General features: G+C 57.1%; 51 protein-coding genes. 9 read left to right on the plus strand and 42 right to left on the minus strand.

Going from position 1 to position 57,671, the window contains the following annotated elements:
* Positions 1–78 precede the first annotated feature (78 nt).
* Both coaE and FGF66_RS00815 read right to left on the minus strand, forming a co-directional pair.
* Positions 79–708: a dephospho-CoA kinase gene (coaE, locus tag FGF66_RS00810; RefSeq protein ID WP_139455800.1), complete on the minus strand. Its 630-nt coding sequence runs from the start codon at positions 706–708 to the stop codon at positions 79–81.
* 3 nt (positions 709–711) lie between these two features.
* On the minus strand, positions 712–1,074 hold the full coding sequence (locus tag FGF66_RS00815) for a DUF4296 domain-containing protein (protein WP_246046442.1): 363 nt from the start codon (positions 1,072–1,074) through the stop codon (positions 712–714).
* Positions 1,075–1,179: 105 nt separating this feature from the next.
* On the opposite strand from FGF66_RS00815, the gene FGF66_RS00820 reads away from it, so the two are divergent.
* Positions 1,180–1,782: a superoxide dismutase gene (locus tag FGF66_RS00820; protein WP_139455802.1), complete on the plus strand. Its 603-nt coding sequence runs from the start codon at positions 1,180–1,182 to the stop codon at positions 1,780–1,782.
* A 171-nt stretch (positions 1,783–1,953) separates the two neighbouring features.
* Here FGF66_RS00820 and FGF66_RS00825 read toward each other — a convergent pair whose 3' ends face one another.
* Entirely contained in the window at positions 1,954–2,811 is an 858-nt protein-coding gene (locus FGF66_RS00825) for a DUF4292 domain-containing protein (RefSeq protein WP_246046444.1), read from the minus strand.
* 171 nt (positions 2,812–2,982) lie between these two features.
* Here FGF66_RS00825 and FGF66_RS00830 point away from each other — a divergent pair, with 171 nt between their 5' ends.
* A complete protein-coding gene (locus FGF66_RS00830; RefSeq protein WP_139455804.1) occupies positions 2,983–4,167 on the plus strand; it encodes a class I SAM-dependent rRNA methyltransferase in 1,185 nt (394 codons plus the stop codon).
* 367 nt (positions 4,168–4,534) lie between these two features.
* Here FGF66_RS00830 and FGF66_RS00835 read toward each other — a convergent pair whose 3' ends face one another.
* Positions 4,535–5,110, minus strand: coding sequence for a 5' nucleotidase, NT5C type (locus FGF66_RS00835; RefSeq protein ID WP_139455805.1), 576 nt, complete (start codon positions 5,108–5,110; stop codon positions 4,535–4,537).
* A 145-nt stretch (positions 5,111–5,255) separates the two neighbouring features.
* Positions 5,256–6,062 carry a thioredoxin gene (trxA, locus tag FGF66_RS00840; protein ID WP_139455806.1) on the minus strand — a complete coding sequence of 269 codons (807 nt, stop codon included), beginning with the start codon at positions 6,060–6,062 and terminating at the stop codon, positions 5,256–5,258.
* A gap of 317 nt (positions 6,063–6,379) precedes the next feature.
* Here trxA and FGF66_RS00845 point away from each other — a divergent pair, with 317 nt between their 5' ends.
* On the plus strand, positions 6,380–7,048 hold the full coding sequence (locus FGF66_RS00845) for a hypothetical protein (RefSeq protein ID WP_170181126.1): 669 nt from the start codon (positions 6,380–6,382) through the stop codon (positions 7,046–7,048).
* Between the two features lie 43 nt (positions 7,049–7,091).
* Here FGF66_RS00845 and FGF66_RS00850 read toward each other — a convergent pair whose 3' ends face one another.
* A complete protein-coding gene (locus FGF66_RS00850) occupies positions 7,092–7,271 on the minus strand; it encodes a hypothetical protein (RefSeq protein WP_069809712.1) in 180 nt (59 codons plus the stop codon).
* 196 nt (positions 7,272–7,467) lie between these two features.
* On the opposite strand from FGF66_RS00850, the gene FGF66_RS00855 reads away from it, so the two are divergent.
* Together FGF66_RS00855 and FGF66_RS00860 are read left to right on the plus strand one after the other, a co-directional pair.
* Entirely contained in the window at positions 7,468–7,941 is a 474-nt protein-coding gene (locus tag FGF66_RS00855; RefSeq protein ID WP_139455808.1) for a DUF2141 domain-containing protein, read from the plus strand.
* 222 nt (positions 7,942–8,163) lie between these two features.
* Positions 8,164–9,096 (plus strand): hypothetical protein, encoded by a 933-nt coding sequence (locus FGF66_RS00860; RefSeq protein WP_139455809.1) that lies wholly within the window; start codon positions 8,164–8,166, stop codon positions 9,094–9,096.
* Here the strand turns inward: FGF66_RS00860 and FGF66_RS00865 are convergent.
* The 3 genes from FGF66_RS00865 to FGF66_RS00875 form a co-directional block, all read right to left on the minus strand.
* Positions 9,078–10,445 (minus strand): BaiN/RdsA family NAD(P)/FAD-dependent oxidoreductase, encoded by a 1,368-nt coding sequence (locus FGF66_RS00865; RefSeq protein WP_170181127.1) that lies wholly within the window; start codon positions 10,443–10,445, stop codon positions 9,078–9,080. The two genes, FGF66_RS00860 and FGF66_RS00865, sit on opposite strands and share 19 nt — an antisense overlap.
* Before the next feature lie 137 nt (positions 10,446–10,582).
* Positions 10,583–11,752 (minus strand): efflux RND transporter periplasmic adaptor subunit, encoded by a 1,170-nt coding sequence (locus FGF66_RS00870; RefSeq protein WP_139455810.1) that lies wholly within the window; start codon positions 11,750–11,752, stop codon positions 10,583–10,585.
* Between the two features lies 1 nt (position 11,753).
* Positions 11,754–14,117, minus strand: a complete 2,364-nt coding sequence (locus tag FGF66_RS00875; protein WP_139455811.1) for an ABC transporter permease — start codon at positions 14,115–14,117, stop codon at positions 11,754–11,756.
* Between the two features lie 547 nt (positions 14,118–14,664).
* On the opposite strand from FGF66_RS00875, the gene FGF66_RS12485 reads away from it, so the two are divergent.
* Positions 14,665–15,036: a hypothetical protein gene (locus FGF66_RS12485; protein ID WP_170181128.1), complete on the plus strand. Its 372-nt coding sequence runs from the start codon at positions 14,665–14,667 to the stop codon at positions 15,034–15,036.
* Between the two features lie 163 nt (positions 15,037–15,199).
* Here the strand turns inward: FGF66_RS12485 and FGF66_RS00890 are convergent, their stop codons facing one another.
* The 12 genes from FGF66_RS00890 to FGF66_RS00945 form a co-directional block, all read right to left on the minus strand.
* On the minus strand, positions 15,200–16,894 hold the full coding sequence (locus FGF66_RS00890) for an SIR2 family protein (protein WP_139455814.1): 1,695 nt from the start codon (positions 16,892–16,894) through the stop codon (positions 15,200–15,202).
* 134 nt (positions 16,895–17,028) lie between these two features.
* Positions 17,029–18,621 carry a UDP-N-acetylmuramate dehydrogenase gene (gene murB, locus FGF66_RS00895; protein WP_139455815.1) on the minus strand — a complete coding sequence of 531 codons (1,593 nt, stop codon included), beginning with the start codon at positions 18,619–18,621 and terminating at the stop codon, positions 17,029–17,031.
* 223 nt (positions 18,622–18,844) lie between these two features.
* Complete coding sequence (locus FGF66_RS00900) at positions 18,845–19,081, minus strand: hypothetical protein (RefSeq protein ID WP_139455816.1); 237 nt, start codon at positions 19,079–19,081, stop codon at positions 18,845–18,847.
* 183 nt (positions 19,082–19,264) lie between these two features.
* Positions 19,265–20,752 carry an amino acid permease gene (locus FGF66_RS00905; protein ID WP_139455817.1) on the minus strand — a complete coding sequence of 496 codons (1,488 nt, stop codon included), beginning with the start codon at positions 20,750–20,752 and terminating at the stop codon, positions 19,265–19,267.
* Between the two features lie 93 nt (positions 20,753–20,845).
* Positions 20,846–23,512: a cation-translocating P-type ATPase gene (locus FGF66_RS00910; protein ID WP_139455818.1), complete on the minus strand. Its 2,667-nt coding sequence runs from the start codon at positions 23,510–23,512 to the stop codon at positions 20,846–20,848.
* Between the two features lie 103 nt (positions 23,513–23,615).
* A complete protein-coding gene (locus tag FGF66_RS00915; protein WP_139455819.1) occupies positions 23,616–24,878 on the minus strand; it encodes a hypothetical protein in 1,263 nt (420 codons plus the stop codon).
* A gap of 84 nt (positions 24,879–24,962) precedes the next feature.
* A complete protein-coding gene (locus FGF66_RS00920) occupies positions 24,963–25,223 on the minus strand; it encodes a Nif11-like leader peptide family RiPP precursor (RefSeq protein ID WP_139455820.1) in 261 nt (86 codons plus the stop codon).
* Between the two features lie 140 nt (positions 25,224–25,363).
* Complete coding sequence (locus tag FGF66_RS00925; RefSeq protein WP_139455821.1) at positions 25,364–26,122, minus strand: SDR family NAD(P)-dependent oxidoreductase; 759 nt, start codon at positions 26,120–26,122, stop codon at positions 25,364–25,366.
* Between the two features lie 48 nt (positions 26,123–26,170).
* Positions 26,171–27,037 (minus strand): glycosyltransferase family 2 protein, encoded by an 867-nt coding sequence (locus FGF66_RS00930; RefSeq protein ID WP_139455822.1) that lies wholly within the window; start codon positions 27,035–27,037, stop codon positions 26,171–26,173.
* Between the two features lie 32 nt (positions 27,038–27,069).
* A complete protein-coding gene (locus tag FGF66_RS00935; protein ID WP_246046450.1) occupies positions 27,070–28,296 on the minus strand; it encodes a pentapeptide repeat-containing protein in 1,227 nt (408 codons plus the stop codon).
* Positions 28,297–28,303: 7 nt separating this feature from the next.
* Positions 28,304–29,584 (minus strand): hypothetical protein, encoded by a 1,281-nt coding sequence (locus FGF66_RS00940; RefSeq protein WP_139455823.1) that lies wholly within the window; start codon positions 29,582–29,584, stop codon positions 28,304–28,306.
* 36 nt (positions 29,585–29,620) lie between these two features.
* The gene (locus tag FGF66_RS00945) at positions 29,621–30,004 is read right to left on the minus strand and encodes a DoxX-like family protein (RefSeq protein WP_139455824.1); all 384 of its coding nucleotides are present in this window, start codon (positions 30,002–30,004) and stop codon (positions 29,621–29,623) included.
* Between the two features lie 286 nt (positions 30,005–30,290).
* Between FGF66_RS00945 and FGF66_RS00950 the strand changes: the two genes are divergently transcribed.
* Both FGF66_RS00950 and FGF66_RS00955 read left to right on the plus strand, forming a co-directional pair.
* Positions 30,291–30,581: a helix-turn-helix domain-containing protein gene (locus FGF66_RS00950; RefSeq protein WP_211341958.1), complete on the plus strand. Its 291-nt coding sequence runs from the start codon at positions 30,291–30,293 to the stop codon at positions 30,579–30,581.
* Positions 30,578–31,777 carry a type II toxin-antitoxin system HipA family toxin gene (locus FGF66_RS00955; protein ID WP_139455825.1) on the plus strand — a complete coding sequence of 400 codons (1,200 nt, stop codon included), beginning with the start codon at positions 30,578–30,580 and terminating at the stop codon, positions 31,775–31,777. Before FGF66_RS00950 ends, FGF66_RS00955 begins: the two co-directional genes overlap by 4 nt.
* Before the next feature lie 44 nt (positions 31,778–31,821).
* Here FGF66_RS00955 and FGF66_RS00960 read toward each other — a convergent pair whose 3' ends face one another.
* From FGF66_RS00960 to FGF66_RS12885, 18 genes are all read right to left on the minus strand, one after another.
* A complete protein-coding gene (locus tag FGF66_RS00960; RefSeq protein WP_139455925.1) occupies positions 31,822–34,905 on the minus strand; it encodes a type I restriction endonuclease subunit R in 3,084 nt (1,027 codons plus the stop codon).
* Between the two features lie 49 nt (positions 34,906–34,954).
* Positions 34,955–35,143, minus strand: coding sequence for a hypothetical protein (locus FGF66_RS00965; protein ID WP_211341960.1), 189 nt, complete (start codon positions 35,141–35,143; stop codon positions 34,955–34,957).
* A complete protein-coding gene (locus FGF66_RS00970) occupies positions 35,143–35,715 on the minus strand; it encodes a zeta toxin family protein (protein WP_139455827.1) in 573 nt (190 codons plus the stop codon). Before FGF66_RS00970 ends, FGF66_RS00965 begins: the two co-directional genes overlap by 1 nt.
* A 136-nt stretch (positions 35,716–35,851) precedes the next feature.
* Positions 35,852–37,090, minus strand: a complete 1,239-nt coding sequence (locus FGF66_RS00975) for a restriction endonuclease subunit S (protein WP_170181129.1) — start codon at positions 37,088–37,090, stop codon at positions 35,852–35,854.
* On the minus strand, positions 37,080–38,624 hold the full coding sequence (locus FGF66_RS00980; RefSeq protein WP_139455829.1) for a class I SAM-dependent DNA methyltransferase: 1,545 nt from the start codon (positions 38,622–38,624) through the stop codon (positions 37,080–37,082). Before FGF66_RS00980 ends, FGF66_RS00975 begins: the two co-directional genes overlap by 11 nt.
* A 156-nt stretch (positions 38,625–38,780) precedes the next feature.
* On the minus strand, positions 38,781–41,903 hold the full coding sequence (locus FGF66_RS00985; protein ID WP_139455830.1) for an efflux RND transporter permease subunit: 3,123 nt from the start codon (positions 41,901–41,903) through the stop codon (positions 38,781–38,783).
* Entirely contained in the window at positions 41,900–42,979 is a 1,080-nt protein-coding gene (locus tag FGF66_RS00990) for an efflux RND transporter periplasmic adaptor subunit (protein ID WP_139455831.1), read from the minus strand. The genes FGF66_RS00985 and FGF66_RS00990 overlap by 4 nt, the downstream gene beginning before the upstream one ends.
* A gap of 132 nt (positions 42,980–43,111) precedes the next feature.
* Positions 43,112–43,840, minus strand: coding sequence for a PhoU domain-containing protein (locus FGF66_RS00995; protein ID WP_139455832.1), 729 nt, complete (start codon positions 43,838–43,840; stop codon positions 43,112–43,114).
* 205 nt (positions 43,841–44,045) lie between these two features.
* Complete coding sequence (locus tag FGF66_RS01000) at positions 44,046–44,540, minus strand: DUF3124 domain-containing protein (RefSeq protein WP_139455833.1); 495 nt, start codon at positions 44,538–44,540, stop codon at positions 44,046–44,048.
* A gap of 320 nt (positions 44,541–44,860) precedes the next feature.
* Positions 44,861–45,955 carry a type I restriction endonuclease gene (locus FGF66_RS01005; protein ID WP_139455834.1) on the minus strand — a complete coding sequence of 365 codons (1,095 nt, stop codon included), beginning with the start codon at positions 45,953–45,955 and terminating at the stop codon, positions 44,861–44,863.
* A gap of 204 nt (positions 45,956–46,159) precedes the next feature.
* Positions 46,160–46,846: a phosphate signaling complex protein PhoU gene (phoU, locus tag FGF66_RS01010; RefSeq protein ID WP_139455835.1), complete on the minus strand. Its 687-nt coding sequence runs from the start codon at positions 46,844–46,846 to the stop codon at positions 46,160–46,162.
* Positions 46,847–46,864: 18 nt separating this feature from the next.
* Positions 46,865–47,719 carry a phosphate ABC transporter ATP-binding protein PstB gene (gene pstB, locus FGF66_RS01015; protein WP_139455836.1) on the minus strand — a complete coding sequence of 285 codons (855 nt, stop codon included), beginning with the start codon at positions 47,717–47,719 and terminating at the stop codon, positions 46,865–46,867.
* Between the two features lie 5 nt (positions 47,720–47,724).
* On the minus strand, positions 47,725–49,071 hold the full coding sequence (gene pstA, locus FGF66_RS01020; protein WP_139455837.1) for a phosphate ABC transporter permease PstA: 1,347 nt from the start codon (positions 49,069–49,071) through the stop codon (positions 47,725–47,727).
* Between the two features lie 28 nt (positions 49,072–49,099).
* Entirely contained in the window at positions 49,100–50,281 is a 1,182-nt protein-coding gene (locus FGF66_RS01025; RefSeq protein ID WP_407923802.1) for a PstC family ABC transporter permease, read from the minus strand.
* Between the two features lie 263 nt (positions 50,282–50,544).
* Positions 50,545–51,363, minus strand: a complete 819-nt coding sequence (locus FGF66_RS01030) for a phosphate ABC transporter substrate-binding protein (protein ID WP_139455839.1) — start codon at positions 51,361–51,363, stop codon at positions 50,545–50,547.
* Between the two features lie 231 nt (positions 51,364–51,594).
* Positions 51,595–52,416: a phosphate ABC transporter substrate-binding protein gene (locus FGF66_RS01035; RefSeq protein WP_139455840.1), complete on the minus strand. Its 822-nt coding sequence runs from the start codon at positions 52,414–52,416 to the stop codon at positions 51,595–51,597.
* Positions 52,417–52,623: 207 nt separating this feature from the next.
* Complete coding sequence (locus FGF66_RS01040; protein ID WP_281279037.1) at positions 52,624–53,841, minus strand: putative porin; 1,218 nt, start codon at positions 53,839–53,841, stop codon at positions 52,624–52,626.
* 127 nt (positions 53,842–53,968) lie between these two features.
* Complete coding sequence (locus tag FGF66_RS12885) at positions 53,969–54,217, minus strand: hypothetical protein (protein WP_246046452.1); 249 nt, start codon at positions 54,215–54,217, stop codon at positions 53,969–53,971.
* Positions 54,218–54,645: 428 nt separating this feature from the next.
* Here FGF66_RS12885 and FGF66_RS01050 point away from each other — a divergent pair, with 428 nt between their 5' ends.
* Positions 54,646–55,302: an Lcl domain-containing protein gene (locus FGF66_RS01050; RefSeq protein ID WP_139455841.1), complete on the plus strand. Its 657-nt coding sequence runs from the start codon at positions 54,646–54,648 to the stop codon at positions 55,300–55,302.
* 283 nt (positions 55,303–55,585) lie between these two features.
* On the opposite strand, the gene FGF66_RS01055 is transcribed toward FGF66_RS01050, so the two are convergent.
* From FGF66_RS01055 to FGF66_RS01065, 3 genes are read right to left on the minus strand one after another with little or no spacing between them, the layout of a single operon-like run.
* Entirely contained in the window at positions 55,586–55,984 is a 399-nt protein-coding gene (locus tag FGF66_RS01055; protein ID WP_139455842.1) for a type 2 periplasmic-binding domain-containing protein, read from the minus strand.
* Positions 55,981–56,649 (minus strand): GNAT family N-acetyltransferase, encoded by a 669-nt coding sequence (locus FGF66_RS01060; RefSeq protein WP_139455843.1) that lies wholly within the window; start codon positions 56,647–56,649, stop codon positions 55,981–55,983. The genes FGF66_RS01055 and FGF66_RS01060 overlap by 4 nt, the downstream gene beginning before the upstream one ends.
* On the minus strand, positions 56,637–57,443 hold the full coding sequence (locus FGF66_RS01065; protein ID WP_139455844.1) for a lysophospholipid acyltransferase family protein: 807 nt from the start codon (positions 57,441–57,443) through the stop codon (positions 56,637–56,639). The genes FGF66_RS01060 and FGF66_RS01065 overlap by 13 nt, the downstream gene beginning before the upstream one ends.
* Between the last annotated feature and the right edge of the window lie 228 nt (positions 57,444–57,671).

Here is a 57,671-nt window from a genome sequence, read left to right on the forward strand (position 1 = left end):
GGGCGCAGGTGCAACATAACAGCAGAGAGCTTGAGCACAATCTTTTGCTGAGGTGGCGATGGCAACCTGTTGTTCTTCTTAGGGATACTCCACCACCGTCACGAGGCTCCGGTAAATCTGCTCCACCTGCGAGCGCAGCTCTTCGAGCGTACCGTCGTTGAAGATCACGTAGTGCGCCCGCTCGATGAGCCTCTCCTGCGGCCACTGCGCAGCCATGCGCTTTCGCGCCTCCTCCCTGCCGAGGCCGCGAGCGACGACGCGGTCGAGGCGCAGGCCGTCGTTGGCCGCCACCACGATAATCCGGTCGAGGTCGCGATCCGCACCCACCTCGAACAGGATGGCCGCCTCCTTGCAGAGAATCCGTTTCCCTTCGCGGGCGCAACGCTTCACCTCGCGCACAAAGGCTTCCCGGACTTTCGGATGGATGAGACGATTGAGGGCGGCGAGTCTTTCGGGATCAGAGAAGACGACCGAGGCGATGGCTTTGCGGTCGATGTGGAGCTTACCCGACCCATCGCGGGAATAGACGGCGCTACCAAACAGCTCCTCGATACCCCGGATCACCTCGAGGTCTTCGAGTTGCAGCTCCTTGGCGATCCGATCGGCCTCGAACAGTTCGCAGCCCATTCCTGCGAGCATGGCGCACACCGTGCTCTTGCCGCTCCCGATGCCGCCGGTCACTCCGACCAGCAATGGCAAGCGCTCCATCGTTTACTGCTTTTGCTCGTCGAGGTTGCGGCGCACCTCTTGCAGCACCTTGCGCCAAAGCTCCGGATTGCGCGAATAGGCCTGGAGCCGGGCGTCAAAGGTTTTCTGGTCGAGCTTGTGCCGGGCGAAGAGTGTATCGAGTCCCGCCGCAGTCAACGCTGTAGAGGAAGGCGCCGCCTCTTCGTTCGCCACGCCTGAACGGGCAAGATAATCGGCGTAAAACGCGGCGAAATGCAGGTCGTTCGCGTTGAGCTTGTCCCGGTTTTGCGAGCCGCAGCCCGCCACGAGAAGCCCGAAAAGCGCGATGAACGACAGGCGGCGCAGAAGCGCGACACCTTTCTGTATCGAAGTAAAATTGAGATTCAACTGTATCGAAATATTTTTCCGCCCGCTGAAACTAACAAGGTCAGGGGCCGGGTTAATGGGTTACTTCGTAACGTAGCCTGCATAACGATAAAAATCAAGAGTCACATGTCCTATCAGCAACCAGCACTCCCGTACGCCGACAACGCGCTCGAACCGCACATTTCGGCCAATACCATCGGATTTCACTACGGCAAGCACCATGCAACCTACGTCAAGAACTACAACGGCCTTGTCGAAGGTACGCCATTCGACGCCATGAGCCTCGAAGAGGTGATCGTTCAGACCGCCACCGACGCCTCGAAGGTTGGCGTCTTCAACAACGGCGCGCAGGCCTGGAATCACACCTTCTACTGGAACGGCCTCACCCCGAACGGCGGCGGCGAGCCGACCGGCGAAATCGCCGCGAAGATCGTCGAAGATTTCGGCAGTGTCGAAAAGTTCAAGGAGGAGCTGAAGAACGCCGCCGCAACGCAGTTCGGCAGCGGCTGGGCCTGGCTGGTGCTCGACAACGGCACACTCAAGGTGACCAAAACCGCCAATGCCCAGAACCCGATGACCTCCGGCCAGACCCCGCTGCTGTGCATCGACGTCTGGGAGCACGCCTACTACCTCGACTACCAGAACCGCCGCCCCGACCACGTGGCCGCCGTGATCGAAAACCTGATCAACTGGGAGTTCGTGAACGAAAACTACGCCGCCGCAAAATAACCGCACAGGCACAAACTCTCGCAGAAAGGCTCCGGTTTCCGGGGCTTTTCGCGTTTGTGGGAAAAAGAATAAGTCGTATAGGTCTCATAGGACTTATGGGAAAAAGACGATTTTCCGACATTCGTCCCCCTCTTCAATTCATAATTCAGCATTCATAATTCATAATTCTCTTCACAGCCACGGCAGCCGTTCCACTTCGTCGAGGTTGACGGTTTTCGTTTTGGCGGGGCGCTTGAAGTTTATCGTGAAGTCCGGCGGATTGATGACCCGTTCATCGTAAACGACCTTCAGGCTGCTCGATCCTTGAGGATCGTCCGCGCGATAGAGAATCATGTCAATCTCACTCGGCACACGCAGCAATGCGCCATCCATGCCTGGCTGAGACTGATAGCCCGCGAACCGGAATTCGACGTTCTTGCGGCCCCAATGATCGAAATAGACGAGTCCGACGAGCGCCCTCGTCAGCGGATCGACCACCAGCTCTTTGGTGCCATTACCGGACTTCACGGTGAAGCTGACCCGTCCGTTGCCGTGCCTGACCGATGCGATGTCGCTCACCGGCTCGGCCACGTCGGCCATGCCGAAGAGCGTTTCGGTCATCCGGCCAAACCCGGCGTTGACGCCGATGATCTTGGCGAGATTCTCGCCGTTGTTGCGCCCGACGAGCATCCGGTTGTTGAGCATGTCGTTCACGAAGAGCGAGTCGGGCCGGATCAGGAGATCGGCCACCGGCCAGCCGAGAATACCGGCAGTAACGATCATGCGGGCATCCCTTGATTTCTGTATCTGCACCGTGCAGTAGGCCTTCGCCCGACGCTTTGGCGTTTCGAGGTAGATATCCGCGTAGCCATCCAGCGCCTTGACCGTACTGGCGTTCGACGCCACCTCTTCATACAGCCCCTTCAACTCAGGCGTCAGCTTCACCCGTTCAGCGGGCAACTCCGCCTCTCGGGTGACTGTCCTCATTTGCGAGCATCCGGCCATGACCAGAAATATGGTCAGGCACACCCATTTCATTACCGCTTTCATCGACACTCCTGTTTTCGTCATAATATCTCTTATCTCTTCACAATCCGTTCAACACGACCCTGAAGCGCCTTTCCCGGCGAAACTGAATCCCGGACAAGGTTGATAGCTCCGAAATGTTATTTTAATCAAATCATTTCTCTGTCAAAACATGAAACCGGGAGTTTTCGATCCATGCACGCACTCTACCTCAAACCTAAAGAGCACCGTCGGCTGCTCGGTGGCCACCTGTGGGTTTTCAGCAACGAGCTTCGCGAGGTGCCGCGTGACATTGCCGCCGGTGAAACCGTTCAGCTCTTTACCAACGATGGACGCCTGCTCGGCGCGGGATTCTTCAACCCGCAATCGCTGATCGCCTTCCGCCTGCTGACCCGTGACGAGGTGCAGCCCGACCGCGATTTCTTCCGGAGCAAACTGCTCGAAGCGCTGAAGCTTCGCGAAAAAATCTATCCTGAAAGCGAAACCAACGCCTGGCGGCTGGTTCATGGCGAGTCGGACGGGCTGCCCGGCCTGGTGATCGACCGCTTCGACCGCGCCTTTGTGCTGCAATCGTTTTCGGCCGGTATTGACCTTCACCTGCCGCTGTTCTGCGAACTGCTCCGGGAGCTGTTCGATCCGAAAGCGATCGTGGTGCGAAACGAATCGCCGCTGAGGGAACTCGAAGGGCTGCCGCTCTACCGCGAAACGGTTCTCGGCGAGAGTGACGATATGCAGCAGTTGATCCGGGATGGCGGCGTCAGCTACCGGGTCAACATTCTCGAAGGCCAGAAGACCGGATTTTTCCTCGACCAGCGAGAAAACCGGCGGCATATCCGGAAATACGCCGCAGGCGCTGACGTACTCGACGTTTATACCAACGACGGCGGCTTCGCGCTCAACGCCATGCACGCCGGAGCGAAATCGACCACCATGGTCGATATTTCGCAGGAGGCGCTGCAACGCGCCGAACAGAATGCCCGGATGAACGGCTTCGGAGATTTTTCGATCGTCGCTGCCGATGCATTTCAAACCCTCGGGCAGCTCAGGCAGGAAAACCGCTCGTTCGACCTGGTGATCCTTGATCCGCCAAGCTTCACCAAAAGCCGCAAAACCGTGCCAACGGCCCTGAAAGCCTACACGAAGCTCAACCGGCTCGGCGCGCAGCTCGTCAGAAACGAGGGATTCCTGGCGACCGCCTCCTGCTCGCACCACGTTGCCGAAGAGGATTTCCTCGCGGCGGTCCAGCTCGGCGCGACGCAAGCGGGCAAGCATCTGCGCCTCATCAGCCGCGCAGCGCAGCCGCCAGACCATCCGGTGCTGCTCTCGATGCCCGAAACGAGCTATCTCAAATTCGCCTGTTTCTACGTGACGAACCTGTAGCTCATCTGAAAAAGAGACCGTTGAAAACCTGATCCCTGGAAACGCTGTACGCCTGAATCATGAATGGAGAAACTGCGCTGCGCATAATTTCGTTTTTTTACTGAAAAGAAATCATAAAAACACAGCCAAACTCACCACAAAAAGCCAGAAATACGTCAATCGCTGAAAAAAGCATTGACTATCCATAAAAAAACTGATTTTAGTATTGCTTAGTATTGCAAATCAACTTTTCTTACCTATATTTACAGTGAGTAGGCTATATAATCGACGCCCGTTGATTAACATAGTTTACATGTGCAGCATGATGTAAAGGGGTACGTCATGCTGCTTTTTTTTGTACCCACCCCTTTGTACCCACCCCACTTTTTTACGCCACAAACACTCTCACCATATCATAAACATCCGGCCATGAGCTGGCTCTCGGGGCTTCGATATGGCGGTTGGTGCTGTTTCCGAAACAGATGGTAAAAAGCCCCTTGCTTCGAAGCTGCTCTACATTTGGCGGCGAGTCCTCGATATAAATGTCCGCGCCAACCTGCGATTTCTCCTTCATGAAACACAAATCCCAGTAGGGGATGCCGTTACTATCGAGCCAGTTTACCGTCTGCTGAACGGCGGCGGCATGGAAATAGTGGATGAAAAGGCGATGGGTGATGATGCGAATGCGGAAGCCCTCGTCGGAGAGCAGGCGCAGATATTTCCGTGCGCCCGGAATCACCTCCATGCTGCTGAAAAGCTCCCGCTGCGTCACGGCAAAACGGTGCAGGCTGTCGTATTGGCTCTGGTTGGTGATCCCCCACTCGGAAAGTCCCCAGGAGACCGCTTCGGGCAGTTCATCGACAGGCCGCTCGAACCATTCAGCGGCAATCTGCCTCATGCGTCCGTAAAAATCGGCGCAAACCCCGTCGAGGTCAACGCCAATGACGATGCTGTTTTGTAACATGGTAGCGGGTTTTTAATAAATCAACAGTTGACCCGGAGGGCCAGAACCCTATAAGTCTTATAGGTCTTATACGAGAAAAGAGAAAAACGCTTCCGCCGCCCCGGGCCAGCCCTTCATCATTCATCATTCATCATTCATAATTTCTTCAAAACGCCCGGTCGAAGGCGCGGCGGTATTTCATGGCGATCTCATGCTCTTCGCCGAGAAGGCGAAAAATGGCGATGCATGCCTTGCGCGAGCCGTCGCCGTCGTAATAGCGATCATCACGCAAAACCGCGATGAATCGGTCGAGCGCGCTGTCGAGATCTCCCTTTCGCAGGCTTTCGACCGCCGCGACGTATACCTCGCGACTTTCTCCTTCGGGAAGCACCGAGGCTGGGCGAAGCAGCAGGGCGCCGAGAGTTCGCGCCGCCTCGCTCAGGTCGGCGTAATCCGGCTCCGCTTCGAGCGGCTCGGCAAGCCGGAGCGCCTCTTCGGGACGCGAAAACAGAATCAGCCTCACCAGCATGGCTGCGGCTTTCCGGTTCTCCGGCTCCTCGGCCAGCACACCATCAAGCAGGCTGATCGCGGCAGAATCGTTGCCCGCAGCGATCTCGGCGGCGGCGCGCTCTACATCCTCGGCCCACGGGCTTGGCAGCGCTTTCGAGAGCCACTGCTCGATCTGATGCTCCGGAAGCGCTCCGGTGAACTCGTCGATCACCTCGCCGTTCGAAAACAGCTTCACATTGGGAATGCCCCTGATGCCGTATTGCGCCGAAATCTCGGGGAATTCTTCGGTATTGACCTTCACGAGCGCCCATTTCCCAGCGTAACGCTCCGCAAGCCGTTCAAGCACTGGAGCGAGAATCCGGCACGGGCCGCACCACGAAGCCCAAAAATCGACGAGAACCGGAATGGTTTTACTCAGTTCTATGACATCAGTCTGAAAATCAAACGGAGTACTGCTTTGCATGGATATGAATATTTTCGTTGATAACCGGCCTGGGACTCCATCTCCGGTAAAAAGCTGAAAGGATAAGTAATGGCGTAGTATAAACCGTACAGCCGAGAACACCAATTTTATCGCCCCCGAAATTCACCGGCTACCCATCCCATGCAACGATGCCAAATGAACCAAGTGCTATCTACAAGGAAAATGGGGAATATTACATCAATAATTACTTTTGGAATCCTTACAAATTAATGGTTAAATTCGTTTCTATGTAGTACCGCGACCTCATGATCTGGTTCATCAACCTTTTACCTCCACTATCAATGAAACCAACAGTCTTGAAACAAATGTTTCTGCCGGCACTACTGGCAATCGGCATGAGCGCTCCCGCAGCGGCATTTGCCGGTACCGGAGATATCGCGCTCGGCGTCAAAGGCGGTACCGCCGGTATCGGTGGCGAAGTCACCATCGGCCTCATCGACAATCTCAATTTCCGGACGGGCTACAACTTCTTCGACTACGACGGAAACGCCACGGAAAGCGACATCGATTACGATTACAAGCTCAAACTCCGCTCCATGCCGTTGCTGGTCGATCTGCATCCCTTCGGCGGCGGCTTCAGGGTAACATCAGGTATTTTCCTGAACCACAACGAAGTTACCGGCACGGCCCAGCCGACAGGCACAACGATTGATATTGGCGGAACGGATTACCCTGTAGCCGGTGTCGGAACTCTCGATGCAAAAATCGATTTCAGGAAAACGGCGCCATATCTGGGCATCGGCTGGGGCAACGCCGTTGACGGCGGCAGTCCCCTTTCACTCTCGTTAGACATCGGCGTCATGTTCCAGGGCACACCGAAAGTCTCGCTTGATGCGACCGGTGCTCTCGCATCGAATCCGGCATTCCAAGACAGCCTCGACAAGGAAATCGCAGACTTCAAGGATGACATCGAGAACCTCAAGTACTACCCGATCATCTCTCTCGGTATTGCGTACAAGTTCTGACCTCGTTTTTCCCATTCAAAAAAGCAAGGCTGATCACTGATAATCAGCCTTGCTCCTTGAGTTCCTTCGACGCTTTCCTGATATAACCGGAAGCATCTTCGAGATGCCGGAGCGCCTGGCGGATTTCATAATCGTCATCGGCATCGACCCTGGCGCGTTCAAGCCGTTTCCGGGCGTCCTCGATGGCATCGGCGGCAAGCTGGAGCGTTGAATTGACAGGCATGACTTTTACCCCTTGACTGAATGGTTGACAAGAAACTTCCTTACCTTTTCAAGGTAAACAAGAAAATTCTTGCACTGCAATTGCGCGCCACGCTCTTTTCAGCACGACTCTTTCCATGAAAAGCAAAACTCTGAAGCCAGTCCGGGCGTTATGTCCGGACGATCCACTCCGATTTCAATCTTTCCGATAGTGACTTATGAGATATTCCGTTCCGGCTTTTTTACTTTTTTCGCTCTTTGCCACGCCATCCATCACGCTGGCGGACAATGGCTCCGCTGGCAGAATCGAGGTGCTGATAGACAACGTGCGAAGCGCCAATGGCGTTGTGGGCGTTGCGCTGTTCAACGCCAAAAAGGGATTCCCCGATAAAAGCTCGCTGGCTATCGAAGGACGAAGCGTTGCTGCCGGAAAGCGTTGCAAGGCGATCTTCGAAAATGTGCCCTATGGCATTTACGCCGTCAGCGTACTGCACGACGAGAACGGCAACGGCAAAATGGACAAGGGACTTCTCGGCATTCCGAAAGAGGGATTCGGCGTCTCGAACAACCCGGAAATCAAAATGGGGCCACCCTCTTTTTCCGAGTCGCGCTTCGATCTCAAAAGCAAGGAGCTGACCCTGAAGATCGACATGAAGTACCTCCGCAAACCCGTCGCTCAGGAGCGGAAATAAACCCTGCGACGCATGAAAAGCATCCTCGAATTTCCTTCATTCATGTAGTTTTCACACCCTTTCTTACCCATACGTGTCACTTCAGGATCATCAGGCTATCGGCAAAACATGGGGTAAACGTTTATTTCAGAATACCTTGATACGATAGCGACCCTGAGTTGGCACGGTTATTGATGGTATAATCATGAGACAGCAGTACTATTCCACAAAACAGGACTAATTATGACCGACTTTAAAACCATATATGGCGAGCTTCGCGGCGTCGAGTTCAGAACACTGTATTCAAACGGCAAAACCGACGGCTGCCTCGTGCGGGAGGAGAACATCCTCAGCACCCCTTACGGCGATCTGATTCCGCAGTTCGAGGCAGAGGACATGGGACGCCGCCACCTCAAGCCGTTCTATTTTTACAAAAGCGGCGCTATCAAATCGGTGCCGCTGCAAACGCAGACGCTGCTCCGTACGCCGGTCGGCGGCGTTCCCGCCGAGCTGGTCACCTTTTACGAATCGGGAGCGCTCAAGCGGCTCTTTCCGCTCGACGGCAAGCTCAGCGGGTTCTGGACGGCAAAGAACGAATTCGCGCTGGCCGAGGAGCTGACGGTCGAATCGCCGCTCGGCAGCCTGCGGGCGAAGTTCATCGCCCTGCAATTTTTTGAAAGCGGCGCGCTCAAAAGCCTCACCCTGTGGCCCGGCGAGTTCCTGACCCTCTCGACGCCGGCGGGGCAGATTCGGGTTCGCACCGGCATCGCCTTCTATGAAAACGGCGCGATCCGCTCGCTTGAACCGGCGGGCGTGGTCAAGGTCGAAACCCCGATTGGCGCGCTGACGGCGTACGACAACGACCCGCAGGGCATCCACGGCGACCTGAATTCATTGCAGTTCAGCCCGGAGGGAGACGTGATGGCGCTCAAAACGGTGTCGGAAGAGATCACGGTAATCGACCAGCTCGGCAATCCGCACCTGTTCGCGCCGTGGCTCAAGGACAACCCGTGCGGCCATGAACGCAAGGTGGTGGTGCCGCTGAAGGTGCGCTTCAGCAAGGGTCGAATCATCTTCGACGACCGGCAGGAGTCGTTCAGCATGGAACAGTGCCAGGTGGAGATCAGAGCGTTCGACCGCAAGGCTGGCGATCCGGCCTACTCCTGCGCGGGCTGAGGGTTGCGATTTTCGATGAGCGAGCGGGCGGCGTGAGTTCCGGCCAGCCAGCCGGTGGAGAATGCCGCTTGCAGGTTGAAGCCGCCGACCTCGCCCGCGTAATCGAGCAGTTCGCCGCAGCAGTAAAGACGCGGATGGATTTTCGACTGCATGGTTTTGGGATCGATTTCCCCCAGCGCAACGCCGCCCGCCGACACCTCCGCCCGGTCGAGCGGCACCTTCTTCACCGCGCCGAGCGCGAGGCGCTTCAGCGCCGAGACGAGGCCAAGCCGTTGCGCTTTCGTCAGGCCGCTCATCGTCACCTCGCGATCGATGCCCGCCTGCCGCAGAATCTCGTCGGCAAAGGCGTTGGGAATGGTCTCCGCTGCGGATGAAGCGTCAGGCGCATCGAAACGCTCCGGCGCAAGCGGGCAGCGCTGGAGGAAAGTGCGCACCTGGCGCGGGCCGTGGCGGGCCGCTTCTTCGAGGATGAAGGCCGAAAGCTTGCTCGCCTCGTGACCAGGAAAAAGATCGACGGCAATCGCGACAGCCTTGCCGGAAGCGTGAAATCCGGCCACCGAGCGGGAGAGCGAGAGGCACGCCGGCCCCGAAATCCCCCGGTGGCTGATGAGCACATCGCCCCGGCGCGAGTCGGTCGCGCCATCCGCGCTCGCCACGAGCAGAATGTTGCGCAGCGTGATGCCCACGAGTTCGGGCCTCGGTTGCGCGATGAAAAAGAGCGGCGCGAGCGCGGGCATGACCGGCGCGATCGAGTGCCTCACGGCAGCGGCGAGGCGATTGCCGTCGCCCGTCGTTCCGGCGGAGCCCCACGACGCTCCACCCGTGGCGAGAATCACCGCATCGGCCTCGAAGCGACGCTCCCCCGCCTGGACGACGAAGCCCGATGCGCCGCATTCGAGCCGCTCCACCCTCGCGTTGGTGACGAGCGTGACGGCGCTCTCTTCGACCATGCGCCGCAAGAGGTCGAGCACCTCGCCCGCCCTGCCGGAAACCGGAAACACCCGCCCATCCGCTCGCGCCTCGGTCTTGAGGCCGTAGCGCCCGAACAGCTCCAGCAGATCGGCATTGCTGAACCGGTGGATGGCGTGTCGCAGAAACCGCTGCTCGTTTTTTCGGAGGAACCCTTTTTCGAGCAGGTTTTTTACGTCCGCTTCGTGCGTGAGGTTGCAGTGCCCGCCGCCAGAAATCGCGATCTTGTTGCCGGGCTTCGGGTTGCGTTCGAGCAACACGATGCGGAGCCGCTCGTCGGCAACGCCAAGCTCGCGAGCGGCTCGCCTGGCTGAAATGGCAGCCAGCATCCCGGAGGCTCCCGCCCCGGCGATGAGCAACGTTGGAGGAATACAGTTCATTGAAGGTTTGGCATAATTCAAGAATGGGACAAATAGGTCTTATGGGTCGTAGAGGACTTATGGGAGAAGAATGAAAGAAGATTTTCCGTTCTTTTTTCTCTTCAATTCATAATTCATCACTCATAATTCATAATTCCTTATTCGCCTTTGGCGGCCACGCGCATTCCGGGTTCCAGTTCGTTCGGGGGGTGAGTCACCACCCGCTCGCCTTCGCGGAGTCCGCCGAGCACTTCGGCCAGGTCGGTTCCGCGCATACCGATCTTCACCTTGCGCACTTTGGCGCGACCTCCGTCGATAACGAAGAGTTCCCAGCCGCCGTCGCCTCTGAAAAGGGCGCTGACCGGCACCCGCAGCACACGAGCGGCCTGGCTCGTCACAATTCTCGCCTGAATGCGGAAGTTGTCGCCAAGGCGCGGTTCGGGCTTTTCGAGCATGGCGATAATGTTGACCCGCTTCTCCTCGATGCCGAGCGCGGAGACCTTGGTGAAGGCTGCCGGTTCGATCCGTTTCACCACTCCGGCCAGCGCTCCCGTGCCGCCCCAGTCTTCGAGCCAGACGCGGTCTCCCGGCCTGACCCGCACGGCGTCCGAAGAGAGCACGTCGATGACCACTTCGAGCAGCCCCGGGTTGCCGATCTCGAAGAGCGGCGTTCCGGCGGGCACGACGCGCTCGTTCTTTTCGAGAATCCGCAGCACCTTGCCATCGACCGGCGAGCGCACATCGACAGCTTTCTTTGCGATTCCGGCATCGATGCGGGCTTCCGCCGCCGAGGCCTGCAACCGCGCCGCCCGGACGGCAGCCGTCGCCGCCCGCGTCTCTTTGTCGAGCACCGAAGCCTCTTCGGTGGCCAGCTCGCTACTCTCCTTCGACACCGCGCCTTCGCGGTAGAGCCGCTCGTAGCGCCCGGCCTTCAGGCGGGCCTGGGCGAACCGCACCGAGGCTTCGTGCTGCCGCGCCAGCGCCTCGCTCGCCGACGCCGAGGCCGATCCGGCCTGCGCCGCCGATTCGCGATACTCCCGCGCATTCTGGTCGGGCGGCAGAATTGCGGCCACCGTCATGCCCGCCCGGACGCTGTCGCCCTCAACCAGTTTGCTCCGCAGCACCTTGCCGTTGACCGGAGCCGAAACGGTGAATCGGTCGATCACTCTCGTGATTCCCTCGTCTTCGACGGAGACCTCCAGCGGTCCGTAGCTCGCCACGCCCGCATCGACCGGCAGCGGCGCGGGCCGGAGCACCAGAAACAGCAAGGCAATCACGGCGATGGACGACACGGCGACGATGCGCTGCGTTTTACTCAGTGGTTTCATATCACTCTCTTGTTTTCAGGACGGCGATCAGGTCGAGCGTCACGAGCTTCCTGCCGACAATCACTCCCGACACAATAGCAACCGTAACCAGAACCGCAAAGGCAAAAAGAAAGTTGGCGGGGGTGAAAACCAGCGGCAAACGGTAGAGTTCGGAGCTGAGCGCTTTTGCCAGCAGCGTCGAGAGCATGATGCCGAACAGAAAGCCGAGCGGAATGGCCGCAGCGCAGAAAATCGCCTGCTCGCCGAGCAGAATCACCGCGATCTCGCGCTTGGTCATGCCGAGCACCCGCAGGCTCGAAAGCTCCCGCGCCCGCTCCGAGAGCGTGATGCGCGCGCCGTTGTAAATCATGGCGAACGCCAGCACGCAGGCGAACGAGGTCAGAATGAAGGTCGAGGTGTTCATGCTTTTGGCGATCATTTCGTCGAAGCTTTTCTTCAGCGCCTGCAACATCATGATCCCGGCCACCCCCGGTGTGCGCTTGAACCGATCGTTCAGCTCCGCGCTCCGCGAAGCGTCGATCTTCAGCACACCCGCGCTCAACGCGCCACCATCTCCGGCGAGCCGGTTCAGCTCGTCGAGACGCAAATAGGCCGACAGGCCGAGAATTTCGTCGATGGTTCCCGACACCGGCACATCGACGGAGCGGCGGGCGCCTTGCAGAAAATCGACACGCAGCACGTCGCCAGGCTTCACGCCAAGCAGGTCGGCGAGCGTTGTGGTCAGCAGCAATCCGTGCTCCGGCAAGCGCTGCGGGCGGTCGTGGGCGTCGATAAGCCGCTGCAAGCCATCGGTTTTCTGCAACCCTTTGATCGTCTGCCGCCGTGAACGGTAGCTGTTTGTCAAGCGCACCGGCTCCTCGCGGTAGTACTCCGCTTCGAGCACCCCCGGCATCGAGGCAAAGCTGTAAGCAGTCGAGGGCGGCATGGCGTCGTTGAAAATCACGGTGACATCCTCCCGGTGGCGCGAGCCGAACTCCACCTCGCTCATGCGCTCGACCGAATCGAAGGTGTAGCGCCCGGCCACGAGGATAGCCACCGCGAGCGAGATCATCGTCACCGAGAGCGCCGATTTGAAAGGGTGGCGCTCGATGTTGCGCACAATGATGCGCACCGGCATCGAGAGGTGATGCGCTATGGGCGAGCGGTCGAGCAATCCGGGCCGGTAAACCGGCGGCGACTCCGGACGCATCGCCTCGGCGGGCGGCAGCTTCACGGCTCGCCGCGCCGCCATGAGCGCGCCGCCAACCGCCGCGCCAAAGCTCAGGAGCACCGCGCCAAGCGCGTTCTCCATACGGAAAACGTACAGCAGCCTCGGAAAATTATAGACGTCGCCGTAGAGCTGCAACAGCGCCGAGCCGAGCCACGCGCCAAGCCCCGTGCCGACAATCACCCCCGCCACCGTCGGCGCGAGCGCGAAACCGAGCACGTGCAGCCCCACCTCCTCATCGCCGTAGCCGTTCGCCTTGAGCACGGCGATCTGCTCGCGCTGGGTGCTCACCAGCCGCTGAAGCACGATGTTGAGCAGGAACACCGCAACGGCGAGAAAAATCGTCGGCAAGACGGTGATCTCCATGCCGAGAATCCGGATCTCGTCGCCAATGAAGCGGTCGGAAAGCTGCTGGTCGCGCCCGTACGCGCCGAGCGAACCGTAACGCGAAAACATCCGGTCGAGCTGGCGAATCACCTCCTTTTCGGACGCGCCGTGCGTGAGCGTCAGCGACAGATCGTTGAACGCGCCGCTCATATCGAGCGCCGATTCGAGCGCCTTTCGGCTCATCCAGAAGACGCCAAAGCGGCGGTTGTCGGGGAAAAAAGCGCCCGGCTGCACCTCGTAAATGTACTCCGGCGAAAGGCCGACGCCCACGATCAGGAGCCGCTTCCAGCGCCCGTTGATAACCGCGCCGATATGATCTCCCGGCTTGAGCCGGTTGGCCTTCATGAAGGGCTTGCTCGCGACCACCTCCTCCGGCCTCGACGGATCGATCATCCGCCCCTCGGCGATGAAAACGCCGTTCAGCGCCGCCGCTCCCCGGTCGGGCAGGGAGACGAGCTGCGCCGTCGCCGGTTCGTCGAGGCCGGGCACGTCGAGGGTCACGTTGGTCACGATGCGCGGCGCGACGGTCGCCACGCCCGGAATGCGCCGCACCGCTTCGAGCGTGAACTCCGGCGCGCGCTTGAGCTGCATGAAAAGGTCGGCGAACCGGAAGCGGCTGTAGTAGTCGGCCCTCGTCATTTCGAGCGAATACTTCACATTGCTCATCGAAACGAACATAGCGATGCCGCACGCCACCACCGCCGTGACGGCCAGCATCTGCCCCTTCATGTGCAGAAGGTCGCGCAGAAGTTTCCGGTTGAGCTGCCTCATGAGCCGTTGACGATGAGAAGATTCAGCGAAAAATCACTGTTTTTTAAAGTTATCATGCGCCGGCTTTGAAAAAAATGCTTTCAGATCATCAAGAGATTTCGCCGCCAGTCATGATGAAGTGACATTGGACGGACGGCTATACCAACAAATTCCGGATTCCGAATATTCCCTAACATTCTTCAACTTCTTATCGCTTCATCACTTCCATGCTTCAAGGAAATTATGTACTTTCAAAAATACAGCCCGCACATCGCGCTTGAAAAAAGGTGTTTCGTACACGCAAATAACACTCAAGCCGATCAGCCATACAAGGTCATACCTATCGAGGGCTGTAGCCGACAAGCAGTTCCGAGCCGATGATCATCAAAGAGCAGTACTGTTTCGCCCATCCCGTTGCTGAGTTGTAAGTTGCCTTTTTTCAGAGATTTACGCCGTGAGCGTTTTTTCGGATTTCTTTGTAACTCACTCGCTTTCGATGCTTTTTTCTTCACCCGGCATCGATGCGCCTGGATTTCCTGACTAAAAACCATTCATCAAGGAGGTTATCATGACACAGCCAACGGAACCCGCCAGAACAGACAAGCAAACCAGCACGCCTGTCGGCGGATCGCCGAAACCCAAACCTGCCGTTGCTGCCAAGCCATCCGATACACCTCCCGGCGGGAGTCCCAAGCCGAAACCCGCCATTGCGGCAAAGCTTGCCAGCGTTCCTGCCGCCACCGCTCCGAAGCCGAAACCTGCCGTCGCAGGAACTCAGAAAGGCGGCGGCCCGAGGCTCGCTCCATTCGAAACATACACCCGCGCCGGAGTGGCCGCAAGCAGCGCAAAAACAGCACCCGAAAATAGCGACATGAGATCACGGCCAGTCGCCAAAACAAGAATGCTCAACATCTTCCCCGGCGGCACCCCGAAGCTCTGATGAGGATTGTGACAGATGCCGATAGTTGTGAGATAATGAGATCGACGACGTAAAGCGCTATAAATATTTACCCCCTGAGCGAACACCGAAAACAGGTGAATGCTCAGGGGTAAAATCTATACTCTGGACGACAACAACGCATTATCAAAATTCATTATTTACATCATATATTTTTACACATCTTTTCCAAAAGATAATCACAATACTTTTCCTGAGGAATCATTTTTAGTTTAGCGAAAGAAGTTTTTGCATCATTTATATAAACTTCTGCCTCAATCTTATCAATATCAATATAATCCTCGCCCAGATTTGCGGTCCATATTGCGACATGTTGTGAATCGCCAATGTCCTTTGAAGTCTGCATCGCACGAAACCATAAATCAATAGCCCACTTTTTCCTACCCAACAAACTCAGGCATGACGCCATCATCCCATAATAACGCGCAACGCTCTTAACATCACCCACTTTCTTAGCCACTTTAAGCGATCTATGTAAAATCGAAAAAGCATAAATTCTGTATTTTTTATTTTGGATATTTTTCATTGCTATAGCCTTATTTGCTTCGCATATTGAAGATAGCTCTTTATCATTAACATATTCAGCTCTTTTTATAGCTAAATCGTAATACTTAATTGCCTTCCTACGTGACGAATGCGGAAAAGCCGATTCATTTTTTATATCCATATCTTTTGCATAGTCTTCCATCACCACACCCAGGGAATTCAAAGATTTAGCGCTATAGTCAACTCTATTAGATATTTTAGCATACTTATTTGCATATTTAAAATTCTTTACAGCCTCACTCAAATCGCCTAAATCTCTCAGATTATCTCCCATTAACTGACTCAATATACACATATAATCCAAGGCCGAGGATTTATCAAATTCACCCATAGCCCTCTCAGCATAACGATTACTTAAATTATAGCAATTAGCATTTCTAAATAAGACAGCAGATATTAACGACACTATTCCATATCCATTTTTCCACTCAATATCATCTCTCCATAATGCAAGCTTAGCATCGTATTGCAATTTCTCATAAGCCAACGAATTCACTGGATCGTTTTGTGTTTTTGCCCATAGTACATCAATAAATTTATCAGTATTCAAATCAATTAATGCCCCATCATAACTTCTCAATGGATAATCGTCAGGCATATCAGATAAAGAATTTGATCGTAAAAGATTACTATCATTGTGATTAATAATCCAAAATCTCACAGGCAATTGTAATGCGCGAAGCAAAGGAGAAATATCAAACTTATCCGAAAAACTATATCCAAGAACAATCACATCTTTAATCTTAACCCCATCTAAAAAATACTTCAGAGCATATCTACGTCTTTCAAAGGCTCTTTCATTTGCAACATCTTTAATTGTTGCACAAAGAGCGCCAATCGAATTCACACATCCGTGCAATTTTACAAGGCAAGGGAATTCCAAGCCTTTAATCATTGACGGCTGATGAACACCATCCACAAAAACATTAAATGCACCTGCTTGTTCAATCAAAGTATCAAAATTTGTTGTCAGAACAACCGGAACCTGATATTTATCAGAGTGAGCTAAACGAGCAATCAGTTGATGATTTCGCTGAGGACTTACGTTATGAAAAATCGCAAAAAGCTTTTCGCTTGACGAAGTATATTTAATAATCGACTCAATTGTCGCTTCTAATGGCAATTGTTTTTCTTTATAAACCACAGCATCATTATCCTCTACACCAAGCACATTAATTATTCCACACTCAATATCTCTTGCCATAGGTATACCAGCCTGGCGAGATATACCAGCCCCAACAAAAAAAGCTGCATTGCCATTTTTTATTATAGATATTAGTCCATCTAAATCCATAATTATGCGTTTTTTATAAAGAAAAATATTTAATATATCAACAAAAAGATATCTATGCACATAATCACATAAAATGTTATTTATAGCATTACGTCATCATTTTTTAAATATACATAATAATTCATTATCGTTTTTCACCCCAACTTCACCGCGCAAAACTTCGCGGGCTGGTGGAAATCCGGCGCTCCTTCGTCGTGCCACCACGGAAATAAACCGTAACGGCCATCTCCGAGGCTGACGGCGTTTTGCAGCGTCAGACGATCTTCGTGGATAAATGGCTCCAGGAGCGCGTACGAAAACTCTATGCCGAAGCCGGTTTCGCTGGCGAAGGGCGTTGCCTGGCCGCGCCAGAGTGCGTCCGACGGGGTTTCGTGCCCGGCGGCTCGCTGGCGCGGGGCGTCGAAGCGGAGGGCGAGCCAGTGGGCTTGTGGCGTCACCTCGAATTCGAGGTACTCCGCGCTTCCGCCGCCGTCGACGATGAACAGCTCGGAGACGCTCGACTCCCAGAGATGATCGACAAATGCTCCGGCGGGCGCGTCGGGCCGGAGCGAAAAAGCGTTTGCCGATTCGTCGCGCGTCGTCCAGCGGATGAAGGGACGCTCCGGCGATTTTCGCGCTTCGGCGAGCGGAACGAGCTGCTCGACTTCTACGGTGATGCCCGCCGGAAACGCGGCGTCACGGCAGAAGTAGTCGAGCGCCTGGCCGTGCAGCAGTTTGCGCGGGAAGGCGTCGTTACGAGCATCCGGGAAGCGCAACAGGCCCGCCCATCCGAAACCGGGGCGCGTTGGCTCCGGCGTCGAGGCGATGCCGCAGGCGTCGAGCAGCGCGGTCTCGAACAGTCCGACGCACTGGAGTTCAAGTTCCAGCGCCGCGCCCGCCTGCTCCCGCGCCCCCGAGCGCATGGCGGCGGCGAGCTTCAGGACATCGACGGCTCGCGCCGCGCCGGTGTTGAAGATGAAGTTGGCGTGATGATCGCTCACCTGTGCTCCGCCCTCGCGGCGGCCTCGAAAGCCGAGGGCGTCGAAAATCTGCCCGCTCGGCTTGCCCGCCTCGTAGCTGTTCTTGAAGGTCGAGCCGCAGCTCGGAAAGTCGAACTGATGCTTGGCGTCGCGGTCGTCGCCGTATTCAAGCATCCGCGCTTCGATGGCCTCGGGAGCGTCCTCATCCGCGAATTCGAGCACTGCGCCGACGACAATTTCGGGACTCCGCATCAGGCTGGTCTCCTTGTAGCCGAGGAACACCTCCCCGGCGGCGCGCCAGCGAACCGCGCCATCGAGGCCGACCGTCACCACGCTCCGCGTCACGGCGGAAATTTCGCGCCCGTAGCAGCGGCCGTTCATGCGCACCGTCCCGCCGATGGCGCCCGGCAGGCGATAGAGCCACTCGCCGCCGCTCCGCCCCGCTTGCTGAATCGCGAGCGCCGCATCGGTGTTCTCGACACCCGCCTCGCAGAAAAACAGGCTATCGGAGACGCGGAACAGACGATTCATCGCATCGAGCACGATAACCGCGCCCGGAAACTCCTCGTCCGAAAAGAGCATGTTGCTCCCCTTTCCGGCAATGATGACCGGAAGCGAAAGCTGACGGCACCGGTCGAGCGCCGAGGCGAGTTCCGCCACGCTGCGCGGACGCGCGACCCAGCGAGCCTCCCCGCCGATGGCATAATAACCGACAGTTGCAAGCGGCACGCGCTCATCGCAGGGACAGGGAAACATTGGTTCGGGCATGGATTTAGAAAGCTTAGGGTTTCAACGACGCCCTGAAATATAGGATTTCGGGAAATCGCAACAAGCCGCGCCGCTTGCCGCCAAATGATATGCGTCCACAAAACGGGGAAAAAAGAGAAGAGGGATAAGCGGAGCAACAGACAAAAATCAAAAAAAACAGCAAGAGCATAAAGAATCGGCGACCTTTATATCCTTGCTGTCCTTAAAGTCTTTTAACGGCGAATCAGTTGGCCGGAGAAGGATTCTTGGTGAGAATGCCGTCCTGAACCATTTTGTCGATCATCTTGCCGAGCTGGTCCTGAATACGGATCAATGCGGGCAGAGAAAGGGCAAGCGTTGCGTTTGGGCGAACATTGGGTTCCTTGTCTTTCTCGACCGAAGTGACATTGACAAGATCGAAGCGAACGACGCCGTCAACGAGAATCATGTTCGCGATGCCATCGGCATAAATGGTCTGCATATCGTTTTCCTCCAGGGGGAATGAGTTTTTGTATTTCCTGTTATTGCGTAATTAAGCGCAACAATATACGCAAACTCACGATGGGGGCCTAAGCAGGCTCGAAAAAAAACCGGGGAAGTTCGAAACCGGCCAGCCCGGGAGCCTTCCGCGCGAGGAAAGCGCTCCCGTCCGGAGGCTCGTCGATCAATCCGGGCGCTGGTTCAGGATGCTGTGGTGGCATCCGTAAAAAAAGTAGATGCCAAAGCCGATGACCAGCCAGACGATGAGCCGCCACCAGTTTTCGGCGGGCAGCGAGAACATAAGCAACAGGCAGGTCAGGATTCCGGCGATGGGCACGAAGGGCACGAAAGGCGCTCTGAAGGGGCGCTCCGCCTCCGGATTGGTGCGCCGCATGATAAGCACCGCCGCGCAGACCACGACGAAGGCGAAGAGTGTGCCGATATTGACCAGCTCGGCAAGCAGCCGGAGCGGCAGGAACGCGCCGAGAATGGCCACGAAAACGCCGGTAAGAATGGTCGCTTTCCAGGGCGTTCTGAACTTCGGGTGCACCGCGCCGAAAAACTCTTTCGGCAAGAGGCCATCACGCGCCATCGCCAGAAAAATTCTCGGCTGGCTGAGCATCATGACCAGCAGCACCGAGGTGATGCCCGTAATGGCTCCGAGCGAAACGAGGAACTGCGCCCAGCCGAGGCCGACCTGCTTGAAGGCGTCGGAAACCGGCGCGTCGATGTTGATCTGCTGGTACGGCACCATGCCGGTAATCACCGTCGCCACGGCGATGTAGAGCACCGTGCAGATGATGAGCGAAGCGATAATCGCGATCGGCACGTCACGCTCCGGATTCCGCGCCTCCTCGGCGTGGGTCGAAATCGAGTCAAAGCCGATATAGGCGAAAAAGATCATCGCCGCCCCGGCAAGTACGCCGACCGGCGCTCCGCCGGGGCCGGTCTGGCCGAGAATGGTGTGGCCGAAGACGCTCAGCCCCGAAAAACCGAACGGCGCGAAGGGCTGCCAGTTTTCGGGCTTCACGTACTGCGCGCCGAGGGCGATGACCAGCAGCACGATGGCCACCTTCACGATCACCATCCCCGTATTGAATCCGGCGCTTTCGCGGATGCCCTTGACCAGAACTGCTGTCACCGCAAGCGCGATCAAAACTGCGGGCAGATCGAACATCGAGCCGGTCAGCACGAGCGAACCGGTCACGGGATCGAAGTCGAGCGGCGCTCGCGAGAAAATTCCGGGCAGATGCAGACCGAATATTCCGATGAAATCCTGAAAGTAGTGCGACCATCCGTGCGCCACCGTGGCCGAAGCGACGGCATATTCGAGAATCAGATCCCAGCCGATGATCCAGGCGAAGAGTTCGCCGAGGGTGGCGTAGGCGTAGGTGTAGGCGGAACCGGCGACAGGAGCCATCGAGGCGAACTCGGCGTAGCAGAGCGCCGCGAAGACGCAGGCCAGTCCGGCAATGGCGAAGGAGAGCGTCACGGCGGGACCGGCCTTGTCGTGCGCGGCCACGCCGATAAGCACGAAAATACCGGTGCCGATGATCGCGCCGACGCCGAGGCTGGTAAGGGCCAACGGGCCGAGAACGCGATGCAGACGGTGCTCGCTTTTCATCTCCTCGATGAGAAGCGAAAGCGGCTTTTTTCTGAAGCTGTTTTTCACAGGCAGATGCGCTGGTGGTTGACGGGAAAGCACCCTGAAGGGCAAGGCGTAAAGGTTAAAGACCCTTGAATATACAGAGATTTTCCCAGCTTTTCACGACGACAGCCGCCCGCTTCTGATCAGCCACTTCACCACTTCGATAACCGGCACGATGGTCAGTGCGCCGCCAACCACGATCACCCAGTCCTCGGCAGGCATGGCGAAGGTGCCGAACGGCGCGGTGAGCGCGGGCACGTAAATGATCGCCGCGAGCATGACAAGCTCCCAAAGAATGGCGAGGTTCAGCCAGCGGTTCGAGAAGGGCTTTCTGAAAACGTGCTCCTTTTCCGAACGGAAGTTGTATGCCTTGAAAAACTGAATGAGCACGAGGGAGACGAAGGTCATAGTCATCGCCTCCGAGAGGGAACGTCCGGAGTGGCGCGCCCACTCGAAAAGCACCAGGTTCACGAGCATGGACCAGAGGCCGCCGGCAAGCATCAGGGCCATCACCGGGCGGGTGAAGATGCCCCGCTTCCGGTCGTTCGGCGGGCGCTGCATGATGCCCGGCTCAGCGGGATCGACCGCGAGGGCGAGCGCCGGAAGGCCGTCGGTGGCGAGGTTGACGTAGAGAATCTGCACCGCCGTCAGCGGCAGCGGAATGCCGAAGAGCGTCGCTCCGGCCATGAGGCCAAGTTCGCCGATGTTGGAGGAGAGCAGGTAGGTGAGATATTTTTTGATGTTGTCGTAAATGCCGCGCCCCTCCTCGATGGCCGCCACGATGGTGGAGAAGTTGTCGTCGAGCAGCGTCATGGCCGACGCCTCGCGCGACACCTCGGTGCCGGAGATGCCCATCGAAATGCCGATGTCCGCCTTTTTCAGCGCCGGAGCATCGTTGACGCCGTCGCCGGTCATGGCGACCACCTCGCCATTTTTCTGAAGCGCCTCGACGATGCGCAGCTTGTGCTCCGGCGAGACCCGCGCGAACACCTCGACGCTTCCGGCGGCCTCACCAAGCTCACGGTTGTCCATCGCCTCGATCTCCACCCCGGCGAGGACGCGCCCCTGGCGCAGAATGCCAAGCTCACGCGCCACGGCCCGCGCCGTCACCGGGTGGTCGCCGGTAATCATCACCGGCCGGATGCCCGCCGCGACGCAGCGCTCGACGGCCGACTTCGCCTCGTCGCGAGGCGGATCGATCATCCCGGCAAGGCCGAGGAAGGTGAGTCCGTCCGATGCATCCGCAGCGCCCGCACTCTCTTTCCGCGCGATGGCGATCACCCGAAGCGCGTCGCGGCCCATCGATTCCACCTTTTCGAGAATATCACGACGCGCCGGATCGTCGAGCGCTTCGGGCTTTCCGGCAGTATCGAGAGCTTGCGAACAGACGAGCAGAATCACCTCCGGCGCACCCTTGACGATAGTGAAGGTCGAGGCGTCCGAGCGGTGAACCGTCGCCATCCGCTTCGTTTCGGAGGAGAAAGGCTGCTCGTCGATTCTCGGAAAACGGTTGCGCAGATCGTGCTCGTCAAACCCTGCTTTTCTGGCGGCGACGACGAGCGCCGCTTCAGTCGGGTCGCCGGAAATCTTCCACTCCCCCTCCGGCGCTTGTGCGAGCGTGGCGTCGTTGCAAAGCGCCCCGGCTTGCAACAGCTCCCGGGCCGCTTGCGGCAACTCGCCGGAAGCGCCGTCGATCTTCATCTCGCCCTCCGGGCGGTATCCCGAACCGGCAACGCTGAGGTCGAGTCCGGCGGCGTAGAGGCGGCGGACGGTCATTTCGTCGCGGGTCAGGGTGCCCGTCTTGTCAGAACAAATGACCGTGGTGCTGCCGAGGGTTTCGACGGCGGGCAGGCGGCGCATGAGCGCGTTGCGCTTGACCATGCGCTGCACACCGAGGGCGAGCGAAATGGTAACCACCGCCGGAAGCGCCTCCGGCACCACCGCCACGGCAAGCGCGATGCCGAAGATGAGGATTTCTATGAAGGGCTGGCCGCGCACGATGCCGAGCACGACGATCACCGCCACAATCACCAGCGCGGCGCGGGCGAGCGAAGCGCCAACCTTGTCGAGGTTTTTCTGGAGCGGCGTCTTTTCGCTCTCGACCCGCTGCAACATTCCGGCGATACGCCCGAACTCGGTCTGCATCGCCGTTGCGGTCACGAGAGCCAGGCCGCGCCCGTGCACCGCCGAGGTGCCCGCGAAAAGCATATTGCGCCGATCGCCGATAGCCGTCTCGGGCGGCAACGTAACGGCAGAGTCCTTTTCGGAGGGCAGTGATTCACCGGTCAGCGCCGCCTCGTCCATGCGCAGGTTCACCGCCTCGACGAGCCGCGCGTCCGCCGGAATGCGGTCTCCGGCGGCAATCACGATGAGGTCGCCCGGCGCCAGCTCCAGAGCCGGAATCATCTGTTCGCGTCCGTCGCGAATCACCCTCGAAGCTGGAGCGGCCATCTGCCGAAGCGCCTCGATGGCCTTCTCGGCGCGGTACTCCTGAACGAAGCCGAGCAGCACGGCGAAGAGCACGATCACCGCGATGGCGACCGCTTCGATGCCGTGGCCGAGAAAGGCCGAGAGCACCGTGGCGATGAGCAGGGTGATGATGAGAACGTTGCGGAACTGCTCGGCGAGCAGCTTCCAGGGGCTGGCCGATGGCGCGGTTTCGAGGCGATTGGGGCCGTAGCGTTCCAAGCGCGCGGCGGCCTCCGTTTCCGTGAGGCCGCTGCGTGAAGCGCCGAGCTGATCAAACAGCTTTTCGAGAGGCTGGGAATAAAAGGTTTCAGGCATGGCGGCAACCGTTTAAATATCCACGAGACCGGGAGCGAACAAACAGGTTCCCCTTCTCAACCCCCGAACATGCCGAACGGTTCCGCCGGACGCCAGTCAGCGCTCAGTGCGCAAAATGGACATACCGGCCATCCGCGAACTTTACGAGGCTGATCCCCTGCTTGTCCGAGGTCTCGTCACTGAGCCAACTGACCAGTTCGCACCCCTTCCAGTCATCGAAGCTGTCGATCTTCGGCTTGTCCGACGTGAGCTGATCGATAGAGCGCCGCATCAGTTCGTTGGTAAAGTGGAACTCCGCCTCTCCGGCCTGCCAGACGGTCGCATCCTTGCAGCCCGCAAGCTTGTTCGGCTGGGCGTCCGCCATCTTGCAAAGGTCGTTGCGATGCAGCAGATAACCGCAATGGCCGCCATCTTCGACCATGCAGACGGCGCCCCACGACTCCTTGCCTGCCGGAGTCATCTGCGCGTACTGATTGTTGCTGTCCGTCGCGCTCCATGCCGGAGGATTGGACGCCGTGGTCAGGCAGGCGCTGTCGCAATTGCCCACGACCATCAGGTTCGGAATTTTCAGCTCCGCGAGCTTCTGGCGGTAGGGCTTCATGCCGGGAGCGAAAACCGGAAAAATCTTGCCGCCAGCACCGTCCACCGGCGAAAGCTGGAGTACGCCAACCGGATCGGCCATCTGCTCCGGCGCCCACTTCGAGAGCGGAGGCGTGTGATCGGGCGTGACTTCACGATTGTAGAAAACCGGGTCGTATGGCGTGAAATTCTTGCCGCCAATGTCACGCAGATTGGCGAAACCAGTGGCCGCCGCCTGCGCGTGAGCGCCGCCAACCGAGTGACCGGCGAAAAGTACGCGATTTCCCTTGCTGAGTCCCGCCTTTGAGGTTGCCGAGGCAGGTTTCAGAAACTGAAACGCCTTGACCGCCTTTTGGTCGTTGTACTTGTGGGTCGCGCCGTAACGAATGAGGTAAGATGCCGCCGCGTATGCCGCCTGGCCGGGCCTCGGGCTGCCGCCGAAATCGGTCCAGGGCATACCATCGATCTGCTGATGAACCGTGGTCACGAACGCCAGCGCCCAGTTGTTGTCGATCGCCGCCTGCGAGTAGTTGTAGTACCACGACGGATTGACCTCGAAAAGCGGCGTATCCTGATTGGTGATCTTGCTGAGGAGCTGCTTGGGAAAGAAGAAGGGATCGAAACCGATCAGAAATCCGTGGTTGAACATCACCAGTCCATCGGCCTGCATGTTGTTCGGATAGAACACCTCGATGACCACCTCGGTGAAAAACGGAAGCTTGTCGGAATATTGCAGCCAGAGATAAATCCTCTTGAAATCGTAGTTGCCAATCTGAATCGGATACATGGATCAACCTCCTTTTTGGGCGTACTGGACGCCGATGATTGTGGGGATATGAAACGAATGTCTGGTGACAACGAGCGCGGCGCGTCAGTGCCAGAGACCGCCGCCGCAACTTCTGCCATGCACCTGATTGTCGAACGGCAGCTCGCAAAGCCAACCGGCGACGTGCCCGAGAGCGCCGGGTGAAAGGCTTGCCTTGGCCTGCTCAAGCTCCTTATCGGTAAACTCGAAACCGGCCTGGCGGATTAGCTCCATCCTTTTTCTGGAGAGTTCACCGGCCATTTGTATACCAAGATCCTCTTCAGCCATGAGCTTGTCGAGGAACATACGTGCAGATGATATTGACATGGTGTAGAGATGGTTTGATGAAAAGAGGCTTTACTGATAGTATAGAATATGAAGAATAAGCGGGTTATAAAGCAAGGTTTCTTGCAGAAAAACCGGTGGTCGAAGTAAACGCCCCTGACAGATCATCAATTATCAACTGCTCACAGCCTTGCGCCGCCAGAGATTTCGAGGATTTGGCCGGTGATGAAGGCCGCGTCATCCGAGACGAGGAAGAGTGCGGCTTTGGCGACGTCGTCGGGCGTGGCGATGCGCCCGAGGGGGTAGCGCTCGGCGGCGGCCTTCGCGAGCGCCTGCCAGCGTTCCGGGCCGAGCACTCGCTCGAACGCCTCGACATCGACCAGCGCGGGCGCGAGCGCGTTGGCCGTGATGTTGAACGAGCCGAGCGCCAGGGCGAGCGAGCGGGTGAAGGCGAAGATGCCGCCCTTGGAGGCCGAATAGCTGAACTGGTTCGGGCTGCCGCGCCAGACCAGCGAACTCATGTTCACGATCCGGCCATATTTTTGCGGCTTCATGATCTTCGCCGCTTCGCGGCAGCACACCATGCACGACTTGAGGTTCATGTCGAGATTGTGCATGGCCCGCTCCATGTCGATAGTCTCGACTGATGCCGCCGGTTCGCAGTCGCCACCCGCAATGTTGACGACGATGTCGAGTCGGCCGTAGTCGCGGCGGATATTGGCAAACAACTCGACAACCTGCTTTTCGGAGGTAAGATCGACGCCGGAGCACGAAGCTTGTCCGATATTTTGCGCGACCTCATCGCACACCCGGCTGCACTGTTCCAGATCGATATCCACCAAAACAACCACCGCCCCCTCGCGGGCGAAGCAACGCGCCGTCGCGCTGCCGATGCCCCCCGCCGCCCCGGTAACAAGCGCGATTTTCCCCTGCAATCTCATGTAGATGTACGGTTTTGGTTCTCGATTTTTTTGGGACAATCAACCCGCCTACTGCACCGGAATCACCCGCTTTTCGACCGGCGATCCGGCAAAGAGCCTGAAGCCCATCAGGCTCGTCATCGACTGCACCGCCGAGTTGAAGCGCCCGATGAACAGGTCGAGGTCGTTGATCTGGAAAAGCTCATCGCCCGCCACCTCCTCCATGAAGGCGAGAAACTGCTCGTGGCGCATCTCTCCGATCCGCGACGACCACGAAAGGCTGGAGATACGGAAAGCGCAGAGCGGCTCGTCGATCATCCAGAGATTGCCGAGGCGCAGGAGTTGCATCCAGAAATCGAGATCGATGGTGTAGGGAATGCGTGCGCTGTAGCCGCTGGTCGAAGCGATCAGGCTCGCCGGATAGAGGCCGCAGACCGGTTCGCCAATGATGTTGGTGCCGAGGCGCACCATTTTCCGGACAGTTTCGGCGGGCGTTTTCAGGCCGCCATCGATGAAGTTGACCTTCCTGATAAGCACCTTGCTCTCCGGATCGATGATGGTTCGCTGCGATGAGACAAGGCTCACTCCATCATTTCCCGCCTGTTCGAACGCTGCAATCTGCTTTTCGAGACACTCCGGAAAAAGCAAGTCATCCGCGCAGAGCAGCTTGACGTACCGGCCCCGCACCTCGCTGACGGCGCGGTTCCAGTTGCCTTCGGGGCCAAGATTGCGCTCGCTGCCGAAAACCGTGATGCGCCGGTCGTCGAACGAACGGGCTATTTCGAGCGAGCAGTCAATTGAATGGTCGTCATAGATCAGCAACTCGAAGTCATCCATCGTCTGCGCGAGCACCGAGTCGATGGTTTCGGCAATGTAACGCTCGTTGTTGTACATCGGTATCGTGACCGTAACCAGCGGTTTTTCGGGTCGTGACATAAGCGTTCCTCCTCCTTCTCGTCATCATTATCTCATTGGCCCGGTTCATTCGAGAACCTCGCCGCATGTTTTCGCGCCCATGCCGGGGTCGCTTTCTTGCCGGAATCGAGCACCGTTTCCGAAGAGACGATCGCTCCCTCATACCTGGCCCAGCTTGTATTGGCCAGCCAGAGGTTCGCGCCGCGCAGGTCGGCCTGCCGGAAGTCGGCCCGCTGGAGATTGACCGAACGCAGATCAGCGCCTCTGAGATTGGCGTTTTGCAGGTCGGCCTTTTCGAGATCGGAACGTTTCAGCGAAGCTTTTTCGAGATCGGCGGCGTGAAGATCGGCGTGAGCCAGCACCTTGCCGGAGAGCGGAGCCTCCTTCAGCGTGATCTGCATCGCCGGATTGGCAGCCCGCAAACGGTTCCACTTCATGACGTTCGACTTGAGCTGGTCGAGCTGGTCGGCGTCATAGCCAATGGTTGAGGGCGCGGGACGCCATGCTCTGAGCGGATTGAGCGTTTTGGCGAGAGGCCGCTCCTGTGCCGGATCGGTTGAAGGAGCCGCGGACGAAGCTGCACGGGAGGACTCCGGCGCTGCCGCTACTTGCGCGTAGATCGCGCCGTGCTCACCGGCCCACTTCGCGGAACCCGGCTTGCCGTTCGGCAGCACAGTCTCGCTGGAGATCACCGCGCCACTGAAGTTCGCGCCACCGGTTCGCGCAAGCCAGAAATTGGCCGCGCGGAGATCGGCATGGCTGAGATCGGCATATTCAAGATTTGTCTCCCGGAGATCGGCTCCTCGCAGATCGGCCTCTCGCATCGATGCTTTACCGAGTTCGGATTTGCGCAATACGCTCGAAGCCATCTTCGCGCCGGTGAAATCAGCGCCCGTACAGGAGGAGGAGGCGAGGGACGCTCCGGCCAGATTCGCTCCGTTAAAACGGCTGCCGAACACCACCGAGCCGCTGATGTCGGCTCCATGCAGGTCGGCGTCGCGGAAATCGGAACGACCCATGTCGCACTGGCTGAGATCAGCGCCGGCAAGGTTTGCGCCTTTGAAATTGACGGTACGCAGCCGCCGTCCTTTCAGCTTCGCGCCCGAAAGATCGGCGCGCATTGCCGGTTCCTGAGTACGCAACTCGCTCCACTCGACGCTACCTTTCTGCAACACGGCCTCCTGCCGGGCATCGGCGGCGATGAGCCGATGGGCGGAGCCGAAAAGCAGAAAACCGGCGCACACGGCAGCGCCGCAATAACGGGACAGCGGATAGATCATGAGGTTTTTATGATTTGTCACCGGTCTTGAAAACCGGATCGTGAACGAGATTGCGTAACAGCAAAAGCGCCGCTACCGCATAGACGACGCCTCCAATGCCAAGCACGAGCTGCTCGCCACTGAAAAAACTCACGATGATCGTCACTCCGGCGACAAGAATGATCGAAAGCTGCACAAAGGCGCGATTCATCGTGCGCTCGTCGAGCAACTGCTCCAGCGGATCGCCCGAGTGCAGCAGTTCGAGGCTTCCCGTCTTCTGGATGGCGGGCAAGACGATATAGATCATGCCGATGAACGAGAGCATAATCCAGCCAAGCAGCGCCGAGTGGGTGTGCGAGTGGTAAATCCACATCTTGTCGCCCCGGATGGGCGGATAGCTGCCGAACAGAATCCCCTTCGCATAGTAAATATTCAGGATGCCGAAAGCGCTGGTGGCCAACAGAAACGCCAGACCGCCGAGCATAAAAGCAAGCGCCGGATGGGCGAAGTTGTTGCGGAACCAGTTTCGCAGAAACACGCCGAAGGTGTAGAGCAGCGCCATCACGCCAAAGGTGAGAATATGGCTGATGAGCATCATGCCGAGGTAATCGCCCATGAGAATCACGACCAGGAAGTAGAGCACACCGCCGACGAAGAGGTAAAACCAGAGGCTGAAAAGCTTTTTGGCCAGCTCCATCTTGTCCGTCCGCCGCCAAGCGTAGGTGTAGAGGAAGCCCATCACGCTGATGCTCAGCGGAAACGACGAGCCGAGAAAGTAGGCCGACTGCGTCACGAAAAACGGAATGATGCCGTTGTCGGGAAACGCCTCTTTGAGGCCAAGCGTGAAGAGGCCGAGGTTGGCGTTGAGCAGAAAAACCACGTCGAAAATGTAGTAGCGCACCGACACCTCATTCCAGATTTTCGCTACGGAGAGCGTGGTGAGAATCTCGTAGAGCGGCACGGCGACCACTCCCATCAGCATGAGGCCCGCCGCCGCCTTGAGCAAGGGCAAGTCCGCCGCCACGGCAATCGTGACCATGACGAGCGCCAGCAGCACCAGGCCGATGAACAGGCGCTGACGCACGGGATCGATGCGCAATTCGGGATAGATCGCCGCCGTCAGGTAGCGGTTGAAGAGCAGAATGGCCAGGTTGCCGAAGCCGACAAAAAAGATATACGGATGGAGCTTGAGCAGGAATGCGTTGCTGGCCAGCACCCCGAAACCACCTCCAAAGGCCGCAAGTGAGATGACGGCGAAGGAGACGAGGAGAAAGGTTTTCGATATTCCTCTGAGCGTTTGTGCTGGCATCGTGTGATTGTATCGTTCGTTAAGGTTGCTGCCCGGTCACGCTGCGGGCTTGCGCATGGAGATGAACGCGATGACGGAAAGCGCTATCACCGCCGCGTTGAGCGACACCGGGTTGAATGCTTCTGTCAGCAGGCCAGGTTCATGAAGCGACACAAAGCCCAACAGACTCAGCATCGCCGCGATGTTCAAAAGGAACGGCCAGCGCCACGGCGAAAGAAGAATCAGCAAGCCGAACAGCATCTCGCCATACCCCATCACGGAGCAGAAAATGCCGTAGAGCGGCCCGAGATGCGCGAGCAATCCAAGCTCGACGGGACTTTGGCAAACCAGTTTCGGCACGATTCCCTGATAGATCCACACAAAAGCGAGAGCAACCCGGCTGATCCACACCACCGGCGGCTGACGATCGAACAGACTCATAAAAAAATGGTTCAGGCGTTTCTTTCAGGAAGATAACAGTTACAGGCTAAATACAGCCACTCCCAACGTTAAAGGAGCGTTGAAAGTGCGCGGCGAGGGAGGATTTGGGGATCGTGGGGCGCGGCGACGAGAAACGAAGTGATGTGGCAATCCAGGCCGATACCGCCATCGAATGTCACGGAACTCGCCGCTGGCGGAGATGAATCATCAATGTTAAATATTTTTTGCTCAAGATCAGATATAACGCTATAATGCCAATAATATTTTACAATAAAAAAAGCATACCGTGCAAGACGACAAGTTGAAATGCCTTGGCGAGCGATTGCGGCAGCTACGAATCGCTCGCCACGAGATGCAGCAGCGCTTTGCCGACCGGCTCGGCGTCAGCCGCCCGACGCTAGGCAGGATGGAGTCAGGCGATCCGGGCGTCAGCATCGGCGCATGGGTAAAAGCGCTGGAACTCCTCGATCGGCTGGATGAGTTCGATCTGCTTCTCGCGCCTGGAGAGAACCTGTTCGAAAAATATGAACAGGAGAGCGCTCCCCGGCGCAAACGGGTTTCGAGGAAACTCGGATGATCCGGAAAATTTACGTTCATGAGCGCACCACCGGCAAACCGTTACCGGTCGGAGAGCTGGTCAGCGAAATCAACGACCTGGGCCGCGCCCGCTGCCAGTTCCGCTATCTGGAGGAGTTTCTCGTTCGCGGCGACGCTTTTGCCATCGACCCCGTGTCGCTTCCTCTTCGAAGCGGCATATTTACAGCGGAACGGAAGGTCGTCTTTGACGTACTTGAAGACAGCCTGCCGGATGACTGGGGCCGAAAGCTGCTGATACGGCGGCACAATCTGCCGAGAGGAGAACAAAACCTCGCCAGCCTTCTGGAGGCGCTCGCCGCTGACGCTCTTGGCGCGCTTTCATTCAGCAGTGAGGCTACGAAACGCAAACGACACTCAGGCATCGAAGCCGCGATGGTGGAACTCGATCAACTGGTGGAGACAGCCGAACGGTACGAACGTGGCAATGCAACCGATCCGCTGCTGTCGCTGCTCCTCAGCGCGGGCAGCTCGCCCGGAGGCGCTCGCCCCAAGGTGCTTGTTTCCGGCAAAACGCCGGGCGACCATTATCTCGCCAAATTTCCAGGTATCAAAGACAGCGTCGATGTCGTGCGGATCGAGGCCGCGACCATGTCGCTTGCCGCAAAAGCCGGGCTGAACACGGCGGATTCCCGCGTGATTGTCTGCGCTGGCAAACCGGTACTGCTGGTGCGGCGGTTCGACTTGACGCCGGATGGACACCGACGCCACATGATCAGCTTCCGAAGCCTGCTTCGGGCGGAAGCATATTACGTCAGCCGATACGATGAGCTGCACGGCCTCGTTCGCAAATACAGCGACGAACCGGCGAAAGATGCCGTACAGCTCTTCCGGCAGATGGTTTTCAACGCTTTGGTTGGAAACACGGACGATCATCTGAAAAACTTCTGGATGCTCTATGGGCCAGATCAAGGCTGGCGCTTGTCGCCCGCGTTCGATCTCGTGCCGAACATTGCCCAACGCGCCGAACACGTGCTGATCTTCGACGCCGATCACCGCCATCCGGGGCGCTCAGCGCTGGCGAAGCTCGGACGCGCCTGGGGAGTCAGCGGCGGCAAACGGATTATCGATGAAGTGTATGCCGCCGTCGAAAGCTGGAAAACGGAATTCTCCGCAGCCGGGGTGAGTGACGAGGAGATAGAGCAACTCCGCGAAATCGACGGCAATGTGAGGAGGTAGGCTCACGGAGAATCTGTTCATAAGACTCATGACCCTGCGGTTACTCACGCCGCCCACGTCTGGCCCAGCATTTCGGCCTGCGCAAGCACGAGCTGGATCGCTTCGTCCTGTTTGGTTGGCGGATACTTGTATTTGCGCAGGATACGCTTGACCAGTAGCCGAAGTCGGGCGCGGACGCTTTCGCGTTTTGACCAGTCAACGGTGAGGCTTTTGCGGAGGTTTTCGGCGAGTTCGTGGGCGATTGTCTTGAGGATTTCGTCGCCCATCTGGAGGAGGGCTTCTTCGCTATTGGCGAGGGCGTCGTAGAAGGCGAGTTCGTCGGGGTTGAGGCCGAGGTTTTCGCCTCTCTGGACGGCTTCCTGGAACTTCTTTGCCATGGCGACCAGCTCTTCGATAACCTGCGCGGTTTCGATGGCGCGGTTCTGGTAGCGTTTGACGACACTGTCCAGCAGGTCGGAGAACTTCTTCTGCTGAACGATGTTCGATGAAAACCGAGAGCGGACTTCTCCAGCAAGCAGGCGTTCGAGCAGTTCGACGGCAAGGTTGCGTTCGGGCAGATTACGCACCTCTTCGAGAAAGGCGTCGTCGAGGATGCCGATGTTTGGCTTGTCGAGTCCGACGGCATCGAAGACGTCGAGAACATCTTCGGAGACGAGCGCGTTGCCGATGATCTGGCGGATAGCCAGCTCCTTTTCTTCTTCCGTGCGCCTCTTTTCGGTTTTCTCCCGTTTGGTCAGCATGACTTTCACCGCCTGAAAGAAGGCGACCTCTTCGCGAACGGCTTTGGCTTCGTCGAGGGTGCAGCAGAGGCTGAAGGCTCTCGACATGGCGAGCGCCGTGTCGCTGAACCGTTTCTTTCCATCTTCGAGGCCGAGGATGTGGTTGGCCGCCTGGGCCATGAGCCGGTGGCCTCCGGTGAGGAAACCGCCATAGTCGAAGCCGTGCAGCATCCCGCGCAGGATGTCGAGCTGCTCGAGCAGGAGGGCAAGTGCTTCGTTGGCATCAACGGTGGGTTTTCCCCGGCCTTTGCTCGATGTATAATCTTTGAGGGCTTTCTTGAGGTCGTTGGCGATGCCGATGTAATCGACGACGAGGCCGCCCTGCTTGTCGCGGAAGACCCGGTTGACGCGGGCGATTGCCTGCATGAGGTTGTGACCTTTCATGGGCTTGTCAACGTACATGGTGTGAACACTGGGCGCGTCGAAACCGGTGAGCCACATGTCACGGACAATGACGAGGCGAAGCGGATCTTCGGGATCTTTGAAGCGCTTTTCAAGGCGCTTTTTGGTTTGGGCGGAGTAAATGTGCGGGCGAAGCAGCGGCTTGTCGCTGGCTGAACCGGTCATGATGATCTTGATCGCCCCTTTTTCGGCGTCGTCGTTGTGCCATTCCGGCCGGAGAGCGGTGATGGCGTCGTAGAGGTGAACGCAGATTTCGCGGCTCATGGCGACGATCATCCCTTTGCCAGCCACGGCGTTGCAGCGCTCCTCGAAATGGGTGACGAGGTCGTCGGCCACCTGCCGGATGCGCGGTTCGGAACCGACCACCTTTTCGAGCGCCGCCCACCGGCTTTTCTGGCGATTCCGTTCGTTCTCCTCCTCGTCTTCGGTCAACTCCTCGACCTCGTCGTCGATCTCCGGCAACAGCTCCTCGTTGAGACTGAGCTTTGCAAGGCGCGACTCGAAGTAGATCGGCACGGTCGCGCCGTCCTCCTTTGCCTGCTGGATGTCGTAGATGTGGATGTAGTCGCCAAACACGGCGCGGGTGTCGCGGTCTTCGCTCGATACCGGCGTACCGGTAAAGGCCACGAAGGTGGCGTTCGGCAGGGCGTCGCGCAGGTGCTGGGCGTAGCCGACCTGATAGCCTCTGGCGTCGCCCCGGAACTTCGCCTCGAAGCCGTACTGTGTGCGGTGCGCTTCGTCGGCAATGACGACGATGTTGTGCCGAAGGGAGAGCGTGGGGAACTTCGCCTCATCATCGCACGGCATGAACTTCTGGATGGTGGTGAAGATGATGCCGCCCGATGGCCGGTTGGCGAGTTTCGCGCGAAGGTCGTGGCGGCTTTCGGCCTGCGTCGGTTCTTCGCGCAGGAGATCCTGCGAGAGCGAAAAGACGCCGAAGAGCTGGCCGTCGAGGTCGTTGCGGTCGGTGATGACCACGATGGTCGGGTTCTGCATGGCGGTTTCGCGCATGACGCGGGCCGCGAAACAGACCATCGTGATGCTCTTGCCGGAACCCTGCGTATGCCACACCACGCCGCCTTTGTGGTCGCCCGTCGTCTGCGAGGCGGTGACGACGCGCTCGATGGCCGTGCGCACGGCGAAGTACTGGTGATACCCGGCGATCTTTTTGATGAGCTCGCCTTCGTCCTCGAAGAGGATGAAAAAGCGGAGATAGTCAAGAAGGCGTACCGGCTCGAAGATGCCGCGGATCATAGTTTCAAGCTCGTTGAAGCGTCCGAAGGGATCAAGCGTTTCGCCGTCGATGCTGCGCCACGCCATGAAGCGCTCGATGCTCGACGAAAGCGAGGCCATGCGGGCATCGCTACCGTCAGAAATGACGAGGATTTCGTTGTAGCGGAACAGGTCGGAAATCTGCTCCCTGTAGGTCTGGAGCTGGTCGAACGCTTTCCCGATGCTGGCGTTCTCGTCGGCGGGATTCTTCAGCTCGATGACTGCGAGCGGCAGGCCGTTGATGAACAGGATGATGTCGGGGCGTCGGTCGCGCTGCGGCCCCTTGACGGTGAACTGGTTGACCGCCAGCCAGTCGTTGCGGTCGGGATAAGCGAAATCGATCAGGCGGACGAGGTCGCCGCGCGTTTCGCCGCCCTGCTGATATTCGACCGGCACTCCGTTGACGAGCAGGCTGTGGAATGCGCGGTTGGCGGCAAGCTGAACGGGGTGGTCGAGCCTGAGCACCTGTTGCACGGCATCTTCGCGGGCGGCGGCGGGAATCTGCGGATTGAGCCGGGCGACAGCCTCCTGCAAGCGCGAGGCGAGCACCACGTCGCGGTAGCTCCCGCGTTCGGGCGCGTCTCCGTCCGGCGCGATGTCGGGGCCGAAGCGGTGCTGGTAGCCGGTTTCCCGGAGCCACTCAAGGGCTTCCTGTTCGAGCTGCTCTTCCGTCATCATTTGGGGGACGGTTTCAATGGTTTACACGACTGAGGCAAGATTCTCCTCACTTGGTTGGGGTTGTTTCCCTCTGATTCTTTTCGGAAAAATCGATGATTTTCGGCTTGCCGTCCTGCCAGATGACGGCATATTGCCCAAGTCGTTTTTTCTTGTCGAGGGCATTCTTTACCGCTTTCTGAAGCGCCTCCAACGCAAGCCGCCCCTCTTCAGAAAGGCCCTTTTTCCTGGTTATCATCATGGTCGAAACATAGTTAGCAACAGGTTAAAATACTCTTCATGAAGCACTTCCCGATCGGATCCGTATTGTTCGAAAACTGTTACCGGTTCGTCCATGTCGTTCATAAAACAAACACAGTGATCCACGCGGTAGCTGTACTCTTCAAACAGGTTGCGCAAGCTCCGGGGAAAGCGGCGTTCAATATCCGAAACCGGTATGTTGTGCCCACCGCTGGCCACACGTTCAGCAACGCGCTTTTTCGAGAGTTCAACGGATGGAAGCGCCAGATAGAACAGAACGGTGTGCCAGCCATTTGACCTGAGACGGTCAATGAGTTTCAGGTAGGTTCGCCCGGCAAGGGTTGTTTCAAAAGCAAAATCTTCTCGACGATCAATGCGTTCGGCCACCTCATGCAGAAAAATCCGGCTCGCGGCCATCAGTTCCCTCTCCGGAGCAAATGGTGACAATCCGGCGGCAATGAGATCGGCGTTGATGAATCGCTCACACCCGGCAACACCCGGCAGATACTCAAGGGCAAAGGTTGTCTTGCCTGCCCCGTTTGGCCCGGCAATAATCCAGCATGTCGGCATGGGTTGTCCTCAGTTCAACGCATTGATTGTTGCCACGTCTGCATCCACCAGACTTTGCCGACGGACACTTCAAGATAACTGATACCATCCATACCTTTTTTCTCCGACGTTTTCTCCGACACTTTTTCCGACGTTTTCACAGCCCCACCTCCCCAGCCATCGCCTCAGCCTCCGGCAAACGCAACCTGCCCGAAATCAGGCGCGGCAGAAGCGTGTCACGAATCGAAGCGAGGGTTTGGATTTTTTGTTGCATAACAAATGCTTGCTCAAGTAATGGATCAATTATCTTGTTCCATTCTTGCAATAGAACATTATTTGGCCGAATTATTTTGAGGCATTTTAAATCAGAAACAGTAACATGACCTAATCCAGTGGTCTGTTTATTTCTTGCTATCTCAGAAAATACTGGCTTCAAAGTTTTAAGTGTAAGGTAAACAAACGATCGTTCCTGCTCTACCTTTGGAATAACTCGAAAAATATGCTGATTAAGCCAAGCATCCCCATGCAGCCATAAAAATATATCAATTGAAGTATCAGGATTGCCTGACCATGAAAACAATATATCCCTTGTAGCTATCCTGTATTTTGATGGCATGTTTACTTCAGAATAAGCTGTTTGCGAAGTAACACCCGCCTTCAATTCTGCGATTTTAATGATTGGCAATCCTTTTTGTTCAAGATTTGGCTCAAAGGCTTTATATGCAGCACCGTTTACATATTGAGCTAAATCATAAACCGAACCAACCTCCCACCCCGCCGGAATCGGCCCAAGCTCGGAGTCCTGAAAAGCATCGGGGAAGAGCGCGGCGGTGGCGGCATCCATGCCTTGCGGCTCCTGCCCTTGCTGCCTGGCTTTGACGGCGTCAAACTCGATGAACCACGACTTGAAAATCGCCTGCGCGATGGATTCAAGCGTCGCGTTGGTTTCGCGAAGCAGCGCGATGCGGTCGTCGAGAGGTTCAACAATACCAGCAATCGATTGTTGCTCTGCTAATGATGGTATTTTTACCGGTAATTTATAAAACTCCTCCCTTGAGGTTGATGGTATAGCTGAACCTGAATCCATACGATTAATATCATATGTCAACAAACAGTAATAAGCCCACTTGATATTTATTTGATTTTTTGGCACTAAATAAAATGCTGTATCAATAACAAAGAAAGGCTTGTCGCTGTAATGTATTCCTCGATATGCCCCTTTTCTACCTATAATCACACCCGGCTGTGCAGACAATGATTTATCATGCCAGCCAATTTGTCCATTCGTTCCATAAACCGGATATTTCCCTTTGGCTTCCTGATAGCCACGGATAGCTTTTCCGTATTCAAGCTTAGAAATTTCCCCCCAAGTTGACGCTCTCCACTCAGAACTCATACCCAAGCCCTCCAAGTTTTTCGCGGATGAGTTCATCCAGTTCCGCGCCTTTGGCCATCTGCTCGCCGAGGGTTTCGGTCAAACGCTGCATCTTTTCGGCGAAGGCTTCGTCGTCATCCTCCACGGCTTCGGCCCCGACGTAGCGGCCGGGGGTGAGTACGTGGCCGTGTTCGGCGATCTTTTCAAGCGACACGGAGGCGCAGAAGCCGGGAACATCCTCGTACTGGCCATCGCCGCGCCAGGCGTGGACGGTACCGGCGATCTTCGCTATCTCCTCGTCGGAAAACTCCTTCTGGACACGGGTTTTCATGTTGCCGAGCTTTCGGGCGTCGATGAAAAGCACTTCCCCCTTGCGAACGCGCTTCTCCTTGACGAGGAACCAGAGGCAGACTGGAATCTGGACATTATAGAAAAGCTGGCCCGGCAGGGCGACCATCACCTCCACCTTGTCGGCCTCAATCATCGCCTTGCGGATGTCACCGTCGGTGTTGGTGGTCGAAGACATGGAGCCGTTGGCCAGCACAATTCCCGCTCGACCCGACGGCTTGAGATGGTGCAGAATGTGCTGCAACCACGCGAAGTTGGCGTTGCCCTTCGGCGGTGTGCCATAGAGCCAGCGAGGGTCGTTTTCGAGGCTGCCGTGCCACCAGTCGGAGATGTTGAAAGGCGGATTGGCGAGCACGAAATCGGCGCGAAGGTCGGGGTGCTGGTCGCGCACGAACGAATCGGCAGGCTCCTTGCCGAGAAAGTAGTCCAGCCCGCGAATGGCGAGGTTCATCGCCGCGAGCCGCCACGTCGTCGGGTTCGACTCCTGCCCGTAGATGGAGATGTCGCCCATGCTGCCGCCGTGCGCCTCGATGAACTTTTCGGACTGCACGAACATGCCGCTCGACCCGCAACAGGGGTCATAGACCTTGCCGGTGTGCGGCGCGAGCACTTCGACGAGCGTTTTGACGATGCTGGCCGGGGTGTAGAACTGCCCGCCCCGCTTGCCCTCGGCGCTGGCGAACATGCCGATGAAGTACTCATAGACCTGTCCGAGCAGGTCACGGGCGTTCTGGCCGGTGTCGCCAAAACCGATGGTCGAAATGAGATCGACCAGCTCGCCGAGCTTGCCGTCGGGCAGGTGAACTTTAGCGTAGCGTTTATCGAGAATGCCCTTGAGCTTCGGATTTTCGGTTTCGATCAGCACCAGCGCATCATCGATCCGCTTGCCGATATCCGGCTGCTTGGCGTAAGCCTGGATCATCCCCCAGCGAGCTTCCGGCGGAACCCAGAAAACGTTGAACCCGGTGTAATAATCGCGGTCTTCAAGCTCTTCGGAAATCATGTCCGGAGTCGCGTCGTCGAGATAGCAGTCATCCTCAACATCGGAAAAACGCATCGCAAGCTGCTGCCGGTGCGAGCCGAAGCTGTCGGAGACGTACTTGAGAAAAATCAGCCCAAGCACGATGTGCTTGTAGTCGGCGGGATCCATGTTCGCCCGAAGCTTGTCAGCCGAAGCCCAGAGCGTTTTTTTGATGACTTCGATCATTGAACAGCAGAATTGGAAACGGAACGGATAAGGGCAATCGCCCCGAAAATCAGGCGTAAGTTAAAAGATAACAAAGAGTTCGCGATTTACGACAGGCAACGGGGGAAATCATCAACGCATCAGGGTGGCCACAATAGCCACCCCAACCATTATCCATTATCCATTCCCAACCTTCCCCCACTTCCCGGCAACCCACGCCCTCACCCGGTCGAACCAGACGTAGACTACCGGAATCACCAGCAGCGTGAGGAACATCGAGCTGGAGAGGCCGCCGACGAGGGCCAGGGCGAGGCCGGATTTCCATTCGGAGCCGGAGCTGGCGGAGAGGGCGATAGGCATGAGGCCGAAGATGAGCGTGAGCGTCGTCATGAGGATCGGGCGCAAGCGCTCGCGTCCGGCTTCGGTGATGGCCGAGGTGAGCTCCATCCCTTCGCTTCGGAACTTGTTGATGAAATCGACCAGCAGAATCGCGTTCTTGCCGACCAGACCGATGAGCATGATGATGCCGAGAATCGTGAAAATACTCAGCGATTTGCCGAAGAGCGCCAGCGACCAGAGCGCTCCGATGATGGCGAGCGGAATCGAGAACATCACCACCATCGGCCAGATCCACGAGTTGTAGAGCGCCACCATGATGAGATAGACGAAGATGATCGCCACCATGAAGGCGTAGAGCAGGTTGACGTTCGACTCGCCCTGGTGCTTGAGGTCGGCTTCGTAGTGATGCGTGACGCTCGACGGCATCACGCCCGATTGGCGCATGTTGCCGATGATGCGCTCGATGTCGCTGCCAATGTCGCCGACGGGTCGGCCAACCACCTGCGCCTTGACCCAGACCGCTTCGTTGCGGTTGTGGCGTTGCAGGAGTGCGTAGCCACGCGACTGTTCGAGGCGCGAGAACTGGCCAAGCCGCACGAGGCCGCCATCCTTCGCGCGGAAGGAGAGATCGGGAATGCCGCTGGTGGCGCGGCGGTAGGCTTCGTCGAAAATCAGGCGGATGTCGTACTCGTCGCCCGCTTCGCGGTACTTGTTGCTGTCGTCGCCGTCGTAAGCGATGCGCATGGCGGAGCCGACGTCGGCGATGGAGAGGCCGAAGGCGGCCATCTGCTCGCGGTCAACGACCACGTGCATTTCAGGCGTACCGGGCTGCGAACTGAGCCGCACGTCCGCCGTGCCGCGTACCGTTTTGAGGCTGTCGCGCAGGGCGGCGGCGGCGCGGGCGATCTCGTCGCGCTTCGGCCCGCTCAGAATCACCGTGACCGGGGTTTCGTTGGCCGTGCCGAAGATGCCGATGGGGTTGATGCTCGCCTTGAGGCCCGGAGTGCCGGTCAGCTCGCGCCGTATGAGCTGCATCATGCTGTCGGTCGAGCGCTTGCGCTTCTCCTTGGGAATCAGGCGGACGTTGAGTTCGGCCACGTGGTCGGAGCTTTGGCCGAGAAAGCCCTCGTTCGAGGCGCCGACGACCGCGAGCACCTTCTCCACTTCGGGATAGGCCTGAATCTGGCGCTCGACCTGGCGGACGAAGCGGTCGGTCTGGCGGAGGCTCGTGCCGGGTTCGAGTTCGAGCATCACCGAAAAGTCGCCTCGGTCGGAGACCTCGATGAACTCGCCGCCGATCTTTCCGGCGATGACGAGCGCAAACGAGGAGAAGAACAGAAGCGTCGCCGTCAGAATCACCTTGCCGGGATGCTTCAGCCCCCAGCCGAGCAGCGCGATGTACCAGTCGCGCCCGCGCTCGTACCAGCGCTCGATGGCGGTGGCGATGCGCCCGCCGAAGGTCTCGGCGGAGAGGCGCTCGACTTTGGAGAAGCGCGAGGCGAGCAGCGGCGTGACCGTGAAGGAGACGAACAGACTCAGCATGGTCGAAATGACCATGACGACGGAGAACTCGCGCAGAATGTCGCCGACCAGGCCGCTGAGCAGTGAGAGCGGCAGGAAGACCACTACGTCAACCAGCGTGATCGCCACCGCCGTAAAGCCAATCTCGTTTCGTCCGGCGAGGGCTGCGTCGCGCGGCGCTTCGCCCCGTTCGAGGTGGCGATAGATGTTTTCGAGCACCACGATGGAGTCGTCCACCAGCACGCCGATCACCAGCGACAGGGCGAGCAACGTCATCAGATTCAGCGAAAAACCGAAGAGGTACATGCCGATGAAGGTGGTCACCAGCGAGGTGGGAATCGAGACCATCACGATGAGCGAGTTGCGCAGGCTGTGCAGAAAAAGCAGCATCACGAGCGCCACCAGCACGATGGCGAGAAAGAGGTCGTGCTGCACCGCCTCGACGGCGTCACGGGTGAAGGTCGAGGCGTCCTGCGCGATGTCGAACTTCAGCCCCCGGTCGCGGTACTGCGCTTCGAGCTTACCGAGTTTTTCGCGCACGAGGCGGCACACCTCGACGGTGTTGGCGTCGTTCTGCTTGACCACCACGATACCGACGGCGTTCTTGCCATCGATTCTCGTCATGGTTCTGATCTCCTGAAAAGTGTCCTGCACCTCGGCCACGTCGCGCAGATAGACCGCGCCCTCCGCTCCAGCGGCGCGCACCACGAGGCTCTTCAGCTCGTCGAGGCTCGTGAACTTGCCCGACAGACGCACCACGAACTTGCGGTCGGGCGCTTCGACCGTGCCGGTCGGAAAGTCGATGTTGGCCTTGCCAATCGCTTCGAGCAGATCGCCCGCAGTCAAGCCGAAGCTTTCGATACGGCCTGGATCGATGTTAACCCTGATTTCGCGCTCGCGCCCGCCAAGAATGCCCACCTGCCCGACGCCGCTGATGTTCGAGAGCGCGGGCTTGATCTCGTCCTTGAGGAGCTGGTAGAATTCGGTGTCGGAGAGCTTCGAGGTCGCGCCGAGGCGCAGCACCGGCAGCTCGTCGATGGCGAAGCGGGAGACGACCGGCGTCTCGACGCCGTCGGGCAGATTGCCCCGCGCCTCGTTCACCTTGCGCTGCACATCCTGCAAGGCGAGGTCGATGTCGGCATCGCTGGCAAACTCGATCGTAACCAGCGACACCCCTTCGCGAGAGGAGGAGTTGATGGCCGAAATCTTTTCGATGGCCGAAACCGCCTCTTCGACCGGCTTGGTGACGGAGGTCTCGATTTCGTCCGGCGACGCGCCAGAATAGACCGTCGTGATGGTCACGTATGGAGTGCTCATGCGCGGCAGCAACTCGTACTGGAGCTGCCGGTAGCTGAAGAAGCCGAGGATGAAGAGCACCGAAAAAATGACGGCAACCAGCGTCGGCCGCTCGATGGCGATCCCCGTAATCGTCCGTTTCACCGCCCGGCCTCCCCTTGCGAGACCGTCACCGGCGAGCCGTCGTCGAGGTCGCTCTGGCCGCTGACGACCACCCGGTCACCGGCGGCAAGCCCCTGCAACACCTCGACGCGAGTGCCGTATTCGCCTCCGGCCACGATCTTTTTCAGCCGCGCCCTGCCGCCGCTGACGACGAACACTTCAGGCGCGGCGATGCTGCCGGTGAGCGCCCGGCGTGGAATCAGCAGCGCCTCACGCGAGGAGCCGCCGACAAAGGCCGAGCGGGCGAACATCCCTGCGCGAAACGGCGTCTCTTTCGGATTCTCCATGACCGACTCGACCCGGTAGGTGTGGTCGCGCGACGATTTGGCGCTGACGGAGAGCACCTTCGCCAGAAATTCCTTGCCCGGCCAAACGTCGGTCGTCACCTGCACCGGCATTCCCTCGGCGATGAGCGAGACCTGTTTTTCCGGAAGCGACGAGACGATTTTGAGCTTCGAGAGATCGACCATGTTGGCCACCTTCATGCCCGGCTGAACGAGGTCGCCCACCTCGACAAGCCGCGAGGTGACGACGCCCGCGAACGGGGCCTTGATGGCGGTGTCCTCCACGCGGCGGCGAGCGGAGACAAGATCGGCCTCGGCATCTTCGAGCTTGAGCCGCATCGCCTCGGCGCTCGACGCCGCCACGGCCCCCTCTTTGAGCAAGCTGCTGTAGCGCTCGAAATCGCGCCGCGCCAGCTCGCGGTTCACGCGGGCCTTGCGCAGAGCGGAGGCCGCCACCTCGTCATCGACCTTGAAAAGCGGCTGGCCCGCCGCCATCTTCTGGCCGACCTCGGAGGAGACCGAGCGGACAATGCCGGAGGTCTCGGCGTGAAGATCGACGTCGCGCCACGCCTCGACGAGCGCGACAAGGGAGAGGCTGTCGCGCACCGAAGCCACGGCGGCAGGCTCGACGCTCACGGCGATGGCCGTCGTCGCCGATGGCTGGCTCGCGCGGACGGGCGTTGCCGTTTCTGGCTTTCTCTGCAAAGCGAGAAACGCCACGGCGGAAACCGCCACGAACAGCGCCACAGCTATGATCCGGTTCCGGTGTTTCATGGAAAAAAGATGGAAAAAATGGACGTTGTGGACGCTTGCCGCGACGCACTCTTACTGCAATGATAGGAAGTTTGGAGGAAAAAAAAGAAGGCGGGACTCGCCCGCCTTCTGAAAATTTTCAATGCCTTGAGTTCAGCAGAAGTGCCGGGCGATCACGCAGGAGAGTTCGGCGGTGGCGTGCACGTGCTCGACGACGGAGAGAATACCGGTGAAGTTGGTGATGTTCGAGTCGTTGACCTCGGCCTTGAGCTTCTTGACTGCCGCCTGGTACAAATCTTCGATCTCCTTCATCATGTCGAGCGTTTCGCTGGCGTGTTTCGAGTTGCCGCTGACGAACGCCTCGACCGCCTTCTTGATCATCTCGGCGGTGATGTCGCCCATCGGCTTCAGGCCATACTCGTCCTTGTGCAGCTCCTTGACATTGGCGAGCTGGATGTATTCGGTCTTGTCGGCAATGTTGAGGCAGAACTGCGCGATCTTCTCAAGCTCCTTGAGAATCATGCCCGCATTGGCCACGATTTTCTGATCGGCCTCGCCAAGCTGCTGGAAGTTCAGGTAGGCAAGGGTCATGTACTCGACCTCGAACTTGCCTTTCTGAATGTAGCGCTCGTCGAACTCGAATGCCGAAGCGGCCAGCGCCTTGTCCTTCTTGGTCGAAGCGCGGACGACCAGCATCAGGTTGTTCTCGACGTTCGAGGAGAGCTTGGTGAGCTTCTGCTTGAGCGTTTCGAGCTGCTCATGCACCGGCCCCGCCGGTTTTGTGGCAAGATTGAATTTCGAGGGGTCTATCTGGATGGTGAACGCTTTTGGAACAGCGACAGATTTTGAAGAATCGGAGGATTTCTTGCCAAACAGTGCCATGGTGGTGATGCTCGTTGCAGAAATTGATGAGATTTTCGTCCCCTTCCATTGATTGTATATACGGAGACGGTTCAAACAGGCCCCAATTTAACTTACCGGAAGGGTTAAGACAAGCCGGAGGCTTAAAAAAAGCAAGATGGAAACCAATTCGAAATACGCACTCGATCCGGCTGAAAAATGCCCTCATCCCGCGAGCCAAACACCATTACGGCTGCGCTTGGCGCACCACCTGCCCGCGCGAGGTGAAGGAGATGCCCTGCTGCATTCCCGTGCCGATCATCACGCTTTCGACGACGGGCGGCGCGGCCTTTTTGGACGACCTCCATGCAACGAGAAAACTCGCCCCGACGCCGCCGGTTTTGTCGGACTCGTCGATCACATAGACGAGCGTTGAGACGGGGCGGACGACGAGAGGTGTTTTCAGCATGGCGCGGATAAAGCGCCCCGAAGCGTCGTAATAGTCAACCCGCGTGACGGTGATCGGCACCTCGGGATCGGAGTTCCGGATCGCCAGAGAGGTGGTCAGGTCAAAGGTTTTCAGCCGGTTGCCGACAAAGATGTGCGAGTACGACGGCACATAGACCGTCTGCCCCGTCGAGAAGGGCAACGGCTCGGCAACGGCTGCCATCAACGGCGCGACGAGAAGCGCAAAGGCGGCAAGAGCGGATGTGAAGAGCGGGAATCTGAGGACAAGTTTCATGGCGGTTGCGGCTAAGGTGACGATGTGGCTCATTCAGCGCAGGCTGTGAGTTCAAGGTAGCATTTCCGGCGGAGAGTGCGCAAATTGGATGGGTGGAAATCAGGGGATTTGGTGAATGCAGAAACAATCGAAGCGATCAACTCCGCGCGACTCGACGAGCTTCAAACAGCAAGCTCCTTAAAAAATCTGATTGACAAATTAAATGCGGATGATCAAATTCACCACCCGCATCAGGCGGGATTAGCGGAGAGAAAAATCGGGTAAGCACGGCAATAAACTGGATGCTAAATGGAAAGCCCCGATTTCTCAGGGCTTATCATTTATTCTGCTCCTGCTTCGTGCTTTTCATAGTAATCGATCGTCGCAAGAATTCTGTCTGCATTCAAGTATAAATCAGTAACCTTATCAAGCGGTATTCGCTCTTCATTCTTTTGCGCATCAAAAACCCCAAGGTATTTTTGCTTTGTATTGAACCATAAGCGACATATTGGTTTTCTGTTGTTGTCATCAAGAAGTATTCCCATATAAGACTTAGTATCCCGATGGGCAACTCTTTCAGGATTCACCTTCCGTGAACAGATGGCAACAATGACTCTATAGCCATCAAGCTCTTCTTCTGTAGTTATAATACCATGGTCATTTTCCGGGATCACTTGGACAACAGTATCCTCGCCATCGTTTTTAATATTTGAATTGACCGAATGCTCTAAAGCAGACCTTAATCGATCATCTATTTTATCATTTATAAACACTCGAAATGCCTTTGAAACCAACGGAGTGAAATATTCTTTCATCGCCACAGTAAACAAGCCTTTTGGTGATGTTCTTTTGAAAAAAAACCGAACAAGCTCTTCGCTCGGATTTTCAACTTCTGCTGTTATCACCTTCTTTATTTCTGAGGTGTACTTCAGCTCAGAGGCCGTACTAAGCATACGATCAAGATCAAAACCTTCCTTCGCCATTTTTTTAATCTCGGCATTTGTCAAATCTTTTTGGCGCTCAAGATCGATTTCTAAAAATGGCTTCTCATCCATCTTGTTAGGCTCGTCAAGATCCGAAAAAAACCAATATTTTGTACCATTGGTAAGAATAGATATTCTTGCCTTCGTCACCGAGAAATATCGATAAAGCTGACTCATGTTTTCCGTACTCAGATCAGCACAAGCTTTTTTGCATTCAATTAAAATACATGGCTCATCATCTTTCATAATAGCATAATCAACTTTTTCGCCCTTCTTCGATCCAAAGTCTGCTGTAAACTCAGGCACAACCTCTTTTGGATTGAAAATATCATACCCAAGCGCGTCAATGAATGGCATGACCAGAGCGTTTTTTGTCGCTTCCTCTGTCTGCAAATGCTCCTTGATTTTAGGAATACGCTGAGAGAGTGCAAGGATTTTTTCATTAAAACTCATAAAACACTCCGATGATTATCCGAATGGATAGGGGGTTCAAAAAAGCAGTATGGCTTTGGCCAACACAAGTTTAATTGTACGAAATAATCCTGAGATTTGACAAGAGTCCACCCCCCACAACAAAAAAATCCCGCCACCGGAGCACACATTCCGATGGCGGGATTCATCTCGTTTCAGCCGCTTCTGCGGCTTATGTAAAACCCCTCAGTCCTTGAGCGACTGGATCAGTTTTTCGAAGGTGTCGTCGCTGTGGCGGACTATTTCGCCGGTGACGAGGTAGATCACCTCGAGGGCAATCCGGGTGGCATGGTCGGCCATGCGCTCGATGTAGCGCGAAACACTCAACACGGCAAGCAACTGCTCGGTGTCGGTGTTGCAGGACTTCATGGCATCGGCAACCTTTTTGAAGACGGAACGATGCATGGTATCGACCTCCTCGTCCATCGCGCAGACTTTGTCGGCAAGCGGCCGGTCTCTGTTGATGAAGGCTTCGATCGCTTGCCGTACCATGGTGGCCGACAGAATTCCCATCTTTTCGAACTCGTAACGCTCCATGACCTCCTCGCCGAGTTCAGGCATGCGCTCGATGATGTGCACGGCCAGGTCACCAATGCGTTCGAGGTCGTCGTTGATCTTGATGATTGTCACCATCGAGCGCAAATCGCGGGCAACCGGCTGATGCAGGGCAAGAAATTCAAGGCACTGCTCTTCGAGACGCACCTCGGCCTGGTCGATCTCGTCATCGACGATCCTGATCTTCCGGGCAGTCTGAATATCTTTGTGCGTTACCGCATACAGGGCTTCGTTAAAATTTTGCAACACCTTCTCGGAAAGCTGAACGAGGGCTTCCGAAAGTTCCTTGATATACTCGTGCACGGGTCTTTCCGACATGGCGCTGATAGTGTTTCGTTAGCTGAATCTTCCGGTAATGTAATCCTCAGTCATCTGATCCTTTGGCCTGGTGAAGAGCTGCGCGGTCGGCGCGTGTTCGACGAGCACACCCTCGTAGAAAAACATGGTGGAGTCCGACACCCTCGACGCCTGCTGCATGTTGTGCGTCACGATCATGATGGTGTAGCTGCCGCGAAGCTCCTGGATGAGATCCTCGATCTTGGCCGTGGCTTTCGGGTCGAGCGCCGAGGTTGGCTCGTCGAGCAGCAGAATCTCCGGCTCCACGGCCAGTGTGCGGGCCACGCACAGGCGCTGTTGCTGGCCGCCCGACAGGCCGAGCGCGTTCTTGTCGAGCCGGTCGCTCACCTCGTCCCAGAGCGCGGCCTTGCGGAGGCTCTTTTCGACGAGGCCGTCCAGCGTCTTTTTGTCCTTCACGCCATGCAGGCGCGGCCCGTAGGCGATATTGTCGTAAATCGATTTCGGGAAAGGATTCGGCTTCTGGAACACCATGCCGATCTTCTTGCGAAGGAGCACTTCGTCGATGAATTTACCATAAACATCCTCGCCGTCAAACATGAGCGCGCCGGTGGTGTGGCAGTTCGGAATGAGGTCGTTCATCCGGTTGATCGCCCGGAGGAAGGTGCTCTTGCCGCAGCCGCTGGGGCCGATGATAGCCGTGACGTATTTCGAGAGAATATCGGCATTGACCTTCTTGACCGCTTCGAACTCGCCGTAGTAGATCGAAAAGTTCTTCGCCACGACGTGCGGCACGCCCCCGCCCGAAATCTTCTTGCGTTCCGGCGGCAGGTAGATGTCGAGTGCGGCAGACTGGCTGTTCTTTTTTATCTCTGTTGCTTCAAGGGACATTGGCATGGGTCTTACCCTTTAAGTTTTTTGGATATGCGCGCCCTGAGAATGATGGCGGACAGGTTGAGCAGAAGCACGACCGTCACCAGCGCCAGCACCATTCCGTACTGGACATGGCGAATTTCGGCGGCGGCTTCATGCTCGCTTGCGAGGTTGTAGATATTCCAGGAGAGTGCCGGCGTGGGCGACGAAAGCACGTCACCGAGGCCGATGGCCGCGCCGACGCTGACCGCCGCCGTGAAGATGATCGGCGCGGTTTCGCCCGCCGCCCTGCCGAGACTGATGACGCCGCCGGTGAGGATGCCCGGCATGGCCGCCGGAAGAATCACCGTGACAATCGTGTTCCACTTGGTCGAACCGAGGCCAAGCGACGCCTCCTTGTAGGTTTTCGGCACGGACAGAATCGCCTCCTCCGAGGCGCGGATGATGGTCGGCAGAATCATGATGGCCAAGGTCAGCGAACCGGCCAGCACACTTTTCGACTCCGACACGTGCAGCGTGTTGATGAAAAAGGCCAGGCCGAACAGGCCGAACACGATGCTCGGCACACCGGCCAGCGTACTGTTGGCGCTGCGCAACATGCTGGTCAGAAAACCGTCGCGGGCGTACTCGGTGAAATAGACCGCCGCGATCACGCCAAGCGGAAAGGCGAAGACCATCGCGCCGATGGCAAGAAAGATGGTGCCCTGGATTTCAGGCCAGATACCACCGAAAAAGTGCGCGTCAAGCGAGTTGTCGGTGATGAAACCCCAATAGAAGGTCCATTCGGGCAGCATCATTTTATCGATATTCTCCTCGACATAAGGAAAAAGCCTCACCAGCGAAGTTCCGGCAAAACTGGCCGCGCGGCTCACATCGTAGGGCTTGGCGATCACGTCGGGGTTGGAGTAGTCCCACTTCTGTTCGTAGAGCAGATTGTGCAGCTTTTCCTCGGCCTTGTCCCATCGGGTCTGGCCGAAACGGAAGCGGGCGAGTTCAGGCTGTTCCTCGCCGGGCAGCGGGCCAAGCAGGGCGCGGAGCGCGGCCTTCACCTGCTCGTAGCTGTCGCGATACTGATCCTGACGCTCCGGCGGCATCTGTTCGAGTTCCTTGTCGAAGCTGGCGAGCATGTCGAACGCCTTCTGGCGGTAGTTGCTCGAGAGCGCCACCTCTTTTTCGAGTTCACGGGCCGCGCCGTGATGAAACTCCGTGAAAAGCAGTTTCCGGTGCTCGATCGTGCCTTTGAAGACAACCGCGCCCACGCCTTTGGTGACAATGGGAAAAAGCACGACCAGCAGCGCCAGGCCCATGATCACGATCGAACCGATACCAAGGGCGGTAAATGAGCGGTCGAGAAGCTTTCGAGTGCCGAGATTCATAAGTTCACAACGTTGAATTGAATTGGCGTCACTGGCCGGAGAGAATCTTGCGCTGGCGGACGACAATCCGCTCGCTGATGAGGTTGCTCACGAAGCTGACGACCAGGAGAATCAGGCCCATCGCGAAAAGCACATGGAAGCGGGCCGAGCCGGTCACCTGATCGGCTTCGCCCATGTCACCGGCAATCGTTGCCGTGAGGGTGCGCACCGAATCGAGGTAATTGAAGAACGGGTCGGGAATGTGCGACGAGTTGCCCGATGCCATCCAGACCACCATCGTCTCGCCAAGGGCGCGCATGATGCCGAGGATGACCGCGGCGAGAATGCCGCTGCTGGCCGCCGGAAGCACCGTCTTGACGATGGTTTCGGCCCTGGTCGCTCCAAGCGCGTAGCTCCCCTCGCGAAGTTCCCGCCCAACCGCCTGGAGCGCGTCTTCGGAGACGCTGACGATGGTCGGCAGCGCCATGAAGCTCAGGATGATCGAGACGTTCAGGGCGTTGGTGCCGCTCATGATCTCAAGGCCGTGCAACTGATTGCCGACGAAGTAGAGAAGCACGAGGGCGACCGCACCGAAAAGCATGCCGACACCGATATGCGCTGTTTTCTTCATCGACTCTTTGGCAAGCGGAGCGGTCAGAAGATCGGAAACCACAATGACCAGAAGCAAAAGAAAAGGCGCGGCGATGATCCACCAGGCCCACATCAGAATCGGGCCGCCGGAGTTCTGCAAGAGCGGCGCGAAGACGACGAGGGCGAAAAAGCCGTAGGCGACCGACGGAATGGCGGCGAGCATCTCGATCACCGGTTTGACGTACTGCCGCACGGTGAACGGGAGAACATCGGAGAGGCAGATCGAGGCGATGATGCCCATCGGCACGGCGATCAGGGCAGAGCCGACCGTCACCATGAGGCTGCCGTAAATGATGGCCAGAGCGCCGAACCGGGGCGGATCGTCCGCCGGATACCACCCGCTGCTGGTGAAAAACTCCTGAAAACCCTGGAGACGAAAGAAGGGAACGGCGTCGCGAGCGACGAACCAGAAGATGAAGAGAACGACAATGGCGACAAACGAAGCGATCAGAAAAAGAGTTGCCTCCCCGCTTTTCTGCGAGATTTTCTGAAGCTTGCGTTTTCGCGCACTGACGATGAAAACGGATGACCTGCCCTGCTTCGATGCTCCGTCATCACTCATACCGCTGCTGTTTTGCATCCTGTCGACCTGTATGGTTTGGTACTCCTGAACACATTCCGCAAGCTGGCCTGTAAGCCGCAATTGGAGGTTGTTCTCTCAAGACGCCCCAAATGTAACAGGCTTCCCGTGAAGAAAAAAATACCTGTGTGTTACAACTCTGGAAACAAATGAGGATCACTTGCGCTCGCACGACCGTCACCGTCCGGAATCTTGCAGCCATCAACAAAAACGGCGGCTGCAAGATTCCGCGCCGTGCTCACGACGGTCGGACGGTGGATGAATCAGTATCTGGAAATGTACCCCAGCTCCCTGATGATGCGCTTTCCATCCGGAGTTTTCGGCAGATCGACGAACTTGCCGACCATGCCGGCGGGGCGGCCATTGGTGTACATGTAAAGTTCGCGGGCAAGCTTGTAGCTCTTGTTTTTGACCGTTGCGGCGGAAGGAAAGACCCCGTTGACGGCGACCTTCTTGACCGAAGCGTCGAGATAACCGAAGCCAACGAAACCAATAGCGCCGCGCGTCTGCGAAACCCTGTTCTTCACCGCGCCGTTGCTGGCCTGGGTTTCGGCGTTGCGAACCACCTGGCGGCCTTTCATGACCAAATCCTTGAAGGTCTCCTGCGTACCGCTGTTCGACTCGCGCTGGATCACCACGATCGGAAAGTTGGGGCCGCCAACCTGCCTCCAATTATTGACTCGTCCCGAAAAAATGTCGCCAATCTGGGCCGCCGTGAGGTTACGAACAGGGTTGGAGGGATGGACGATCATGGCCAGGCCGTCAAGCGCCACGACATTGGCGACGGGGTTGATCCGTCTCGCCCTGGCGGCGGCGATTTCCTGCGGCTTCATCGAGCGCGACATATCGGCGATATCGCAGCTCCCGTTGATGAGGCTCTTGGCTCCGTTACCCGATCCCGATTCGCTCACCGTTACCGGAACCTTGTATTTTTTCATAAAATACGCGGCAAACGATTTGGCGATCGGGCCAACGGTGGTCGAGCCGTCGATCACGATTCCTTTGGTTGCCGCCCCGGCATTGCCGACCACGGTCATGGCCATGATCGCCATCGATGTCAAAACTGCGCCAAGCTTTCTCATTCGTTACTCCTTGTCTGTTTGAAATGACTTCATGTGCCGGAAATTAATGAATGACGCTCCGGTTTACAAACGGCACAGATAGCTCCGACAGACCGACAAAAAAGCAGGAAAAGCTCGGCGCTCAAACCAGCCTCGATTAAGGACTAAAAAGAAAAAGGCTGTTCCGGCAGCGTAACCGGAACAGCCTTTCTGAAATGCGTTGATCGGGGCGACCTTTGTCAGCCTTGCAGATCAATACTTGTTCACAAAACCGACCTCGCTAATGATCTTCTTGCCATCGACGCTCTTTGGCAGATCGATGAACTGCTTGACAGTGCCCGTCGGCTGGCCGTTGGTGTACATGAAAAGCGGACGGGAAATCGGGTACTTGCCGGACTTGACCGTCTGAACCGTCGCCTCCACGCCATCGACATCGAGCGCCTTGACCGAACCATCCACGAAGCCGTGACCAATGAAGCCAATGGCGGTCGGGGTCGAAGCGACGCGGCTCTTGACAGCGCCGTTGCTGGCCTGCGTCTCGGCGCGCCTGGAGATCGGCAGCTCCTTGCCCATCACCAGCTCCTTGAAGCTATCCTGGGTGCCGCTGTTCGACTCGCGCTGGATCACGACGATCGGAGCGTTCGGGCCGCCGACCGCGCTCCAGTTGGTCACCCTGCCGGAGTAAATATCGCGAATCTGCTTTCTCGACAGATTGTTGACCCTGTTGCCGGGGTGAACGATCACAGCGAGACCGTCGAGAGCGATGACGTGCTCGACCGGATTGACGCCTTTCGATTTTGCCGCAGCGATTTCGTTTTCCTTCATCGAGCGCGACATGTTGGCGATATCGCAGGTTTTGTTGATGAGGCTCTTGGCGCCGTTGCCAGAGCCGGACTCACTGACGGTAACATCGACGCCGGTAGTCTTCTTGAAGTAAGAGGCAAAGGCTTTGGCGATCGGACCAACGGTGGTCGAGCCATCGAGCACGAGCTTGTTGCCCGCGGCGGATGCGTCACCCGCAGCCATGAGACTCATGACAGCCGCGCCAAACATGATTTTCCGGAACATCTTCATAGTTATTCTTCCTTGTTTGTAATTGAATTGATGGATAAAAAAGAACGTAAAAACTGAATGATTAACGATTGACACTGCCGTCGGACTCCGGAAAAAGGTCGCCCGGCCAAAACCGGGCGGCCTTCGCAGCAATCCGGATGAGCACCACACACTCACCCAACGGAAAAAGAACAGCACACATGAGAAAAGAGCATGGTCACGGAATCATCAGAACTTCACGACCACATCGGCCTGAAGCAGGTGCTGACGGTCGTCGCTATCGGCCACCGAGACGAGGTCTTTGTTCTTGTAGTCGAAATTATAGTAGGTAGCGCCGATTGTCATGTTCTGCACGAGATGATAGACCGCGCCAATCTTGAAACCTTCAAGGTTGGTGAAGCTGCCGCCGTTGCGGTCGGAGTCGGTAATCGGAGCCACTGCATATTTACCGATGCTGACATACTCGGCGGAACCTTCGAGCTGTCCGGGATTTTTCGCTTTACCAATCTTCAGGCCAACAAGGAAGGCGTTACGTTCATCCTCGTCGAGAATCGCAGGATAATCCGACTGTTTTGCCGTATTGAAAGCGTACTGCGCATAAAGTTTCCACGGGACAGTCTCGGTAATATCCCCACCAACATTGCCGAAGAACTCGACGATGTTAAAGTCATAAGGAGTAAACTGCGCTGCCGTGGGTTTGGTAACGGAGGTGGTGCTTGCAGAATAACCATCGAGATTCACGAAATCATAATAACCAGCACCGAGCCTGTAGCCGAGATCGCTTACCGTGCCTTTGTAGGAAGCTTCTGCGGCAACGATATAGGCATCCTTTTCAAGAGTCGTCACCGAGCTGTTCTCGTCAATGACATAATAACCGGCAACAGCGCTCAGACCATCTTTCTCATTGCCATCGCTATCTTTGCCATACTGAAGCGTAATACCTTCGAAGGTAAGATCGCCATCCCACACAAGATCTTTCTCGACAATGAGAGTCTTGGCTATATCACGCTTTCCGAGAAGCAGGTTGACATTTCCATTGAGGAACATCGGATGGTAATCGATGAATGCTTCGTTCAGGTAAACATCATCGGCAGCAAACAGGTCATCGAAGGTTTCGTTACGCGAAGTCGGTTCGGTTCCACCAGTAGAAAGCTGCAAGCCTGCTGACAGCTCTTCGTTGATCCAGGGATAGACGCCGAAACGGACGCGCATACGGTGGCGATCGCGGCTGTGGTCGTCAGTCGTATTGACGTTATCGTCTTTCAGACCGGACTCGTAGCGGTAGCGGATATCGCCTTTCCAGTTCCAGTCGACGGCTTGGGCGTTGTTGAAACCCAGGGCGGTGGCGAGAGCTACAAAGAAAAGTGTTTTTTTCATGGTAAGGTCTTTTGTGTTGTGCTGTGCTGTTTTATGCTTCTGAAACTGATTGAACACAGAGTAGCGCATGGCCCTCCTTTTCGACAATGAATCTACGCCCGCAATTATTGAGGAATCATTGAGACACTGTGAAGAGATTGTGAATAAACATGCCTTATAGACAGCGCAATCACATCGTCACTATACAAAGGCTCTCTCACACCTGCGGAGCGAGTCCGCGCCGCTTGGCGTACCGGGCTTCGATCTTGCCGCGCAACCCCTCGACCAGCTCCTGATACAACCAGCTCCGGCTGTCCTTGATGCCGTTGTAGAGCTTGATGATGTCAAGCGTCTGAACCGGTTCGGTTTCACATTCACTGTACGGATAGCTCTTGCCGCACAGGGTGGAGGCGATGCCATGGAGGACGTTTAACTCAATGGAGAGCAGCTTTTGTGTTGACGGCATCGAGGAGACGATGAACGAAGCGCTCCGGAAGTATCCGGCCCTTCATATCAGCATGGGCGGCAAGGAACGGGAGGACTATTTGGCAAGCGTTAACTGTAAACGATCGAATCAGTTCCTGGCATACAGCATACCGGAGGAAGTATAACATTCGGAAAAAGCGGGCAAGGCCTGCATCGTTGACCTGTATGAGCCGAAGACCGGATAAAAAATAGCGCTTGATGAAAAAAGGGGCACAACCATAACGCTTCACAAGCAACCAGTTACCAACGAAAACCGAACCACATTTTGTCAACCGGGCGAGGCCCGCTTCATATGGATTGAAACTAATTGCGGCTTTATATACGTTAAATATAAGCATATCAGAATCATATAATTATCACCTGAAACGCTCAGGCTCTTCGATAACTTTCACCGAAAAGGCCATCACTATGAAACCTGTTACTAAAAAAAACATGACTCGAGTGTGGGTAGCTTTGCTGCTTGCTGGCTTGAGTATCGTCTCGATCACAGCGAGATCATTTGCGATTACATACAAGATCGGCGACACTTATGGGGGAGGTAAAGTTGCCTATATTTTTCAGCCCGGTGATTCTGGTTACGTTAAAGGCGAACAACACGGCCTGATTGCTGCTGAGGCTGATATCAATACTACGTATAAAGATGCATGGGATGGCGATTCATATACGGGAGTTTATGTCTGGAGTACCAGCCAGTTCGAGAATACGAACAACACCGATTATGCGTACAAGGAAATTTCATCGACAGGCACGGCAATCGGTGATGGGGCAGCCAATACAGATAAAATACTCTCGATGTATCCAGCGACAAAATATCCAAACAGCGCTGCGGCAATTGCACGTGAATATCGAGGTGGCGGCTTTGATGACTGGTTCCTGCCAAGCATCGACGAGCTGAAACAGCTATATGAAAGCAAAGCTCTTGTCGGCGGTTATGCTGATTACACCTACTGGAGTTCGTCCGAGATTAATCCAAGCATGGCCTGGTACCATATTTTCGTCAATGGTATCCGACGTGACAGCAACAAGAGTTACTTTAAACGTGTTCGGCCAGTGCGAGTTTTTTAAGTTGAATTTCTAAGGGATGTATTCCCCGAAGCTCTGCTTCGTGAAAGCTTCGATACATCGAGGTCATGGAGTGGTCAAAAATTTATGACCGCTCCACGACCGATCCATCCGGCAACCAAGCTATTATTTCCCCCGATCCAACCGCTGAGATCAGTTCGTTTGCCCAAACCTTTTCAATCGTTAGCCTGCTCGACATCGCCATTTATCCGCCTCCCTGTCCATCGGCTCTCAGCTTCGCTCCTCACCACCATACCGCACCCGGTCGCCCTCATGACGTTGCGCTTCACTTCGTTTCGCCGCAGCCAACTCGCGAGCGCACGTTCACTTTCATAACCAACCCATCGATGGTTTTCTGAACGCCACTGTTCGATTCACGCTGGATCATGACAACCGGAGCATTCGGGCTGGCTCTCTCGCTTATGTAATATTCACGAATCCTGTCTCTGTTCAGCGCCTTGATGTGGTTGCTGGAATGCGGATGAACGACGAAGGCAATACCATCGAGAGCGATGACATTCTGAACATGATTCACGCGATAGGCTTTGGCGGCAAAGTGCTCGCCGTGCTTCATCGGTACCGACATATCGGCAAAGTCGCAGGTTTTGTCGATGAGGTTTTTCGCGTCGTTACCGGAAGCGGAGTCGCGGCCAATCACATCGCCACGCCACGGACGCGACCTCACGCCTGCGGACTCAGGCCGCGCCGCTTGCCGTATCCGCCCTCGATCTTGCCGCGCAAACCCTCGACCAGCTCCTGATACAGGCGGCTGCGGCTGTCCTTGACGCGGTTGTAGAGCTTGATGATGTCGAGCGTCAAAATGATGCGGGTCGAGCTGCAATTGAGTTCGCCGAACAGGTGGCTGCCGATCACCTCGAAGCCGAGTACCCGCGTGTGAAAGTTCAGCGGCGAGTGCTCCTCGCCCTCGAAGACGTCGGTGATGAAGTGTGTGTAGCCCCGCTCGACCACCTCGGCGCTGGCCGCGCGCATGAGGCGCAGGGCGACGCGGTGCTGCCGCCGGAACTGCGGACGGATCATGAAGCGACCGATCTCCACGTACTGCCCGGCAGCCCGGAGCGTTTCGAGGTCGATGCCCGGCGCGAACTTCACCTGGCACGCCTCCGGCAACTCCAGCGGCGGATCGTAATGCAAACGCATCACGCCTGCGGGACGGTCGCCCACTCTGGCCAGGAACCATGAATACTCAAGGTTCCCGGCCAAACACTCCGGAATCTGCTCGGCGGCCTCCTTCATCCACTGCTTCTCCCGGACAAACACCTCCTCGATCACCCCAAGCGCTTCGAGCCGGTCGCGGGGCGAGAGCACTTTCGTTACGGTTATGACGGACATAGCGCCTCCATTGATGGTTTGAGAGTCAGAATCGGTTCCGGTTCAGATTCGGTGTACGGATAACTCTTGCCGCAGAGCGACGATATGGCAAGCATCACCTCGTCGGCGATCTCTCCGGCGACGCGCCGCCTGAGAGCGCGGTCGCCGCCCGACGCGGCCACGGAAGCGCGGTGGCGCTCGAAGCGCATCGGCTCGCCGAAGCGCAGCGCGATTTTGCCGACGAGCGGCATGCGGCCACGCCTGCGGGCGGCGATGAACTCGATGCCCACGGGAATGACCGGTACGCCCGATTCGAGCGCGATAGAGCCGATGCCCGGCCTAGCCTTCAGGAGTCGGAAGGGATCGCCGTTGCGCGTCCCTTCGGGAAAAATGCCGATGCTCGCGCCCGCGCGGAGCCGCCGGACGCACTCGTCGCGGCTGGAGGAGGAGGCCGCCTTCACGCGGCGGCGTTCGAGGAACGCCCAGGTCGAGCGCTTGTGCCAGACGTAGATGGGATCGATCTGCTTCATCAGCCAGCCGACGAGCGGCAGGCGACCGAACATCCAGTCGATCACGAAACTGACGCGCTCCCCGCCAAGCAGCCAGATCAGCAGCACCGGCACGAAGAGCGACTCGAAGACATTGTTGTGGTTGAACGCATAAATGCAGGGCGACGAGGCGTTGCGCACGAGCCGCCCGGTCCCCTCGACCTCGGCAAGCAACAGGTTCGGCGCCATCAGCAGCCTCAGCAGCAAGGCTTTGCCACCCGTGAGATGCGGCAACGGCCTGCAAAAAAGCTCGACAAACCGGTTCATAAGAAAATCTTATAGGACTTATACGACCTATAAGACCTATAAGTCCTACAGGATTTGAAGAGGCAGACTCTTCTGCCAACGCTCAAAATTAACCGCCGATTGTTGGGCGCTCATTGAGGGCGGGCAACGATTTGGCAACTTCTGCCGGGCCGAATGGGCGACGGCGGGAATGCCCGCGTTTGTGGCTTTCACTCTTTGCCGGTGAAGCGTATATTGAGCGCAGCCGGA

Origin of the sequence: Chlorobaculum thiosulfatiphilum (assembly GCF_006265165.1) — a bacterium.
Taxonomy (GTDB): domain Bacteria; phylum Bacteroidota; class Chlorobiia; order Chlorobiales; family Chlorobiaceae; genus Chlorobaculum; species Chlorobaculum thiosulfatiphilum.

Coding starts and splice junctions, on each gene's coding strand:
- coaE (WP_139455800.1), bottom strand. CDS start 708: ATGGAGCGCTTGCCATTGCTGGTCGGAGTGACCGGCGGCATCGGGAGC.
- FGF66_RS00820 (WP_139455802.1), top strand. CDS start 1,180: ATGTCCTATCAGCAACCAGCACTCCCGTACGCCGACAACGCGCTCGAA.
- FGF66_RS00825 (WP_246046444.1), bottom strand. CDS start 2,811: ATGAAAGCGGTAATGAAATGGGTGTGCCTGACCATATTTCTGGTCATG.
- FGF66_RS00830 (WP_139455804.1), top strand. CDS start 2,983: ATGCACGCACTCTACCTCAAACCTAAAGAGCACCGTCGGCTGCTCGGT.
- FGF66_RS00835 (WP_139455805.1), bottom strand. CDS start 5,110: ATGTTACAAAACAGCATCGTCATTGGCGTTGACCTCGACGGGGTTTGC.
- trxA (WP_139455806.1), bottom strand. CDS start 6,062: ATGCAAAGCAGTACTCCGTTTGATTTTCAGACTGATGTCATAGAACTG.
- FGF66_RS00850 (WP_069809712.1), bottom strand. CDS start 7,271: ATGCCTGTCAATTCAACGCTCCAGCTTGCCGCCGATGCCATCGAGGAC.
- FGF66_RS00855 (WP_139455808.1), top strand. CDS start 7,468: ATGAGATATTCCGTTCCGGCTTTTTTACTTTTTTCGCTCTTTGCCACG.
- FGF66_RS00860 (WP_139455809.1), top strand. CDS start 8,164: ATGACCGACTTTAAAACCATATATGGCGAGCTTCGCGGCGTCGAGTTC.
- FGF66_RS00865 (WP_170181127.1), bottom strand. CDS start 10,445: ATGAACTGTATTCCTCCAACGTTGCTCATCGCCGGGGCGGGAGCCTCC.
- FGF66_RS00870 (WP_139455810.1), bottom strand. CDS start 11,752: ATGAAACCACTGAGTAAAACGCAGCGCATCGTCGCCGTGTCGTCCATC.
- FGF66_RS00875 (WP_139455811.1), bottom strand. CDS start 14,117: ATGAGGCAGCTCAACCGGAAACTTCTGCGCGACCTTCTGCACATGAAG.
- FGF66_RS12485 (WP_170181128.1), top strand. CDS start 14,665: ATGACACAGCCAACGGAACCCGCCAGAACAGACAAGCAAACCAGCACG.
- FGF66_RS00890 (WP_139455814.1), bottom strand. CDS start 16,894: ATGGATTTAGATGGACTAATATCTATAATAAAAAATGGCAATGCAGCT.
- murB (WP_139455815.1), bottom strand. CDS start 18,621: ATGCCCGAACCAATGTTTCCCTGTCCCTGCGATGAGCGCGTGCCGCTT.
- FGF66_RS00900 (WP_139455816.1), bottom strand. CDS start 19,081: ATGCAGACCATTTATGCCGATGGCATCGCGAACATGATTCTCGTTGAC.
- FGF66_RS00910 (WP_139455818.1), bottom strand. CDS start 23,512: ATGCCTGAAACCTTTTATTCCCAGCCTCTCGAAAAGCTGTTTGATCAG.
- FGF66_RS00915 (WP_139455819.1), bottom strand. CDS start 24,878: ATGTATCCGATTCAGATTGGCAACTACGATTTCAAGAGGATTTATCTC.
- FGF66_RS00920 (WP_139455820.1), bottom strand. CDS start 25,223: ATGTCAATATCATCTGCACGTATGTTCCTCGACAAGCTCATGGCTGAA.
- FGF66_RS00925 (WP_139455821.1), bottom strand. CDS start 26,122: ATGAGATTGCAGGGGAAAATCGCGCTTGTTACCGGGGCGGCGGGGGGC.
- FGF66_RS00930 (WP_139455822.1), bottom strand. CDS start 27,037: ATGTCACGACCCGAAAAACCGCTGGTTACGGTCACGATACCGATGTAC.
- FGF66_RS00935 (WP_246046450.1), bottom strand. CDS start 28,296: ATGATCTATCCGCTGTCCCGTTATTGCGGCGCTGCCGTGTGCGCCGGT.
- FGF66_RS00940 (WP_139455823.1), bottom strand. CDS start 29,584: ATGCCAGCACAAACGCTCAGAGGAATATCGAAAACCTTTCTCCTCGTC.
- FGF66_RS00945 (WP_139455824.1), bottom strand. CDS start 30,004: ATGAGTCTGTTCGATCGTCAGCCGCCGGTGGTGTGGATCAGCCGGGTT.
- FGF66_RS00955 (WP_139455825.1), top strand. CDS start 30,578: ATGATCCGGAAAATTTACGTTCATGAGCGCACCACCGGCAAACCGTTA.
- FGF66_RS00960 (WP_139455925.1), bottom strand. CDS start 34,905: ATGACGGAAGAGCAGCTCGAACAGGAAGCCCTTGAGTGGCTCCGGGAA.
- FGF66_RS00965 (WP_211341960.1), bottom strand. CDS start 35,143: ATGATAACCAGGAAAAAGGGCCTTTCTGAAGAGGGGCGGCTTGCGTTG.
- FGF66_RS00970 (WP_139455827.1), bottom strand. CDS start 35,715: ATGCCGACATGCTGGATTATTGCCGGGCCAAACGGGGCAGGCAAGACA.
- FGF66_RS00975 (WP_170181129.1), bottom strand. CDS start 37,090: ATGAGTTCTGAGTGGAGAGCGTCAACTTGGGGGGAAATTTCTAAGCTT.
- FGF66_RS00980 (WP_139455829.1), bottom strand. CDS start 38,624: ATGATCGAAGTCATCAAAAAAACGCTCTGGGCTTCGGCTGACAAGCTT.
- FGF66_RS00990 (WP_139455831.1), bottom strand. CDS start 42,979: ATGAAACACCGGAACCGGATCATAGCTGTGGCGCTGTTCGTGGCGGTT.
- FGF66_RS00995 (WP_139455832.1), bottom strand. CDS start 43,840: ATGGCACTGTTTGGCAAGAAATCCTCCGATTCTTCAAAATCTGTCGCT.
- FGF66_RS01000 (WP_139455833.1), bottom strand. CDS start 44,540: ATGAAACTTGTCCTCAGATTCCCGCTCTTCACATCCGCTCTTGCCGCC.
- FGF66_RS01005 (WP_139455834.1), bottom strand. CDS start 45,955: ATGAGTTTTAATGAAAAAATCCTTGCACTCTCTCAGCGTATTCCTAAA.
- phoU (WP_139455835.1), bottom strand. CDS start 46,846: ATGTCGGAAAGACCCGTGCACGAGTATATCAAGGAACTTTCGGAAGCC.
- pstB (WP_139455836.1), bottom strand. CDS start 47,719: ATGCCAATGTCCCTTGAAGCAACAGAGATAAAAAAGAACAGCCAGTCT.
- pstA (WP_139455837.1), bottom strand. CDS start 49,071: ATGAATCTCGGCACTCGAAAGCTTCTCGACCGCTCATTTACCGCCCTT.
- FGF66_RS01025 (WP_407923802.1), bottom strand. CDS start 50,281: ATGCAAAACAGCAGCGGTATGAGTGATGACGGAGCATCGAAGCAGGGC.
- FGF66_RS01030 (WP_139455839.1), bottom strand. CDS start 51,363: ATGAGAAAGCTTGGCGCAGTTTTGACATCGATGGCGATCATGGCCATG.
- FGF66_RS01035 (WP_139455840.1), bottom strand. CDS start 52,416: ATGAAGATGTTCCGGAAAATCATGTTTGGCGCGGCTGTCATGAGTCTC.
- FGF66_RS01040 (WP_281279037.1), bottom strand. CDS start 53,841: ATGCGCTACTCTGTGTTCAATCAGTTTCAGAAGCATAAAACAGCACAG.
- FGF66_RS12885 (WP_246046452.1), bottom strand. CDS start 54,217: ATGCCGTCAACACAAAAGCTGCTCTCCATTGAGTTAAACGTCCTCCAT.
- FGF66_RS01050 (WP_139455841.1), top strand. CDS start 54,646: ATGAAACCTGTTACTAAAAAAAACATGACTCGAGTGTGGGTAGCTTTG.
- FGF66_RS01060 (WP_139455843.1), bottom strand. CDS start 56,649: ATGTCCGTCATAACCGTAACGAAAGTGCTCTCGCCCCGCGACCGGCTC.
- FGF66_RS01065 (WP_139455844.1), bottom strand. CDS start 57,443: ATGAACCGGTTTGTCGAGCTTTTTTGCAGGCCGTTGCCGCATCTCACG.